At 51.0% G+C, this 57,671-nt stretch carries 45 protein-coding genes and 3 pseudogenes (1 of these 48 only partly in view); 27 read left to right on the top strand and 21 right to left on the bottom strand.

The window, feature by feature from the left end; translation table 11 throughout:
• The 6 genes in view from JFY74_20330 to cdiI (JFY74_20305) are tightly spaced (at most 45 nt apart) and all read left to right on the top strand, a layout consistent with a single transcriptional unit that may run on beyond the window.
• A protein-coding gene (locus JFY74_20330; GenBank protein ID QQG28354.1) for a DUF637 domain-containing protein crosses the window boundary here: on the top strand, positions 1-23 show its 3' portion. The gene continues 5,251 nt to the left of window position 1, outside the view; only the last 23 of its 5,274 coding nucleotides appear in the window; the start codon falls outside the window, past its left edge; it ends in the stop codon at positions 21-23.
• An 8-nt stretch (positions 24-31) separates the two neighbouring features.
• Positions 32-397, top strand: a complete 366-nt coding sequence (cdiI, locus tag JFY74_20325; protein ID QQG28353.1) for a ribonuclease toxin immunity protein CdiI — start codon at positions 32-34, stop codon at positions 395-397.
• Positions 398-442: 45 nt separating this feature from the next.
• Complete coding sequence (locus tag JFY74_20320; GenBank protein ID QQG30597.1) at positions 443-808, top strand: EndoU domain-containing protein; 366 nt, start codon at positions 443-445, stop codon at positions 806-808.
• A gap of 18 nt (positions 809-826) precedes the next feature.
• Complete coding sequence (gene cdiI, locus JFY74_20315; protein QQG28352.1) at positions 827-1,192, top strand: ribonuclease toxin immunity protein CdiI; 366 nt, start codon at positions 827-829, stop codon at positions 1,190-1,192.
• A 45-nt stretch (positions 1,193-1,237) separates the two neighbouring features.
• Complete coding sequence (locus JFY74_20310) at positions 1,238-1,606, top strand: EndoU domain-containing protein (GenBank protein QQG30596.1); 369 nt, start codon at positions 1,238-1,240, stop codon at positions 1,604-1,606.
• Positions 1,603-1,956, top strand: coding sequence for a ribonuclease toxin immunity protein CdiI (cdiI, locus tag JFY74_20305; GenBank protein QQG28351.1), 354 nt, complete (start codon positions 1,603-1,605; stop codon positions 1,954-1,956). Before JFY74_20310 ends, cdiI (JFY74_20305) begins: the two co-directional genes overlap by 4 nt.
• 619 nt (positions 1,957-2,575) lie before the next feature.
• Here cdiI (JFY74_20305) and ggt read toward each other — a convergent pair.
• Both ggt and JFY74_20295 read right to left on the bottom strand, forming a co-directional pair.
• Positions 2,576-4,369: a gamma-glutamyltransferase gene (gene ggt, locus JFY74_20300; GenBank protein QQG28350.1), complete on the bottom strand. Its 1,794-nt coding sequence runs from the start codon at positions 4,367-4,369 to the stop codon at positions 2,576-2,578.
• A gap of 212 nt (positions 4,370-4,581) precedes the next feature.
• On the bottom strand, positions 4,582-5,493 hold the full coding sequence (locus JFY74_20295; GenBank protein QQG28349.1) for an EamA family transporter: 912 nt from the start codon (positions 5,491-5,493) through the stop codon (positions 4,582-4,584).
• A 343-nt stretch (positions 5,494-5,836) separates the two neighbouring features.
• Here JFY74_20295 and JFY74_20290 point away from each other — a divergent pair, with 343 nt between their 5' ends.
• The 7 genes from JFY74_20290 to JFY74_20260 all read left to right on the top strand — a co-directional run bounded on the left by JFY74_20290 (position 5,837) and on the right by JFY74_20260 (position 13,527).
• Positions 5,837-7,087, top strand: coding sequence for a valine--pyruvate transaminase (locus JFY74_20290; protein ID QQG28348.1), 1,251 nt, complete (start codon positions 5,837-5,839; stop codon positions 7,085-7,087).
• A gap of 367 nt (positions 7,088-7,454) precedes the next feature.
• Entirely contained in the window at positions 7,455-8,789 is a 1,335-nt protein-coding gene (gene ugpB, locus JFY74_20285) for a sn-glycerol-3-phosphate ABC transporter substrate-binding protein UgpB (protein ID QQG28347.1), read from the top strand.
• A 72-nt stretch (positions 8,790-8,861) separates the two neighbouring features.
• Complete coding sequence (gene ugpA / locus JFY74_20280) at positions 8,862-9,749, top strand: sn-glycerol-3-phosphate ABC transporter permease UgpA (protein ID QQG28346.1); 888 nt, start codon at positions 8,862-8,864, stop codon at positions 9,747-9,749.
• Positions 9,750-9,761: 12 nt separating this feature from the next.
• Complete coding sequence (gene ugpE / locus JFY74_20275; protein QQG28345.1) at positions 9,762-10,607, top strand: sn-glycerol-3-phosphate ABC transporter permease UgpE; 846 nt, start codon at positions 9,762-9,764, stop codon at positions 10,605-10,607.
• A 25-nt stretch (positions 10,608-10,632) separates the two neighbouring features.
• On the top strand, positions 10,633-11,706 hold the full coding sequence (locus JFY74_20270; protein QQG28344.1) for a sn-glycerol-3-phosphate import ATP-binding protein UgpC: 1,074 nt from the start codon (positions 10,633-10,635) through the stop codon (positions 11,704-11,706).
• Positions 11,706-12,455, top strand: coding sequence for a glycerophosphodiester phosphodiesterase (ugpQ, locus tag JFY74_20265; protein QQG28343.1), 750 nt, complete (start codon positions 11,706-11,708; stop codon positions 12,453-12,455). The genes JFY74_20270 and ugpQ overlap by 1 nt, the downstream gene beginning before the upstream one ends.
• 115 nt (positions 12,456-12,570) lie before the next feature.
• The gene (locus JFY74_20260; protein ID QQG28342.1) at positions 12,571-13,527 is read left to right on the top strand and encodes an AEC family transporter; all 957 of its coding nucleotides are present in this window, start codon (positions 12,571-12,573) and stop codon (positions 13,525-13,527) included.
• A gap of 13 nt (positions 13,528-13,540) precedes the next feature.
• Here the strand turns inward: JFY74_20260 and JFY74_20255 are convergent, their stop codons facing one another.
• Positions 13,541-13,837 (bottom strand): hypothetical protein, encoded by a 297-nt coding sequence (locus JFY74_20255; GenBank protein ID QQG28341.1) that lies wholly within the window; start codon positions 13,835-13,837, stop codon positions 13,541-13,543.
• 196 nt (positions 13,838-14,033) lie between these two features.
• Between JFY74_20255 and JFY74_20250 the strand changes: the two genes are divergently transcribed.
• The gene (locus JFY74_20250; GenBank protein QQG28340.1) at positions 14,034-14,498 is read left to right on the top strand and encodes a tRNA (cytidine(34)-2'-O)-methyltransferase; all 465 of its coding nucleotides are present in this window, start codon (positions 14,034-14,036) and stop codon (positions 14,496-14,498) included.
• Between the two features lie 10 nt (positions 14,499-14,508).
• Here JFY74_20250 and JFY74_20245 read toward each other — a convergent pair whose 3' ends face one another.
• The 4 genes from JFY74_20245 to cpxR form a co-directional block, all read right to left on the bottom strand.
• Positions 14,509-15,309 (bottom strand): DUF3142 domain-containing protein, encoded by an 801-nt coding sequence (locus JFY74_20245; GenBank protein QQG28339.1) that lies wholly within the window; start codon positions 15,307-15,309, stop codon positions 14,509-14,511.
• Positions 15,279-17,453 carry a hypothetical protein gene (locus JFY74_20240; GenBank protein QQG28338.1) on the bottom strand — a complete coding sequence of 725 codons (2,175 nt, stop codon included), beginning with the start codon at positions 17,451-17,453 and terminating at the stop codon, positions 15,279-15,281. The genes JFY74_20245 and JFY74_20240 overlap by 31 nt, the downstream gene beginning before the upstream one ends.
• Positions 17,454-17,645: 192 nt before the next feature.
• Positions 17,646-19,016, bottom strand: a complete 1,371-nt coding sequence (gene cpxA, locus JFY74_20235) for an envelope stress sensor histidine kinase CpxA (GenBank protein ID QQG28337.1) — start codon at positions 19,014-19,016, stop codon at positions 17,646-17,648.
• A complete protein-coding gene (cpxR, locus tag JFY74_20230) occupies positions 19,013-19,711 on the bottom strand; it encodes an envelope stress response regulator transcription factor CpxR (GenBank protein QQG28336.1) in 699 nt (232 codons plus the stop codon). The genes cpxA and cpxR overlap by 4 nt, the downstream gene beginning before the upstream one ends.
• Positions 19,712-19,864: 153 nt before the next feature.
• Here cpxR and cpxP point away from each other — a divergent pair, with 153 nt between their 5' ends.
• From cpxP to pfkA, 11 genes and pseudogenes are all read left to right on the top strand, one after another.
• Positions 19,865-20,389: a cell-envelope stress modulator CpxP gene (cpxP, locus tag JFY74_20225; GenBank protein QQG28335.1), complete on the top strand. Its 525-nt coding sequence runs from the start codon at positions 19,865-19,867 to the stop codon at positions 20,387-20,389.
• 238 nt (positions 20,390-20,627) lie between these two features.
• A pseudogene (locus JFY74_20220) lies at positions 20,628-20,708 on the top strand (hexulose-6-phosphate synthase).
• A complete protein-coding gene (locus JFY74_20215) occupies positions 20,705-21,067 on the top strand; it encodes a type II toxin-antitoxin system HicB family antitoxin (GenBank protein QQG28334.1) in 363 nt (120 codons plus the stop codon). The pseudogene JFY74_20220 and the gene JFY74_20215 overlap by 4 nt, the downstream one beginning before the upstream one ends.
• A 258-nt stretch (positions 21,068-21,325) precedes the next feature.
• Positions 21,326-25,069, top strand: a complete 3,744-nt coding sequence (locus tag JFY74_20210; GenBank protein QQG28333.1) for a DUF4132 domain-containing protein — start codon at positions 21,326-21,328, stop codon at positions 25,067-25,069.
• A 69-nt stretch (positions 25,070-25,138) separates the two neighbouring features.
• Positions 25,139-26,248 carry an AAA family ATPase gene (locus tag JFY74_20205; GenBank protein ID QQG28332.1) on the top strand — a complete coding sequence of 370 codons (1,110 nt, stop codon included), beginning with the start codon at positions 25,139-25,141 and terminating at the stop codon, positions 26,246-26,248.
• Positions 26,249-26,432: 184 nt separating this feature from the next.
• On the top strand, positions 26,433-28,985 hold the full coding sequence (locus tag JFY74_20200; protein QQG28331.1) for a 4-aminobutyrate aminotransferase: 2,553 nt from the start codon (positions 26,433-26,435) through the stop codon (positions 28,983-28,985).
• Positions 28,982-30,133, top strand: a complete 1,152-nt coding sequence (locus JFY74_20195) for a VWA domain-containing protein (protein QQG28330.1) — start codon at positions 28,982-28,984, stop codon at positions 30,131-30,133. The genes JFY74_20200 and JFY74_20195 overlap by 4 nt, the downstream gene beginning before the upstream one ends.
• The gene (locus JFY74_20190) at positions 30,130-32,202 is read left to right on the top strand and encodes an SWIM zinc finger family protein (GenBank protein ID QQG28329.1); all 2,073 of its coding nucleotides are present in this window, start codon (positions 30,130-30,132) and stop codon (positions 32,200-32,202) included. Before JFY74_20195 ends, JFY74_20190 begins: the two co-directional genes overlap by 4 nt.
• A 294-nt stretch (positions 32,203-32,496) precedes the next feature.
• Positions 32,497-33,684, top strand: a complete 1,188-nt coding sequence (locus JFY74_20185) for a sugar transporter (GenBank protein QQG28328.1) — start codon at positions 32,497-32,499, stop codon at positions 33,682-33,684.
• Between the two features lie 61 nt (positions 33,685-33,745).
• A complete protein-coding gene (fieF, locus tag JFY74_20180; protein QQG30595.1) occupies positions 33,746-34,648 on the top strand; it encodes a CDF family cation-efflux transporter FieF in 903 nt (300 codons plus the stop codon).
• 206 nt (positions 34,649-34,854) lie between these two features.
• The gene (pfkA, locus tag JFY74_20175; protein ID QQG28327.1) at positions 34,855-35,817 is read left to right on the top strand and encodes a 6-phosphofructokinase; all 963 of its coding nucleotides are present in this window, start codon (positions 34,855-34,857) and stop codon (positions 35,815-35,817) included.
• A gap of 252 nt (positions 35,818-36,069) precedes the next feature.
• On the opposite strand, the gene JFY74_20170 is transcribed toward pfkA, so the two are convergent.
• From JFY74_20170 to JFY74_20155, 4 genes are all read right to left on the bottom strand, one after another.
• Positions 36,070-37,407: a DUF1343 domain-containing protein gene (locus JFY74_20170; GenBank protein ID QQG28326.1), complete on the bottom strand. Its 1,338-nt coding sequence runs from the start codon at positions 37,405-37,407 to the stop codon at positions 36,070-36,072.
• A 32-nt stretch (positions 37,408-37,439) separates the two neighbouring features.
• Positions 37,440-38,525 carry a hypothetical protein gene (locus tag JFY74_20165; GenBank protein QQG28325.1) on the bottom strand — a complete coding sequence of 362 codons (1,086 nt, stop codon included), beginning with the start codon at positions 38,523-38,525 and terminating at the stop codon, positions 37,440-37,442.
• A 19-nt stretch (positions 38,526-38,544) separates the two neighbouring features.
• Positions 38,545-40,416 (bottom strand): glycoside hydrolase family 3 protein, encoded by a 1,872-nt coding sequence (locus JFY74_20160; GenBank protein ID QQG28324.1) that lies wholly within the window; start codon positions 40,414-40,416, stop codon positions 38,545-38,547.
• 265 nt (positions 40,417-40,681) lie between these two features.
• Positions 40,682-41,542 carry an SIS domain-containing protein gene (locus JFY74_20155; GenBank protein ID QQG30594.1) on the bottom strand — a complete coding sequence of 287 codons (861 nt, stop codon included), beginning with the start codon at positions 41,540-41,542 and terminating at the stop codon, positions 40,682-40,684.
• A 226-nt stretch (positions 41,543-41,768) separates the two neighbouring features.
• Between JFY74_20155 and murQ the strand changes: the two genes are divergently transcribed.
• Positions 41,769-42,677, top strand: coding sequence for an N-acetylmuramic acid 6-phosphate etherase (gene murQ, locus JFY74_20150; protein ID QQG28323.1), 909 nt, complete (start codon positions 41,769-41,771; stop codon positions 42,675-42,677).
• 2 nt (positions 42,678-42,679) lie between these two features.
• Positions 42,680-44,131, top strand: coding sequence for a PTS N-acetylmuramic acid transporter subunit IIBC (murP, locus tag JFY74_20145; protein QQG28322.1), 1,452 nt, complete (start codon positions 42,680-42,682; stop codon positions 44,129-44,131).
• A 343-nt stretch (positions 44,132-44,474) separates the two neighbouring features.
• Here the strand turns inward: murP and JFY74_20140 are convergent, their stop codons facing one another.
• The 10 genes and pseudogenes from JFY74_20140 to JFY74_20095 form a co-directional block, all read right to left on the bottom strand.
• Entirely contained in the window at positions 44,475-44,945 is a 471-nt protein-coding gene (locus JFY74_20140) for a hypothetical protein (GenBank protein QQG28321.1), read from the bottom strand.
• 89 nt (positions 44,946-45,034) lie between these two features.
• Positions 45,035-45,861: pseudogene (locus JFY74_20135) on the bottom strand (IS5 family transposase).
• 68 nt (positions 45,862-45,929) lie between these two features.
• A pseudogene (locus JFY74_20130) lies at positions 45,930-47,210 on the bottom strand (RHS repeat protein).
• 702 nt (positions 47,211-47,912) lie between these two features.
• Positions 47,913-48,329: a hypothetical protein gene (locus JFY74_20125; GenBank protein ID QQG28320.1), complete on the bottom strand. Its 417-nt coding sequence runs from the start codon at positions 48,327-48,329 to the stop codon at positions 47,913-47,915.
• Between the two features lie 17 nt (positions 48,330-48,346).
• On the bottom strand, positions 48,347-49,267 hold the full coding sequence (locus JFY74_20120; GenBank protein QQG30593.1) for an RHS repeat-associated core domain-containing protein: 921 nt from the start codon (positions 49,265-49,267) through the stop codon (positions 48,347-48,349).
• 196 nt (positions 49,268-49,463) lie between these two features.
• Complete coding sequence (locus tag JFY74_20115; protein ID QQG28319.1) at positions 49,464-50,015, bottom strand: hypothetical protein; 552 nt, start codon at positions 50,013-50,015, stop codon at positions 49,464-49,466.
• 4 nt (positions 50,016-50,019) lie between these two features.
• Positions 50,020-54,405 (bottom strand): AHH domain-containing protein, encoded by a 4,386-nt coding sequence (locus JFY74_20110; GenBank protein ID QQG28318.1) that lies wholly within the window; start codon positions 54,403-54,405, stop codon positions 50,020-50,022.
• Positions 54,406-54,416: 11 nt separating this feature from the next.
• Entirely contained in the window at positions 54,417-54,824 is a 408-nt protein-coding gene (locus JFY74_20105; protein QQG28317.1) for a DUF1795 domain-containing protein, read from the bottom strand.
• 8 nt (positions 54,825-54,832) lie between these two features.
• The gene (tssI, locus tag JFY74_20100; GenBank protein QQG28316.1) at positions 54,833-56,686 is read right to left on the bottom strand and encodes a type VI secretion system tip protein VgrG; all 1,854 of its coding nucleotides are present in this window, start codon (positions 56,684-56,686) and stop codon (positions 54,833-54,835) included.
• 120 nt (positions 56,687-56,806) lie between these two features.
• Positions 56,807-57,325, bottom strand: coding sequence for an Hcp family type VI secretion system effector (locus JFY74_20095; protein ID QQG28315.1), 519 nt, complete (start codon positions 57,323-57,325; stop codon positions 56,807-56,809).
• Between the last annotated feature and the right edge of the window lie 346 nt (positions 57,326-57,671).

The following is a 57,671-nucleotide window of genomic DNA, read 5'->3' as shown; positions in this document are numbered from 1 at the left end:
TGAGAAATTATCATCCTAACTGAGGTTAATAATGAAAAAGGAACTATTTAGGCAACAGGATATCGATTCCGGATTAAATCTAATCATCGTATCCTATTTCAATAGGATGTATGAAGAAGACAGATTTTTAGAGGCTATAAAATTATTATCTAGAAAATGGACACTAAATGTTGATGGTGCTTACTGTAATTTTCCTGACATGAATAGTTATGATGAAAGTGAGCATTTTGAGGGTGTTGAATTTGCAATAGGGTATCCTCCTACAGAGGACGAAACTGTAATTGTCAGCGAGGAAATCTGCTATCAATATGTCCGTCTGGCCTGCGAAAAATATGTAAAAATTCATCCAGAAGATGCAGAAAAGATCAAAAATTTGTTGGATAAAACCCCTAACTAACAATATGCCGCCTTCTATGAAGGCGGCTTTTCGCAGAAAAAAGGGATCAGTGGTGCACACAATGCTGATGCGTTTTATGCAGCAGCAAAGGAATATAATGTGAAAATTGTTAGTGAAACCCCTACCGGAGTGAAGGGCATCACACACGTGAAATATCTTATAGCGACTAAAGATCGAGCTGGAAACCTTACCGGAAGTTACAAAGCAACACCTGAAATAAAGACCATCTATGATCCTAAGGTTTTCTCTGATCAGAAAATATTAGAAATTGGAAACCTAGCGGCTGCTAACGCTTATAAAGAAGCTATGAGCAGCGCGAATGGTGCTGCCAATGCTACTATTGAAGGTATTAGCTTCAGGATATATGTCGATAAACCTACAGGCATAGTAAAAAGCTTCCATCCGAATTAATTTACTGGATAAGTCAATATGAATAAAAATTTGTTTGAAATGTCAGACGTACATTCTGGTTTAAATGAAGTCATAGTAGGCTACTTCAACATAATGTCTTCTGACAGGAACTTCATAGAAGCCACTGAATATATTATAAGAAAGATAGGATTTAATTCTGACGGAGCTTATTGTAATTTCCCTGACATGAATAGTTATGATGAGAGTGAGCATTTTGAGGGAGTAGAGTTTGCTGTTGGCTATCCTGCTTCTGAAGCAGATGCTGTAATTGTCAGCGAGGAAATCTGCTATCAGTATGTCCGTCTGGCCTGCGAAAGATATGTGAAATTTCATCCGGAAGATGCAGAAAAGGTCAACCGCTTGCTGGCTAAAATCCCTAACTAACAATATGCCGCCTTCTATGAAGGCGGCTCTTCGCAGAAAAAAGGGATCGGTGGTGCACACAATGCTGATGAATTTTTTAACGCAGTGAAACAAAACAATGTAAAGGTTTCATCTCAAACTCACAGCGAAGTTGAAGGGATCACACATATTAAATATCAAATACCTGCGAAAGATAGAGAAGGAAATGTAATAGGTTATAAAACAGAAATTTTTGAAAAAACAGTTTATGACCCCCAAATATTTAGTGATAAAAGAATATTAGAACTAGGACAACAAGCAGCAGCTTTAGGCTATAAAAACGCTATTGCCTTAGGAAGAAGAGAGTATACGGAGAATGCTGGCGGTGTAAAATTTCAGGTTTATCTGGATCAACAAACTGGGTCTGTAACTAATTTCTTTCCGGTGACAAAATGACTAACGAATATATTTTTGAAAAAACAAATTATAACAATGACAACGAGTGGATTATAATGGATTTTTTTAATTCATTAAATCTTCAGAATAAATTCATCTATGGCATAGATAGTATTATAAAAAAACATGGTTTTGTAATCAACGAAACATATTGCCAATTTCCAGACTTACAGGAATTAGATACTGATTTCCATTTTGAAGGAATAATGTTTGGCGTATGGGAAGGTGAAGTCATTGTTCCAGAGAAGACTGCTTTAAAATACATTCGATTAGCTTGTGAGAGATATGTAAAAATTCATCCAGAAGATGCTGATAAGGTTAAATTTTTGCTGGATAAAATATCCAACTAACAGAACTCCGCCTTCATAGAAGGCGGCTTTTCGCAGAAAAAAGAGCAATAATGCTCATGAATTTCTTAACGCAGTGAAACAAAAAAATGTTCATCTGAAAATGATAAAAAAGAACTTCTTTATGATATGCAAATACTTGGATTAGTTGAAAAAACCTGAAACCAGTTAAGCAATAACTCACCCTATAAAAATTTAATTAAGCTAAAAATATGACTGATAACATATTAAGTAGATATAATCTCCCAAGCGGGAAGAAATTAGTTCTCCTTGATCGGTTAGGAATGGAAAACCTATACAAAAGAGTCAAAATTGCAAGAAACATATATTTTCTAGATGAACAGGGAGATACGATTCGGCAAGTTAGTAGCGATTTTGATAGTGAAGGAAACCCATTTACAAACATGACATTGCATAGTGACGGTAGCATTACGGCATACCGATAGGATGGTGGGAATTATACAATTAACACCGAGACTGGGTTCGCCACACCATCGATGCTCATGAAGTAATTTTATTACTCGTCGGAACAACAGTTTGTTGTCGTGGTTCCGACGATGGTAGAGCAACTCAGTAAAAAACTCAGGAGCCTACCGAAATAAGCCCCTGACGTTCCTTAAAATTAATACCCTATCGCCGCTCCAGCTGGGCGGCGGATATCATTTGCGCCGTACAGGTAACCTTCACGCACTTTGCCGGATACCGCCGAGTCATTGCCTGAATCCGCAGGCGTCACGCCCGCCGCACCCGGTAAGCCAACCAAAATCAGCTCTGCTGCGCCCCAAGGCGTCTGTTCCACCATCTTGTAGCCGCGCTGCTTCAGCAGGTTCAGCGTATCCGCAGACAGCCCACGCTGTTCGTAATACACCTCGTCCGGCAGCCACTGATGATGGATGCGCGGTGCGTCCACCGCTTCCTGCGGTGCCATGCCGTGATCGATGATATTCAACGCCGTTTGCAGCGTGATGGTGATAATGCGCGAACCGCCGGGCGAACCGAGCACCATGAAGACTTTGCCATCTTTCGTCACCAGTGACGGGCTCATGGACGAAAGTGGGCGCTTACCGGGGGCGATCGAATTACGTTCCCCTTGCACCAACCCGTACAGGTTTTTCTCGCCAACCTTCACGGTAAAGTCATCCATTTCGTTATTGAGGAAGAAGCCCGTACCCGGCGCAATCACCACCGAACCAAAACGCCCGTTAACGGTATACGTGGTGGACACCGCATTGCCCTGATTATCCACGATGGAGTAGTGCGTCGTTTCTGGTCGCTCGTGCGGGCCAATCCCCGGCTGTACGTTTTTGGACGGCGTCGCGTTCTCCGGTTCGATTTTTTTGCGGATTTCGGCGGCATAATCCTTACTCAACAGGCGCTCGACGGGATTACTCACAAACGCCGGATCGCCGAGGTACGTGTTGCGGTCCATGTACGCATGGCGCATCGCTTCCGTCAGCACATGCACGGTGGCTGCCGAGTTAAAGCCCGTCGATTTAATGTCGTAACCTTCGACAATATTGAGAATTTCACACATCGTGACGCCACCGGAGCTGGGCGGTGGCGAAGAGACAAATTGATAACCGCGATAGTTACAGGTTACCGGTGCCGTTTCGGTAATACGGTAATCGGCAAAATCAGCTGCCGTCAGAATTCCGCCGCCCTGCTTTGCCGCTTTCTCCACCATCTGCGGGATTGTGCCCTTGTAGAAAGCATCCGGCCCTTTAGCGGCGATCGCCGCCAGCGTATTCGCCAGATCGGTTTGAACCAACTTATCGCCGGGCTGCAACGCACTACCGTCAGGACGCAGGAAAATGCGCGCCGCCTCAGGATCGGCTTTGAAGCGCTTGACGGTGGTGTCCAGAATATCGGTGTCTGCTCGCGTCAGTTCAAAACCTTCACGCGCCAGTTTAATTGCGGGTGCCATCACCTGTTCGCGCGTCAATTTGCCGTATTTTTGCAGCGCAGTATCCAGCCCCAGCACCGTTCCCGGTACGCCAGCAGCCAGATAGCCGTACAGGCTCGCGTCCTTTTTCACACTCCCATCCGCGTTCAAATACATGTTGGCGCTGGCCGCCGCCGGTGCCGTTTCACGGAAGTTGATAAAGGTGTCTTTCCCATCGGCCAGATGCAGCGTCATAAACCCGCCGCCGCCAATATTGCCACAGCAGGGGTTCACCACTGCCTGCGCATAGCCCACGGCCACGGCGGCATCAATCGCATTACCGCCCATTTTCATGATATCGACGCCAATCTGCGAAGCCAGATACTGCGAACTGACCACCATACCATTTTTCGCTTCCACCGCAGGGGCAGACGCTGCCTGTACCGTTCCACTCACCAACAGCGCCGTCACACTCAGTGACAGCAGCCATTTTCCCGATGCCACCCTTCCCAGTGTCGTGTTTCTTATTCTCATGAAGACCCCTTTATCCCGTTGATTTCACTGATTGCTTTTAGCTCTACCCTCTTGCGAAGCCAACTTGCAAAGTCCGCGCCAGAAAATGACCACGGCTTAACGGATCCGTCAGCACCAGTAAGAAGCGTAGGAAAGGCATGAGAAATTGCGAAAATAGCAGCGTCGCTTTGCGACGCTGCACGATAAATACGCCCCATTACGGGACATGCAGGTCACGGCTGCCGCACGGGTCGCCATGAACGCAGCCGTGCACCAAACACATTCACCAGCAGGCCGACCATAATCAGCAGCGCGCCCACGACCTGCAATAGTGAAAGAGATTCGCCAAGGAACACGGCGGCACTGACCAGTCCAACCACCGGCACCAGCAGCGACAAAGGAGCCACACGCCAGGTTTCATAGCGTGCCAGCAGGCTACCCCAAATCCCGTAACCGATGATGGTTGCCGCAAACGCCAGATACACTAACGACAAGATCGTCGGCAGTTGGATCGTCGTTAAACTATGGACAATTGCGTCTCCGCCTTCGAACAACCAGGAACTGATGAAAAACGGCACGACAGGCACCAGCGCGCCCCACACCACCAGCGACATAATGCGCACATCGCTGTTTTTACTCATGATAATTTTATTGATGATGTTACCCAGCGCCCATGACAGCGCCGCCGCCAGCGTCAGCAGCAGCGTGGTGGCGGTCATACCGGATGACATTTGCAGCGCCGTGCGTCCTTCTGCCAGCACCACCATCCCAATCGCTGCCACCAGAATCCCAACCACGTGATTCCAGCGCAGCTTTTCTGACAGTAAAACTGCGCCAACGAGCAGCGTAAAAAAGGCCTGAGCCTGTAACACCAGCGAGGCAATCCCGGCAGGCATGCCCAGCTTGATGGCGAGGAACAAAAAGCCAAACTGACCAAAGCTGATCGTCATGCCATAGGCGAGCAGCCATTTCAGAGGAATTCGTGGGAAAGGAACAAAGAAAATAGCCGGGAGCGCCACCAGCGAAAAACGTAGCCCTGCCAGTAAGAAAGGCGGCATGTTGTTCAGCCCAACCTTGATCACCACGAAGTTCACGCCCCATAGCACGACAACACACAGCGCGAGCAGCGCATCTTTCAACGACATTCCCATCCCCTGATCAAATACGTAACAAATACCGTCTTCAAGGTACGCGTAAAATGACAATACGGATAAGAAAAGATAATTATGACGTTACGTGACAATGACTAAGCGTAACCATGATGTGGGATGGCTGACCACCAGACTCAGTGGTTAGTATGTATGGCAATGGTGTAGCCGATGCCCAAACCCCCCTTGCTTTACTCACATACGTGTCAGATATTCATGCTGAATTTTAAATATATGGTGAGATAAAAAATCGCAAGTCTGTTTTTTGACCACATTGCACCCTATTGGCGCAAGCGCTATGGTTGCCAATAACCTGTGTACGACCACTGATAACTAAACTATGAACTTTTCTCTTTTCGGTAAGAAATTCACATGCCACGCTGGCATCACCCAATTAATGGACGATCTGAACGAAGGGCTGCGTACGCCAGGTGCCATCATGCTGGGCGGCGGCAATCCGGCGCATATTCCAGAGATGGACAGCTACTTCAAACAGCTGTGTCAGGATATGCTGGAACAAGGGAAATTAACGGAAGCGCTATGCAACTACGACGGCCCGCAAGGTAAGGATACGCTGCTTAAGGCGCTGGCCGAGCTACTGAGTAATGAATTAGGCTGGCAGATCGGACCACAGAACATTGCACTAACAAATGGCAGCCAGAGTGCGTTTTTCTACTTATTTAACTTATTTGCCGGTCGCCACAGCGATGGCAGCCTGAAAAAAGTGCTGTTCCCGCTGGCACCGGAATATATCGGCTATTCGGATTCCGGGCTGGACGACAACATGTTCGTCTCCGTTCGTCCACAGATCGAACTGTTGCCCGAAGGGCAATTTAAATATCACGTCGATTTCGATCATCTGTCGATTACCGATGAGATCGGGCTGATCTGCGTCTCCCGCCCGACCAATCCGACCGGTAACGTGCTGACCGATGACGAGCTGATGCGTCTGGATATTCTGGCGCAGCAGCACAACATTCCCCTGCTGATTGATAACGCCTATGGCGTGCCTTTCCCCGGCATCATCTTCAGCGATGCCACGCCGCTGTGGAACCCGAACATCATCCTGTGCATGAGCCTGTCCAAGCTGGGTCTGCCCGGCTCACGCTGCGGTATCGTCATTGCGGATGAAAAGGTGATCTCCGCCATCGGCAACATGAACGGCATCATTAGCCTGTCTCCGGGCGCGGTTGGCCCGGCGCTGGCACACGAGATGATTCAGCGTGGCGATCTGCTGCGCTTATCTAATGACGTCATACGCCCGTTCTACCAGCAGCGCGTGACGGAGACTATCGCGATCATTCGCCGCTACCTGTCGCCTGAGCAGTGCCTGATTCATAAGCCGGAAGGCGCAATCTTCCTGTGGCTATGGTTTAAGGATCTGCCTATCACGACAGAAATTCTGTACCAACGCCTGAAAAAACGCGGCGTCCTCATGGTGCCGGGTCACTATTTCTTCCCTGGCTTAGATCAGGACTGGCCGCACGCTCACCAGTGCATGCGCATGAACTATGTGCCAGAGCCGGAAAAAATCGAACGCGGTATTGCGATTCTGGCGGAAGAAGTAGAAAAAGCGATGCAGGAAGGCTAATTCGCCACAAAAATAGACGCGTCATTAAACGAAATACAGTTGGGGCAAAGGAACATCTGCCCCACGATTCGACCACTTGCTATAACTGTACCCGCGACGCATATATTCATTATTCTTCAAAAGGGTCAACACTTCGTGTTATTCAAAACGGTAACGTTTTATCCTGCCACTCGAATTATTCAGCATATATCAGAACAAATGCATATTCTGCGTAATGTCGGCTTTGTTGAATAGATGCTTTTTGGTTTTTCTCTGTCATTCTTCCGTCATCTTCCAGTTATTTTTCTGTCATGCGCTCATGTCATGTTTACCTTCGCATAAAAAACGCCGTAATGATGGCGCATTTAATTGATTGCAGGAGACAGGCATGTTCAACAACACCATTCGTAAAACACATGCTATTCGCACCGCCGCGGCGTGTGTGGCATTAGCGCTGATGAGCGCCAGTGCGCAGGCCGCGACAGAAATTCCTTTCTGGCACTCCATGGAAGGCGAATTAGGGAAAGAAGTGAATTCTCTGGCTGACCGTTTTAACAAAGCGCACAGCGATGTAAAAATTGTGCCGGTCTACAAAGGCAACTACGAACAGAATCTGGCTGCCGGGATTGCGGCCTACCGCGCGGGGAATGCGCCCGCCATTTTGCAGGTCTATGAAGTCGGTACGGCGACCATGATGGCAAGTAAAGCCATCAAGCCTGTCTATGAAGTCTTCAAAGAGTCAGGCATTAATTTCGATGAGTCGGTATTTGTGCCGACTGTCTCTGGTTATTACACCGATGCGAAGAGCGGTCACCTGCTGTCGCAGCCGTTTAACAGCTCCACGCCGGTGCTGTACTACAACAAAGATGCCTTCAAGAAAGCCGGTTTAGACCCTGAGCAGCCGCCGAAAACCTGGCAGCAGATGGCTGAGTACACCGCCAAACTGCGTGCTGCTGGGATGAAGTGCGGCTACGCCAGCGGCTGGCAGGGCTGGATTCAGATTGAAAACTTCAGCGCCTGGCATGGTCTGCCAGTTGCGAGCAAGAACAACGGCTTTGACGGCACCGATGCCGTGCTGGAATTCAACAAGCCAACGCAGGTCAAACACATCCAGCTGTTGCAGGACATGAACAAGAAGGGTGACTTCACCTATTTCGGGCGTAAGGATGAGCCGACCGAGAAGTTCTACAACGGCGATTGCGCTATCACCACGGCCTCTTCCGGTTCGCTGGCGAATATTCGCGAACATGCCAAGTTCAACTACGGTGTTGGCATGATGCCGTATGACGCCGATGCGAAAGGCGCACCGCAGAACGCCATTATCGGCGGAGCCAGCCTGTGGGTCATGGGCGGTAAAGATGCTGCGACCTACAAAGGTGTCGCTGAGTTTATGAAGTTCCTGGCCGAGCCAGAAAATGCCGCTGAATGGCACCAGAAAACCGGTTACCTGCCGATCACCACGGCAGCGTATGAGCTGACGCAGAAGCAGGGCTTCTATGAGAAAAACCCGGGTGCGGATATCGCTACGCGTCAGATGTTGAACAAGCCACCGTTGCCGTTCACCAAAGGTCTGCGTTTAGGCAACATGCCGCAAATTCGTACCGTTGTGGATGAAGAATTAGAAAGCGTATGGACAAATAAGAAGACGCCACAGCAGGCGTTGGATAGCGCGGTAGAACGCGGTAACGCGCTGCTGCGTCGCTTCGAGCAGTCGACGAAGTAATACCTTTTTGTCGAGTAATATCGGGCCGAAGGGAATCGGCCTGCTTCTTTTCTGTTTGCAATGAGTTACCGCATGACATCATCCCGCCCCGTTTTTCGTAGCAGCTGGTTGCCCTATGTGCTGGTGTTGCCCCAACTGCTGATTACCGTGATTTTCTTTATCTGGCCTGCTGGTCAGGCGCTGTGGTATTCGGTGCAGAATCTGGATCCGTTTGGGCTATCCAGCGAATTTGTCGGCATGGAAAACTTCAGACAGCTGTTCAATAACCCTTACTACCTTGATTCGTTTTACACCACGCTGATATTCAGCTTTCTGGTGGCAGGGTTTGGCATGCTGATTTCACTCTTTCTGGCCGCGCTGGTGGACTACGTGATCCGTGCCAGCCGCCTTTACCAGACGCTGATCATCCTGCCGTATGCCGTGGCACCTGCTGTCGCTGCCGTGCTGTGGATGTTTCTGTTTAACCCCGGACTGGGGCTGATTACCCATTTTCTCGGGCTGCTGGGCTATACGTGGAACCACGCACAGCACAGCGGTCAGGCGATGTTTTTAGTCGTACTGGCGTCGGTCTGGAAGCAGATTAGCTATAACTTCCTGTTCTTCCTCGCCGCGCTGCAATCCATTCCCCGCTCTCTGGTGGAAGCGGGCGCGATTGATGGTGCTGGCCCCGTGCGGCGCTTCTTCAATCTGGTGCTGCCGATGATCTCGCCGGTGAGTTTCTTCCTGCTGGTCGTCAATCTGGTGTATGCCTTTTTCGATACCTTCCCGATTATCGATGCCGCGACGGCCGGTGGGCCGGTGCAGTCGACGACCACGCTGATCTACAAAATTTATCGTGAGGGTTTCGCAGGGCTGGATCTGTCCAGTTCAGCGGCGCAGTCGGTGGTACTGATGATACTGGTTATCGGGTTGACCGTGATTCAGTTCCGTTTTGTTGAGCGGAAGGTGAACTATCAATGAAGGTCAATAGCAATGATTGAGAATCGTCGCGGGTTAGATATTTTCAGCCACGTCATGCTGATCGTCGGCATTCTCGCCGTCTTGTTTCCGCTGTACGTGGGGTTTGTCGCTGCCACGCTGGATAATCAGGAAGTCTTTCAGGCTCCGATGACGCTCATCCCCGGTTCTCACCTGTGGGAAAACCTGCGTTATATCTGGCTGCACGGCGCGGGCAACAACATCACACCGTTCGGGCTGATGCTGCTTAACAGCTTCGTGATGGCGCTGGCGATCACGGTGGGCAAAATTACCGTATCGATCCTGTCTGCCTACGCCATCGTCTATTTCCGTTTTCCGCTGCGCAACCTGTTCTTCTGGATGATTTTTCTGACGCTGATGCTGCCGGTGGAAGTGCGTATTTTCCCGACGGTGGAAGTGATCGCGCGGCTGGACATGATGGACAGCTACACCGGTTTAACGCTGCCGCTGATGGCCTCGGCGACCGCGACCTTCCTATTCCGCCAGTTCTTTATGACGCTGCCGGATGAGCTGATGGAAGCGGCGCGTATCGACGGTGCCAGCCCGATGCGCTTCTTCTTCGACATGGTTTTGCCACTGTCGAAGACCAATCTGGCGGCGCTGTTTGTGATCACGTTCATCTACGGCTGGAACCAGTACCTGTGGCCGCTGCTGATTGTCAGCGATGCCAGTTTGGGCACCGCAGTCGCCGGGATTAAAAGCATGATTGCCTCCGGCGATGGAGCCACCCAGTGGAATCAGGTAATGGCGGCCATGCTGCTGACCATGTTGCCCCCGCTGCTGGTCGTGCTACTGATGCAGCGCTGGTTCGTTCGCGGTCTGGTCGACAGCGAAAAATAAATCGAGACGAATTTCGGAAACGCTTATGGCATGTTTAAAACTTCAGGCCGTCACCAAGTCTTACGATGGCAAAACACAGATTATCCAACCCATCGATCTGGACGTCGCGGACGGCGAGTTCGTCGTGATGGTCGGCCCGTCAGGCTGTGGTAAATCGACGCTGCTGCGCATGGTGGCAGGCCTCGAACGCACCACCAGCGGCGATATCTATATTGATAACCAGCGGGTCACCAATCTGGAACCGAAAGATCGCGGTATTGCGATGGTGTTCCAGAACTATGCGCTTTATCCCCATATGAACGTATTCGACAATATGGCTTACGGCTTGAAAATCCGTGGCTTCGGTAAGGCGCAGATTCGTGAGCGCGTGGAAGACGCAGCGCGTATTCTGGAACTGATGCCGCTGCTGCAACGCAAGCCGCGTGAACTATCGGGCGGTCAGCGTCAGCGCGTGGCAATGGGACGGGCGATTGTGCGTGAACCGGCGGTGTTCCTGTTTGACGAACCGCTGTCGAATTTGGACGCCAAACTGCGCGTACAGATGCGGCTCGAATTACAGCAACTGCACCAGCGCCTGAAAACCACCAGCCTGTACGTCACGCACGATCAGGTCGAAGCCATGACGCTGGCACAACGCGTCATTGTCATGAACAAAGGTATCGCCGAGCAAATCGGCGCGCCGGCTGATATTTATCGCCGCCCGGCATCGCTGTTTGTGGCCAGCTTTATTGGCTCACCGGCCATGAACCTGTGGTCAGGTCGCATTAGCGATGACGGCTGCCGCTTTGAAATCGGCCAAGACATTGCGCTGGAGCTGCCTGAACCGAAGCCGCAATGGCGTGGTAAAGCATTGACGCTCGGGGTTCGACCAGAGCATATTCAACTGGCGACGCGTGAAACTGGCGGGATTCCGTTGCAGATTTCAACACTCGAACTGTTGGGGGCGGACAATTTAGCGCACGGCAAGTGGGGCGGGCAGAACGTGATTGCGCGGCTCTCTTATGAGCACTGCCCTGCGATTGGCTCGACGCTCTGGCTGCACTTACCGACGTCATCATGGCACCTGTTTGATTCGCAAAGCGGATTACGGATGGAATAATGGAAACACTCTGGCCTTACCCGAGCATTGTCGCCCATCGCGGCGGCGGTTCACTGGCACCGGAAAACACGCTGGCGGCGATTGATGTCGGTGCCAGCCTCGGTCACAAGATGATCGAATTTGACGCCAAGCTGTCGCAGGACGGCCAGATTTTCCTCCTACACGACGACACGCTTGAGCGCACCAGCAACGGCTGGGGTATTGCCGGGGAACTGCCGTGGGACAAGCTGGTCGGGCTGGATGTCGGCGGCTGGTACGGTCATAAATTTGTCGGTGAACGCCTGCCGCTGCTATCGGAAGTAGCAAAACGCTGTGTGCAGTACGGCATGGCGGCTAACATCGAAATTAAACCCACCACCGGATATGAAGCAGAAACCGGACGGGTGATTGCGCTGGCGGCGCGTCAGCTGTGGGCCGACCATCCGGCCGCGCCGCTACTGTCATCATTCTCTATCGATGCGCTTGAAGCGGCGCAACAGGCCGCACCGGAACTGCCGCGCGGGCTGTTGTTGGATGAGTGGGAAGAGGACTGGCTGGCGTTAACGCAGCGTTTGGGATGCGTGTCCATTCACCTGAATCACAAACTGCTGACGGCAGAACGCGTCGCGGATCTGAAAGCCGCCGGTTTGCGCATTCTGGTTTATACCGTCAACCAACCCGATCGCGCGCAAACTTTGCTGGATTGGGGCGTTGACTGTATCTGTACTGACCGGATAGATTTAATCGGGGCAAACTTCGTGACCGGCTGAGGTCTGCCTCTATACCCGTCATACTTCAAGCTGCGGCGATGTTGATATTGCTGCAAGAAAATATAATGCGGGGACCTTCTTTCTGACTTGGTGCCGGTAATAAGGAAGTGGCTTCATGCCCGCATTTATTGTTTCGCTTTGGCACCAGATTTTTCTGTCATTACCCCTCTTTGTTCTTATCGCGCTCGGCTATAGCCTGATTCGCTACGGTAAATGGCCGACCACCGTGACCGATGGCATGACGCGCTTTGTCTTCTCCGTTGCCATGCCCGCCATGCTGTTCCGTCTGATGTCGGATTTTTCCAAACGTCCGGTGGTGGATGCCCGACTGCTGATCGCCTTTTTCGGCGGCTGCCTGCTGGTGTTTGTCCTAGGCCGCATCGTGGCGCGCAAAGTCTTTCATCTTGATGGCGTCTCCGGCTCGCTGTTTGCGCTGAGCGGCATCTTCTCCAACAACGTGATGCTGGGGCTGCCGATTGCTACGCTGATGCTGGGTGAAGAGGCGATCCCGTCGGTCGCGCTGGTGGTGGTGTTTAACGGGCTTATTTTGTGGACGCTGGTGACGGTGTCGGTGGAATGGGCGCGTAATGGGGCGCTGTCGCTACAGGGCTTTACCAAAACCGCGCTGGGCGTGCTGAAGAACCCGCTGATTATTGGCATTCTGTCCGGGACCTTATTCAGCCTGACGGGCCTGCCGCTGCCGTCGTATGTCGATCAGCCGCTTGCCATGCTGGGACAGATTGCCGCACCGCTGTCGCTGGTAGCGCTGGGAATGGGGCTGGCGGAATACCGCGTGCGTGACGGCTGGCAGATCAGCACGGCGATTTGTACGATCAAACTGCTGGTACAGCCGCTGGTGATCTGGGGAATTGCTATCGCGCTCGGCCTGCCGGAAATGGAAACGCGTGCGGTCGTGTTGCTGGGGTCGATGGCGGTGGGCGTCAACGTCTATCTGATGTCGCGCCAGTTCGATGTGCTGGGTGGCCCGGTGGCATCAAGCCTGCTGCTATCAACGGCGATGGCGGCGTTAACCACGCCGTTGATTTTAACGCTGATGGGTGTGCGGCTATAAGGCCGCCATCGCATCAGGGATTCTGCTTAATTGGCGGTGGCGGCGTGGTTCTCTGTGACCGCTGTAAATCCTGCTGTAGCTGCTGCTGGCGTTGTTGCTGCAACTGCTGGTTGCGCTGCTGGAGCTGATTATTCAACTGCTGTTGCTGTAATTTCTGGTTCTGCTGCATATTTTGCTGCAACTGTTTCTGGCTGCTGATTCCGCTCTCAAACTGCTGCTGAGGCGTGGGCGCTTGCGGCGTATTGGCACTTGCCAGAAGCGGCAGGCCGAGCAGGGCAGCACAGGCCAATAGTGTCTTAGGGTGTTTCATTAAACCTCCACACAGGCCGTATGCCCGCATCGTGTTTTCATCAGCACATTATCCTGATGTATTCACTTAAGTGTAATCGCTGCGGATGAAAACGTCGTGCAGAGTAATCCGCAATCCTGCGTGCACAGGTTTTGGGCTGCCCCGTGGGAATGCGTTATACTGCGGCGGAATTTTTCTTCGTGGTTGACGCTATCTCATGTTCCATATCGCGCTCTATGAGCCTCAAATTGCACCGAACACTGGCAATATTATCCGACTGGCGGCCAACAATGGCTGTACGCTTCATTTGATTGAACCGCTGGGTTTTGATTTTGAAGAGAAAAAGCTGCGCCGTGCGGGGCTGGATTATCACGATCTGGCGAACGTCAGCCGTCATAAAAACTATCAGGATTTTCTGGCTGCGGTTCCCGGCAAACGCATCTTCGCCTGTACCACCAAAGGCAGCCGTCCCTACGATCAGCCGACCTACCAGCCAGATGATGTATTGCTGTTTGGATCGGAAACGTCCGGCCTGCCAGACGAGATACGTAACGGCTTTGAGTCGGATTTCCGTATCCGCATTCCCATGCAGTCTAATAACCGCAGCCTGAATCTGTCCAATGCCGTGGCGATCATTAGCTATGAAGCCTGGCGGCAAAATGGTTTCGGCGGTTGCCTGTAGCTATTGCTTGCTACAGCCTGCCGTTGGCGGATTTTTTCAGGGGCGGATTCACCAGAAACACCACTTCCCCGCGATAATACGGTGAAGTGGCAAGGCGCTGCTGCCACTGCGGTTCCCACTTGCCGTGTTGCACTAGCCCGACCCGGAAAGGCAGGGTCAGCTTCATCAGCGCGGGCAGGTACTCGGCGTAATTGGTAATAGTGTTGCGTCCCTGATAGGTCTGCACCACCACTTCATCCAGCTTGCCCTGTAAGCGGTTCAACGCCGACACATCCCCAGTTTTCGACCAATCGAGCAGCCCTGTAATACTGAGCTGACAATCTTCGGGTAAACGCTCGCGTAATTGCGTCAGAAACGCGACATAGCCTGCCAACTGATAGCTTTTCGCATCAAAATCGATCTGAATCCCAGCAACTTGATTCCCCTGACGCTGCCACTTTTCCCGTAACTTTAGTATCCGGTTCAGGTGGCGATCGGAAAGCTCCAGCGTGGTCATGCGGAAAGCCAGCCAGACGCGGTTAACGCGCAATTGGCTGGGCGGAATCCCCTGACGCAGGAACACGACTTTACCCTGGCGGCGCGCCACTTCACCCTGATGCAGGTACAGCGTTTGTGCCTGATGCAGAATTGGCTGGGGTCGCACTGCCGCCCATAGCCAGAAGTCCTGATAGCGCGTCGCGTCGACGATGGGGGACGCCGTGTTGATGGTTGAAGGTGCAACGTTAACGGAAGCGGCCTGCGTACAGAACGAGAACAGGCCGGCCAACACGATTAACGGCGTTACCAGTAATAATCGAGCTTGTCTGCCCACACGCTGCCTTTGTACTTGGTTTTCAGTTGGGTAAACCAGGCTTTGCGGGTTGCCTTGCTGATGTCCTGTGGGCCACAGTCGTTATAGCCGCTTGGCGCATAGCAGTTGACCGCGCGATACAGGGCATAGGTTTTGTCTTCCGGCGGCGCTTTCGGGTCGGCAATCACCCGCATGTAACCATCCAAACGGTTATATTCGGTACCGACGAACTGCGTTGGCGCGTTGGTGAGTCCGCTCAACATACTGCCTTCACCCCAGTCGAAGCCTACGCTGTTGTTGGTGCGCAGGAAAAATTCGCCGAGGCAGTTAATCGAACGAGCGTCATTAGGGCGTTGATTTAGCGTCGTGACCACGTCATTCAGCGCCGGGCACTGATAGTCTTCTTCGGTGTCGCTGCCGTCCCAGTCAAATGCTGTTAAATCTTCCTGATTCCAGCTTTGGTTTTCGCTGCTGACCAGCGGCGCGATGTCTTTCCTCAACTGAACATCTTTGAGATAGCTGGCGTAATCACCGTGGGTTAGCGACTTGGTTAACAGCGTATGCAGCGCGATAGCACGTTCTTCAAGGGTTTGCTGCGGGCCAGTTTGCTGACGCAATAGCTCGGCGTTGGCACTAACTTTCAGCACGGCGGAACGGAAACGCAGGTTTTTCACCGAGCTGTCGGCGGCGAAGATCCGCTCTGGATGACCCGCCTTGACCAGCGTTTCCGCTAGCGCAAGTTGCAGGAACTGATTTTGTGTGTACCCCGTATTGCGCGTTAGCAACTGACGCCAGTGCGCTTCCGCCTCATCCCAGCGCTCCAGACGCACCAGCGCCCGACCGCGTAAGACTTGCAGGCTGAAACGTACGGTATCGGTCAGATCTTTCGCCTGTGTTGCGGGAACGCTGTTAACCACGGCGGCGTAATCTTTTTGACCATAAAACAGCTGTGCCGCCTGAAGGTAGCTGAACGCATCCTGCATGTTACCTTGCTCAAACAGCGGCTTCTGTGCGGCCAGTTCGTCAACGGATAAGGCGGGCAGCGCCAGCCAGCCTTCATCGGAACGCAAGCGCTTGAGATCTTGCACCATCGTCAACGGCGCGCTTTCTGGTGCACTGGTGAACTGCCGATTTTCCAGCAGCTTGTTGTCGATCTCGTCGCTCAATTCAAGGAGGGTTTCGACGTCAGCGGTGTTGTTCAACTCGTGTTGGTACGTTTTCGCTAAGGCATTCACATCGTCCAGAATCCAGTAAGCGCGGCGGTAAAGCCCGTTAGCGGACTCGATGTATTGCCCGTCTGGATACTGTTTCAGATAGTCGCCAATATGCTGAACGGCCAGCTGTGCAGCCGCTTTATCGGCTTTACTGGCATCAAACATGTTGTATTCATCGAGCGCGTTTTCCATCGCTTTATTGATCGCCACGCGAATCAACATATAGCGCGAGGTTTCCGCCACCCATGGCTGCGATGAAGACGTTAACGCCTCAAAGCCGCTTTCCGCCTCATCAAAGTGACCCTGATAAAACGCCAAAACCGCGAACAGATACTGCATGAGTGCGCCAGCATGCCCTTCGTCCGGTAGTCTTACAAGACCCTCGTTCAGTGCCTCTTTGGTATACAGCGGGTTGAGGAGATTCACCCGCTGATGTGCCAGCAGCGTGCGTTGCTCATTGGTAAGCTGTGTGTCAGCCAGCAGGACATCGAAAAATGCTTCCAGCGTGGAGAGCGCATTGGAAATATGGCGTCCTTCGTTATCGTCAGGCGAAAACGTGGAGATCGTGCCCTGAACGGCTAAAGGAAGGTTAAGCTGCTTCGCTTTATTCAGCGTTGAAAGGTAAGGCGCATCTGCCGTGATATCCTCCGCTGAACCTGACGAAGGAACCTCTTCCGTGGCCGCAATTCCCATGACCCGGTAGGCTGTGAAAGGGTCGATACGTGAACGCGTTTGATCGGGTAAAGGATGGGGTAACGGAAGCGACATGTTGTGGAGACGGCTTTGCAGCAACATCAGGTTAGCACGCGTGTCGTTGCCCGGCTGCAAATAGGGCAGGGCGGACACGCCACATTCGGAGTCGGAAAAGCCGCACACTCCATCGCTGGAACTGAATGCCTGCCTGCTCATTAACGCGGTCAGTACGCCAGCCAGCAGCGTTACTCCTTTCATGGTTTGTATCCTTCATTCAACACGGGTCTTGCCTGTTTTCGGCATGAGTGGCGATCACTCTACGCAATCGCCTAAAAAACTCAATCCAGTATAACCTTGAGAAGATAAACAGAAAGTGACAGGTGCCCATGTCGGGCACCTGAGAGCGCGTTATAGAAGGAAACGTCGGTGGCGGGAAAACTCTTGCTTGATTTACCGCTGATGCAACGGCAGCCAGATGATCAGTCGTAATCCGCCCAGTGGACTGTCTTCCGCTTTTACCCAGCCTTTGTGCTGTGTAATGGCGGTTTCCACGATGGCGAGCCCTAAACCGCTGCCGCCGGATTCGCGGTCACGCGCTTCATCCGTACGGTAGAAGGGGCGGAAAATCTGTTCGCGATCTTCCGGGCTCACGCCGGGGCCATCGTCATCCACTTTGATGGTGATGCCCTGATTATCCACCGAGAAGGCCACTTCGATGTGGTTGTGAGAATAACGCAGCGCGTTGCGCACGATATTTTCCAGCGCACTGTCGAGCGAGGCTGGGTTGCCAAAGAGCGTCCACGGCCCCGGAGGATAGGGCACTTCCAGCGTTTTCCCCATCTGCTCGGCTTCAAAGGCGGCATCGTCTAGTACATTGCCCCACAGTTCATCGGCACGCAGGAACTCACGGGTCAGTTCGTTCTTGTGCTGATTGCGTGAGAGCACCAGCAGATCGTTAATCATGCTGTCGAGCCGCTGCGTTTCCGTCTCGATGCGGTTCAGCTCATTGCCTTCACCCTGACGCCGACGCAGCAGCGCTGTTGCCAGTTGCAAGCGTGTCAGCGGCGTGCGCAGCTCATGAGAGATATCCGACAGCAGACGTTGCTGTGCGGTGACCATCCGCTCCAGTGCGCTGACCATCTGGTTAAAGCTGACGCCCGTCGCCTGAAACTCCTGCGGTCCAGACTCCAGCTCAGGATGCTGACGTAAATTGCCTTTGGCAACTTCGTCGGCAGCGTGTTTGAGCTTACGTGCGGGTTTCGCCAGACTCCAGGCAAGCCAGAGCAGCAGCGGTGAACTGATCAGCATGGTAAAGATGAGCAGCAGCAAAGGACGGTCAAACAGCAGACTAATGAAATCGGACTGCGGGCTGCTGGCAGGGCGAATCAGATAAAGCTGGTAGTTGTCATCACCATCGCGGATCGCAAAGGGGCCAAGAAGCTCAATGCGGCCGTAATTTTTCTTTTGCGGATGATCGGCGTTATCCGACAGCCCGATAAAATTACGCACAATCGGGGTTTCATGCTTTTCTACGCCGAAGATCCGGCCTTCACTGGTGACCAGAAAAAGGCGCTGCCCCGGCGGAGCCCACTTCTCCAATACCCAGAACAGCCGTAGCCACCAGCGCAGATCGTTGGCTGGCGTGTTGGCGAGGTCCGCTTCAATGTGCTGTTCCAGCATGATGCCCTGCCGCTGCTCGTTTTCCAGCAAAGCGGTAAGCTGGCGCGAGTCCAGCTTGGGCACCATCAGAACCAGCATGAGTACCAGCGCCAGCGTTAACCAAAAAATGGCAAAAATACGAGCGGTCAAACTATTGATCATGCAGCCGATACCATCAAATAGCCTCGTCCACGCAGCGTTTTAAACCAAGGCAGACCGTCCTTGCGCTCTGGCAATTTACGTCGCAGGTTCGAGATATGCATATCGATCGCGCGGTCAAACGGTGTCAGCCGTTTCCCTAGCACTTCCTGACTTAAATGCTCGCGGGAAACCACCTGTCCCAGCCGCTGTGCCAGCAGATAGAGCAGCGTGAATTCGGTGCCCGTCAGATCCAGCACGATATCGTCGAAGCTGGCTTCCTGCCGTCCGGGGTTCAGACGCAGGCCATCGACTTCCAACGTCGGCGCGCTGTTATCGCCTGCCTGCTGTTGATCGGTCCAGTTGGAACGGCGGAGAATCGCGCGAATTCGCGCCACTAGTTCCCGGTCGTTAAAGGGCTTCGGCAGATAATCATCAGCACCCAGTTCCAAGCCAAGAACGCGGTCTAATTCACTGCCGCGGGCGGTCAGCATAATGACCGGTGTTTGATGCTGCTGTCGTAGTTCTTTTAATGTATCGATACCGTTTTTCTTCGGCATCATCACATCCAGTAATAACAGGTCAATGGTGTTATCTAATATCTGTAACGCCTGCTCGCCGTCGTAGGCGACAACGACGTTAAAACCTTCCATTTCGAGCAATTCTTTCAGTAAAGCGGTCAGCTCTCTATCGTCATCAACCAGCAGAATTTTATTCATGTTTTCTCTACCTCCAAGGGCAAAATACGACATAGATTAGCGCTATTCCATGACTTTACGTAGTTTTACATCCTCTGACGGATGTTTGCAGCAAGATGCGTAGACTCCTGTTCATTGATTCACAAAATGACGTACCGCTCTGGAGAGTTATTGATGCAACAGTTCGCAACCTTATCTCTTGCTTCACTGCTTATGTTAGGCACTTTTACCGCCTTTGCAGCAGAAAGTGGAGACGCCCCGGCGAGCGGCTGGCATATCGATGATTCCGCCACAAAAGGCGCACCCGGCCAGCAAGGTATGTTCGATGGCGTGAGGCTGACTGAGCAACAGCGTCAGCAAATGCGTGATTTGATGCACCAAAGTCGTCAGGACAAACCGGCGTTTAATGCCGAAGATGTTAAAGCCATGCATAAGCTGGTGACGGCAGAAACGTTTGATGAAGCGGCGGTGCGAGCGCAGATAACCCGAATGATGAGTGTGCAGCTTGAGCGTCAGATTCAGATGACCCGAGTGCGCAACCAAATGTATAACCTGCTGACGCCAGCGCAGAAAGAGATACTAGAGCTGAAGCATAAGCAACGCATGAAAGAGATGCAGCAGCAGATATCCATGTTTAACCAGATGGCCGCGCCAGCACCAGGCACGACAAGCCATACCGAGACAAAGAATCCCGAGTAGTAGCGCTAGTGTAGTAAGTAGTCTGTAGGAAATGTAGTGCAGTCCGAGTAGTAATGTGTAGTAGGTACACACCCTGTTTTTCCTTGCCATAGACACCATCCCTGTCTTTTTGCCCTCCATGATGGAGGGCTTTTTTTTGGGATTTTTTAAAGCAGATAGCGTGCTTTGACTTCATTATTTGACTTCATATTTGCGGTGTCTATACTGACTTCAGTAAATGACATCATGGAATCGGTGTCCTCATCCGTCACCGGATACTGATAAAGGTGCACTGGTTAGCCTGCGTGAATGGCTGGAAAGTATAGGAGTAAAACCATGACGAAAGCACTCAACACACCAAATACGATGGTTGTTTCTGGACAACCGGCCATTATCAGTTACGTACCGGAAATGGGTATGTTTCGTGGTAAGTTTATTGGTTTATCTGGCTACTGTGATTTTGTCGCTGACAGTATTAATGGTTTGAGAAGCGAGGGTGAAATTTCGCTACGCGAATATCTGGAAGACTGTCAGGAAAATGGCATCGAACCTTACGAGCGTGAAGAGAAGGTGAAAACATTCACCCTCCGTTACCCTGAGTCATTCGGGGAACGACTGACCATTGCGGCCGCTGAACGTCACATTTCAGTGAATACGTTTATTGTTGAAACGCTTAGCGAACACCTGAAACAGGCTTGACAATATCCCGCTTCGGCGGGTTTTTTATCTAAAAATAGCCACGTAATTTCTGATGTTTTCATTAATATTGCGATATTTTCAACCAATTCTATTTTCACCTAAAATTTTGGATAAGATTCAAATAAATTGGATTTATTCACTATATAAATCACAATAAGCGAAATTAAAATTTGTAAAAAAAGATGAATTTTGAAATTGAGAATAATCACAAATCATGTTAAAAAATTACTGTTTATCTATACATAACCAGGTGCTGACATGATAAAAAAATTATTCGATCTGTTGCCGATTTTTGGTGACAAGAAAGTAACGCCGACGGAAAATCTGTTGCAAGAATCTCTCTTACCGCTTGCAGAACTTGATAAAACGTTGCCGAAGAAAATATTTCATTATGTCATGACGGGCACCGAACCTGAGGTTCTTTATGCCTTAAATCAGTTAGATTCTGATAAAACAATCGTCCTTCTGGACAAGCCGGGTTCGGTTGACTGGTACTATGTTCAAAATAATAGTTTTAATTCCAGTGAATATAGTAAAATAATCAGGCAGGCAAGGAATGCACGTTATAAACTCTATTCCATGGTAGGCCAAGGGTTAACAAACGAACAAACGGTACGCTTTGCGAAAGTATTAGCTGCGGCATGTCAGAATAAAAATATAAAAATAATAACTGACGAAGTACCAAATTGGATGGTTTATTTGCTCTGTGATGCGCTGGTCACTACGTTGAAAAGCACATCTAATGAAAAGCTTAAATTAAAGCACCGTGCTGACTGGAGTGTTCAACTTCTCGCTGACCTGGTTGCTAGTGAACAGCATGATGAGAAAGGCGAGAATATTTTATTTGCTATTTTTGATCGGAAGGAAATAGGCGAATACTATAGCTCGGAGTTAGCGCTTTTCTTTGAACTCCCTGATTTGCAGACATACATCGAAAGTCATGCACAGTTTGTCCGCACGACGCTAGTGGACAAACTTTCTGCACTCGGCCTGATTCAGTTCCTGAAATACTTGTCCGATCGTGAAGTGTTGCGTGTTTTTTTCTCAGATGTCATTGTTAAATTAGCAATGGATCAGAAAAAAACGGTGCGCAGCGAAGCTGAACCGCTGCTGAATACGCTTCCCGCTAATGATGTCAAAAAATACCTGAGTGATATCCTATTTAACGGAACGCCAAAACAGCGCTCTCAGGCTGCCGATCTCTTTGCCCGTCAAGGCGAAAATAAAGATATTTTAGAACAGGCGTTACAGTTAGAAAAAAGTAAGGCAGTAATAAAAAGTATCGAAAGTGCTATGACACGTTTTGACGTTGTTGATACGGCACAGGATATGGCACTCCCTGAATTACCCGAACTCACGCTGCTGGTTGATACGCCGTTGCCTGAAAGCGCAAAAGATATTCTTGTCGAAAACCTGATCGAGATGGTGGAAACGGCAAGAATAAATGCGGAAAAAGAAATAGAACAAAATAAATCGAATGCGTACAAATACAAATGGGCGCAAGATCATTATGCTAAATTAAAAAAATTGAATGCTGAGCATTGCCGTTCTTTGGTTGATAAGCTTAATCATGGTAATCATAAATTATCTAGTGAAGATACTAGCATTATTAAATATAAAAAACGTATTACCAATCTTCCTGAATTTACGTTTTACCATGCTATGAGAATTATTTTTGGCAACATGTATGCACATTTCAATCTAAGCACTGCTCGAATAGAACATGAAGCACCCGCTCATATTGTCGCAGGATTGGAATTACGACAAATTGAAGGTGTTTTGCAGGCGCTGGCATGCCCAGAACCTGCACGGATCGCCGCCTCGTTATGTTTAGAGTCTTATAATCATGGGTTGAGGCTATTCCCTAAACCGGAACAGCTCTGGCCTTTTTTCTCTCAACATCCAGACTATATCGCCGAAGCGTTGGGGCTATTGCCGAATAAGAGTGACAGCCAATATCGAAAATTTGAATTGGGTCAGGCCTTTGAGCTGCTTGATAAATTCCCTGCTATTCCCGCGCAGTTTATTCCACGCATTATGGAATTGGCGTTAGGCGAGAATAAAACGTTCCGCGTGAGTGCGCAGAAGTTGCTTGAAAAATTGCCGAACGTGCATGTGAATGCGCAGGAAAGCCTACATTCCGCGAAACAAGAAATCCGTATTACCACGATTGAATGGCTTGCGCGGATAAAACATAAAGACAGCATCGCGCCGCTTTATGCACTGTTAAAAAAAGAGAAGAGAGAAACCGTCCGTGCCGCATTGCTGGCGGCGTTAGAGCAGTTTGGTGAGGATATTTCGCCGTATTTGTCCGAAAAGGTATTGCGTGACGAAGCGTTGAAGGGATTGAAAGCAAGCCCGCCTGCGAGCATGAGCTGGTTTGACTATAACGCGATACCGTCATTGAAATGGGAAAACGGCAAGGCCGTCGATGCCGACATTATCAAATGGTGGATCATTCTGGCGGTGAAATTAAAAATGCCCGCCGGTAACACGTTATTGCAACGCTATGTCGGGTTATTAGCCAAAGAGAGCCAGCATAAGCTGGGCCATTTTGTTTTACATTCCTTCATCACGCAGGATGTAAAAAACCCATCGCTGGAAGACGCGATGCTGGAAGCGCATAAGGATGCGCCCGCACGTTTAAAAACGTATCAGTATTATCTTGAGCGTTACCCTGAGTATTACCAAAAATATGAGCATTACACGCTGGAGCAGGCGGCTGAGGAAATAAAGAATGAAGTCTTGCGGCGCTATTTAGGTTCTGCCATCGCGGATAAAGGTATGTTGGCGTTGATTGGTCGTATCGAGGGCCATGTTGCCGTCTCCGCATTACGCAATTACACGCGTGACCATTATCAGCGTCGTTCACAGATTGAAGCGATGATCAGCGCGATGGCGATTAGCGACGATCCGCTCATTATCCAATTGTTACTCTCACTTTCACGCCGCTACCGTACCGCGGCGATTCAGGAAAAGGCGCGTGAGTTAGTCAAAGAGATTGCCGACCGCAATGGCTGGAGCGCGGATGAGCTGGCCGACCGCACGATCCCTACGGCGGGGTTGGATGAAACGGGCACGCTGGTGCTGGAATACGGAGAGCGGATCTTTACCGCACGCATGGACAGCAAACAGAAGTTGGTGCTCCTGAACCCGGAAGGGAAAGAGATTAAAGCCCTGCCTGCGGCGCGTAAAACGGATAACGAAGAGCAGATAAAAGAAGCGAAAAAGCTGTTCTCATCGAGCAAAAAAGAGCTGAAACAGGTGATCGACCTGCAAACCGCACGTTTGTATGAATCGATGTGTGCTCAGCGCCAATGGTCGGGCGAGGACTGGCAGACTTACATCATGGGTCACCCTGTGATGCGTCCGTTAATCGAGCGTCTGGTGTGGCAAGAAGTGAAGGGTGAGCAGGTGCTCAATACCTTCCGGCCGACGGATGACGGTTGCTTACTTAATCTTGAAGACGATGAAGTGGAATTATCGGACGGCACGATGATTCAGCTTGCGCATGCGGCCATTGTCGATAACGAGACGCGTGAAGCCTGGCTCGCGCACTTTAAGGATTATAAAGTGACGTTCTTGTTCTCGCAGATGGTGAACATGCTGCCCGAACTCGATCGTAAACGGGTTGAAATTGAGGATAAAAAAGGGTGGTTGACCGATACGTTCACGTTGCGCGGCGTCTTAACCAAGATGGGATACCAGCGTGCGCCAGCGGAAGATGGCGGATCGTTTAACCATTATTATAAGCATTTCAGTAGCTTGAATGTGTACGTCAATATTGGGTTTAGCGGTAGCTACGTGCCAGAAGAAAATATTCCGGCGGTCTTGTTTGATTTGAGCTTTGAGAAAAATCAGCAAAATTATTGGGATCGCAACAATCTGGCATTACAGGATGTCCCGCCCATTTTACTGGCAGAAAGCTATGCCGATTACCTGAAAGCCGCAGAAGCCTGCTCGGGATACGATGCCGACTGGGAAAGCAAAACGCCTTGGTAATCCGCTTATGGAGCCAGTACACCTTGTGCTGGCTTCGTTCATTATTTTGTGGCGAACAGAGACACGAACATGGAAAAACACTCACCGACAGCCAACGATGTACTTCGTCAACATGCTGAAATCCGCTTTGCTGATGAATTAGCACGCCTGACTAAAGCGGACGAAAATAACCCGAAGCCGCAGGGTTGGCTGCGTTCACCCCGTGCGGTGCGCCAGTTTATTCTGGGTGACGAGGCCTTAGATATTTCCGCGAAATTTTTTGGCGATAATGCGCTGGTCGATCGGGCGATTGTGACGCTGCTGGGGAAACAGGGATTGATGCTGGTTGGCGAGCCTGGAACTGCAAAATCCATGCTGTCTGAGCTGTTTGCGGCGGCAATATCGGGAGATTCCGGCCTGACCATTCAAGGCACGGCGGGAACGACGGAAGACCATATCAAGTATTCATGGAACTATGCGCTGCTGCTTGCCGAAGGCCCCACCGAGCGCGCGCTTATCGGTTCACCGCTCTATCAGGGGATGATGCAGGGCAGGATTGTCCGCTTTGAGGAAATCACCCGCTGCCCGCCGGAAATACAAGATGTCCTGGTCTCTTTGATGTCTGAAAAACAGCTGATGATTCCTGAAATGGGTGAGCAAGGGCGGATCAGTGCCAAGCCCGGTTTTAACCTGATTGGCACGGCGAACTTGCGCGATCGCGGCGTACATGAAATGTCAGCCGCATTAAAACGGCGCTTTAACTTTGAAACCGTGAGGCCGATTCAAGACCCTGAATTCGAAATTGAGCTTATTCAAACGCAGCTTACGCGTGAACTGGGCGATCTGGCCGCGCTTGTCACCGTGCCACCGAGCGTCATTGAACTGCTGGTGACCACATTTCAGGAACTGCGCTCGGGCAATACGCGCGACGGCGGCAGCATCAAAACGCCTGATGCAGTGATGTCGAGTGCGGAAGCGGTCAACATTGCCTATGCCTCCGCGCTTGAGGCGCATTATCTGGGCGACAGCACGCTGAATGCGGGCGCCATCGCCCGCCAGATTATCGGCGTGGTATTAAAAGATAATCCTGACGATGCAAAACGTATGCGCTACTACGTTGATAACGTGGCGCGAGAAAGGGCAAAAGGCAGCGATGACTGGAAAGCGTTTTATGATGCCTCACGACAGTTTTGGAAGTAAGGCCGTGGCCTAATGCTAGTCACTCTTAAGCCTCATATTAGGAGAAACACAGGGATGAGGTTCCCGCAGGGACACCTCGCCCTGTGGTCGCTCCGTGTATCTCGGCTCTTAAACGATCGGCATTAGGCTGTAGTCCATTGTTACTGATTACTTCACGGACACTTTTTCATGAGGAAACGCGCTGGTGAGTCTCTCGAACATTGTGTTGCCCGCACGGATGGAGCAGGCGCTGGCAACATGGGATTTTTTGCAGTCGCAGCAGATCTATTTTGCGCCGGTTCGCCACCATAGCCCAGCGTGTGCCTATGGTCTGCTGTCATTGATTGATGATATCCAGCCTGATCACATTCTGATTGAGGCACCGGTCAGTTTTAATCACCTGTTGCCCGATTTGCTTCACCCTGACGCGAAACCCCCTATCGCGGTGATGGGACAGGCTGACTTTCAAGCCCGCGAGTCGCAAGAGGGCGAAACGCCGCAAGCGACCACGCGCAGCGCTTTTTTCCCTTTTTGTGACTACTCGCCTGAATGGGTTGCGCTGCATGCGGGGCATCGTCACAACGCGACGCTGCGTTTTATTGATTTGCCGTGGGTTGAACAAATCGCGATTGAGGAACGTCAGAATGACGTCAGCCAGAGCCTGCAAGCGGAACGTTATCTCGCCCACAGCCAGTTTATCTCGGCACTCGCAAAAAAATGCTATTGCCGCGATCACGATGATTTGTGGGAGCATTTATTTGAATTACGTTCGATTGAGGCGCTGACCAACTGGCAACAGCTTTTCCGCGATACGTTAGTCTGGTGTGCATTGGCGCGACTGGACTATGAGCCTCAGGTTTTGGAAGCGGAGGGATCTGCACAGCGTGAGGCGCATATGCTCGCCGCTATCATGCAGGTTCGTGCTGAACATCCAACGGGGAAAATTCTGGTCGTCACCGGCGGTTTTCATTCGCTGGCGCTGCTCGAAGGGCTGTCTCACGACGCTAAATCGTTCAATGCCTTCACGGATGCGGCGAAGAAGCAGTACCAAAAACAGCTGAAGCAGGCGGAAAACGACAGTGCGTGGCTCATCCGCTACAGCTTTGACCGATTAGATGCGCTCAATGGGTATGCCTCCGGTATGCCTGCGCCCGCGTACTATCAGCGAAGCTGGCAGATGCTCATGGCGCAGCGGGGCGATAAAACGGGGCGAGCGCTCACGACGCAGGAACACCGCAATAACATGGGGATGCGTTTTTTGTCTGAAGTTGCCAGCCTGCTCCGCGCTAAATCTTTTGACGATCCCCCCAGCTACATCACGGTAAAAAATGCGGTAGAACAGAGTGTTCGCTTAGCGGCATTGCGCGGGCATGAAGGCCCCGGTCGTTATGACCTGCTGGATGGGCTACAAAGTAGTTTTATCAAAGGCAGCATTGATGATGCGCAAAGCGATCTGTGGCTTGAGATCAAAAAGGCGTTTTCCGGTCATGCGTTAGGGCAAATCCCAGCAGGCAGTGCAACACCTCCGCTGGTTGATGAAACCTATCGGTTAGCGAAATATCACCGCTTTAAACTTGATGATACGCTCGTCAAACTGAGCCGTTTGGATATCTATCGCAACCCGCAGCATCGTGCCCGCAGCCGCTTTCTTCATCTGTTGAGCTTCCTTGAAGTGGGTTTTGCGACGCGCAGTAATGGCCCTGATTTTTTGGGTGGTCACAATCTCGACCTACTATTTGAAGAGTGGCACTATGCGTGGACACCGTCGATCGAAGGGCGATTGATTACGCTCTCGGAGAAGGGAAGCCAGCTCGAAGCGATTGCCATCGATAAATTACTCTATTTGGAAAAGCAGCTAGAGGAACAGGGGCAGAATCGGTCAAGCAAGAATGCGGTGCGTGTGCTGATTCAGGCGGCACTGTTGGGATTACCGTCGCGTGTAGCCGGGCTATTCCGTTTATTGCATGACGATATAAACAACGATTTTCGGTTAAGTTCGCTCGTTGAATGCGGGCATAGCCTGATTCATCTCTGGCGCGGGCGTGACTTTCTTGGCTTACGTAATCAGCCTGAGTTAACTCAGCTGCTGTTTAAGCTGGTTCCACAGACGTTGTTTTGCTTACCGACCATCACCGCGGGTGATGAGTCACAGCAGGAAGAACATTTTACCGCATTGCTTGCCTTGCGTGAGCTGATTGAATTTATGCCTACGCTCGATCCCTCCAGTACCGCCAGTCGCGATTTTTACCACCAATTGCAGCAGATCGCCCCAGCGTTAAAGGACGTGCCTTTGTTAAAAGGGGCGGTTGATGCGCTGCGCTATCTCGGTGATGAAATTGATGAGCAAACGCTTGATGACCATCTATCGAACGTCTTTAGTCAGGGTAGCGACCCTGAGCAGGCGGTTCGCTATTTTGTGGGGTTAATGCGTGCCGCCCCTGAGCTCATTATCAAAACCCCGCGTTTGGTCGATAAGTTAAACGCGCTGATGTCGCAGTGGGATGATGATCGTTTTCTGCACGTGTTGCCCGACCTGCGCTTTGCCTTCAGCCAACTCACGCCGAAGCAGAATGCGACGTTAGCGAACTATATCGCTGAACAATGTGGTTTCTCTGAGCCGGAAATGCATCTTTGGCAAATGGATTTCACGGAGCAGGAGATGCTCCAGACGATGCAGTTAAACCAAAAGCTGAAACAGCAGCTGGCGGAAAACGATTTACTGTCATGGTATGAAAAAGAGAAGGGTGCAGCCCGATGAGTGCGCAAGATCCGCAGTCTGATGATAAAGAAAAAAACGGCAAACGCTGGCGATTGATTCTGGGCCACTATGCCGACGAGGCATTAGGTAAAGCGGCCTTTGACGCACATGACCTGAAAGTCGAGCGTACTCTGGATTATCTCTATCGCCGTGAATATCAGCGTCGTGGGCTTAAGCAGGAAGGAGGACGGCACGGCTCTTTGGATCAGTCTCAGCTAACGGCGGTTAACTGGCTCAATCAGGCGCGTAAATTGTTCCCCAGCAGCACGTTTGAACGAATGCAATCGCAAGCGATTTCACGCTATGAAATCTCGCATTTATTCAACGACCCGCAGGCTCTGCAAGCGATGGAGCCCACGCCCGCGCTCGCTAAGGCGCTATTGAGTTTACGGGGACGGATGAATGAAGAAACGCGTGAGGCGGTGCGCGACATTATTCGCAAGGTGGTCGATGAGATATTACGCACGCTGAGGCCGACGTTTACGAATGCGCTCACCGGTCGCCGTAATCGATTCCGACGTTCACCGATTCCCAGCAGTCAAAATTTCGACTGGCGTGCCACGATTGCAGCCAATCTTAAGCATTTTGATCGTGAGAAGAATCGGCTGGTCATTGAAACACCGCATTTTAATTCACGCATGCAGCGGCATATGCCGTGGGATGTCATTTTGTGCGTCGACCAAAGTGCTTCGATGTCCAGTTCAGTGATGTATGCGGCGGTCTGCGCCAGCATTCTGGCGGCATTGCCTGCGGTACGGGTTTCACTGATTGTATTTGATACACAGGTGGTTGATTTATCGCATCTTGCCCACGATCCGGTTGACGTGCTGATGACGGTGCAACTGGGGGGCGGGACGAATATTGCGAAGGCGATGCAGTACTGTGAGCAGCAAGTACAAAACCCGAAACGCACCATCGTGACGTTAATCAGCGATTTTGAAGAAGGCGGCGCGCTGAATCGCCTGCTCAGCTGCGTGCAACGCATGCACAGTCAGCAGATCACGCTGTTAGGGCTTGCGGCGCTTGATGATGCCGCACAGCCGGTATACGACACCGCAATCGGGCAAAAATTGGCCGATCGCGGCATGCATGTTGCGGCGCTGACGCCGGAGCACTTTGCGCAATGGCTGGCGGAGGTGATGCGATGAGCTGGCAATCCCTTTATCTAAATTATGATGACGATGCGCTGAGCGTTTTTGCGAATGTCGGTTTGCTGCGTCGGGCAAAAAAAGATCTGGCTGGCGACAAAGTGACGCTGGTGACCGATTCTGAGCAAGAAGGGCATTTTGTCAGCGATGGTCAGCAGGTGGTGCTGAATGCGCAGGGAATACAAACCGCGCGGTGCGATTGTCCAGCCTCGGGCTGCTGTAAGCACATTTTGGCGGCGGTGCTGTGGGTACAAGCCCATGCTGAAGGCGGTGCGGAGCAGGCCTCGCCCCTCTCTGAGGAAACCACCGCACCACCAATAGACGTGCTTGCCGAGATCTTACAGCTTGATCCTGAGACGTTAATGAAGCAGGTCGGCAAAGGGCAAACGCGGCATGCCGCGCGATTTGTTCAGATGTGGGCGGAAGAATCGGTGAGGACGGAATCGCTATCCAACCAGCTTAAAATTCACCTGCCGATGCTGGAAAGCCCCGTTATCTATCTGGCTGGAGCGGGATTTGCTGGCATGTTGTCGGATTTCTTGCGGGAGAAGCAGCCTGCCTTGCACCTTGCCGCCATTGCCTGCCTCTTTACCGCCAGTCAGCGCGTCTGGCCGTGGCCAGCGGATTGTCTGACTCAGGAAACACAGGTGCGGGCGCTCCATGCCGATGAACGTACGCTGATTGCTACGCTTAATGCGTTTATCCAGGACATCATGAATCAGGGGTTATCGCACATCAGTAAAAGCAGTGCGCGACAGCTTCACTTGCTGAATATGTCCGCGCGTGCGGAAGGATTGCCTCGGCTGGCGGGCTACCTGCGCAATGTGAGCGGACAGGTCAGTCTATTAGCGGACAGGCATTACAGTCTGGAAGAACGTGATGTGCTGCTGTTCATTGCCCGTCTGTCGGCGTATCTATACCAGCTTGAGCAGGCGACGCCTGAGCGCTTGCTGCACCTGCGCGGGCAGGTACGGCGGCAATATCAACAACAGCCTGAAGCCTTATCGCTTGTACCATTGGGGGCGCAGTGGTGGGTCACCGAAGGCGGTGCGCGCGGTGCCACCTTTTCATTTTGGGATAGTGAAAATCAGCAATTAGTGCACTGTACGCAAGCGCGGGCCGATTACCATGATGTGACGTTTAGCCAGCAGGGCGTGTGGCAGGGGCTGGCGATGTGGAAACAGCTGGGCGAACACATCATGCGCGCTCCCTTTACGCTGCACCACCCGCGTTTTTCTGACGACGGGAAATTGGCCGCAGGCGGCGACAGTTACGCGAATCTTGAGGGCTCGCCGTGGCCTGCCGCCGCTTATGCAAAGTGTAAATCGACGTGCGGCATTGCCGACTGGTCGCAGCTGTTTCACTATTTTGAGCAAGAGAATCAGGATTACCCACAGCCTCTGCTGCTGCATGTAAACCGCTATGAACCTGTCGTCTGGAATGAGGTGGAGCAGCGTGTGGTCTGGCCGGTCTTTGATGACGCGGATAATGCGCTGTATCTGAGCTTAAACTGGGAAAAAACGCAGCATCAGCGCATAGACAGGCTCAAACAGGCCACTCAGCAAAAGTGGGCGATTGTAGCGGTGCTGGTGCAGCCCCGTCGCCGTGGGAATGACATTGATCTCCATCCCTATTCTCTCTTGGTGAGTGATGGCCGCGCGGTGACCGCGTTTTGTTTAGATTTTCAGGCCATCAAGACCAAGAAAACCGTGCCCAGTTTTATTAGCCATATTCAAACGCTATTTGCGGAGAGAAAGCAGCGTAAAACGGCGCAGCGTCCCTTGCCCACGCTGGTACAGCGGGTTTGTCACCCAATTATTGATGTGCTGGACGCGCAGGCCTGCACCGGACGCCGGCATTTAACCTCAACGCAAAGAGAGCAGTTGCAACACAGCATGAAAACGGCCAATGAGCTGGGCTTAACGCTCGTTGAAAACGCGTTGTCGCACTATTTAGCGCAACCCCAGCCGGAAGTGGAGAGCCTGCTGCGGATCGTCTTTCTTTGCGACAGGCTTCAGCGTTTTCAAAACGGGTTACCGATTGTGCTACGCCGGTCTTCAACGGCGTAACGCCATTTTCCCGATAGAAACCGGATACAAAGCAGAGCAAGAAAAGCGCGAAAAAAGACAGCGTAAGGGAGTAGTAAAGCGTAGAATATGAGCACCAAAAATGATGCTCATGAATGTTCCCTTACCTGTCTTCAGGCTTTTGGCTGACATCCTCATAAAAGCACGCTGAAACACCTTTGGCCGCTCGCCGATTACACGGTGATGTCATACTTTCCCTGTACCATTGCTTCATCGCGTTAGCCTCTGCCACGACAGGGGGCGCATTCTTTTATTTTAACTTTTGATATCAATACCATGACCCGTTCTTCCCGTTCGACCGCCTGGTTACGCGTCGTCAGCCTTTCTCTGGCGGCCTTCATTTTTAACACCGCTGAATTTGCCCCTGTCGCGTTGTTGTCAGATATCGCTGCCAGCTTTTCCATGAGCGCCGCGCAGGTTGGGCTGATCATCACGATTTACGCCTGGGTGGTTGGGCTGATGTCGCTGCCCTGCATGCTGATGTCCAGCGATATGGAGCGACGCAGCCTGCTGATCAAAATCTTTATCCTGTTCGCTGTCAGCAATGTGTTGTCCGGTCTGGCCTGGAACTATTGGGTGCTGGTTATCGCCCGTATCGGCGTGGCGCTGGCTCATGCGGTGTTCTGGTCGATTACGGCATCGCTGGTGGTGCGTCTGGCACCGGCGGACAAAAAAGCGCAGGCATTAAGCTTGCTGGCGACCGGCACGGCGCTGGCGCTGGTACTAGGGTTACCGCTGGGACGTGTGGTCGGGCAGTATCTGGGCTGGCGTGTGACGTTTGTCCTTATTGGTCTGATCGCTGCGGGAATTATGCTGGGCCTGATGCGGCTGCTGCCTGTGCTGCCGAGCAGTAATTCCGGTTCGTTGAAGAGTTTGCCTCTCCTGCTTAAACGTCCGGCGCTGCTGTGCGTGTACGGCCTGACTGTGATGATCGTGACGGCGCATTTTACCGCCTACAGTTATATTGAGCCGTTTATCCAGAAAGTGGCGTTGTTGAGTGAAAATTTCACCACCATCTTGCTACTGGTTTTTGGCGGTGCTGGCATCATTGGCAGCATGCTGTTCAGCCGCTACAGCAGCAAATATCCGGCGGGCTTCCTGATTGTCTCGTTCGCGTTTCTGGCGGTGTGTTTACTGCTCTTGCTGCCTTTGTCATTCAGCGGCTGGAGCCTGTCGACGCTGTGTATCGTCTGGGGCATCGCCATTATGGCGCTAAGCCTGGGCATGCAGGTCAAGGTGTTGACGCTGGCGTCGGATGCCACCGACGTAGCAATGGCGCTCTATTCGGGAATTTATAACATTGGGATCGGCGGCGGTGCGCTGCTGGGCAATCAGGTGATTGTCCATTTGGGTTTGCTTGACATCGGCTTTATTGGCGCGGCGATGGCGATACTGGCGACCGTGTGCTGTATTTTTACGTTTGTCCGCTATTCCCGTGTGTTAAAAACGTCATTAACGAACTGAATACAAGCGACGACCTGAGCTAGTTATTGTAGGTAAGGGCATCGTCTTACGTGAGGGCATGATGAATCCACACTATGCGCGTCTGGTTACGCTGGCCGCTGTGAGCGCAACGGCCGTGGCGCTGGTGCTGTTCATAATGAAGGTGTTTGCCTGGTGGCACACTGGCTCGGTGAGCCTGCTGGCGTCGCTGGTTGATTCGCTGGTGGATATCGCCGCGTCGCTGGTGAACCTGCTGGTGGTGCGCTATTCGCTGCAACCGGCGGATACTGAACATGCGTTCGGCCACGGTAAGGCAGAATCGCTGGCCGCGCTGGCGCAGAGCATGTTTATCTCTGGCTCGGCGCTGTTCCTGATCCTGACGGGGCTGCAACACTCGCTGGAGCCGCAGACGCTGCACGCGCCGGAAGTGGGCATGTGGGTGACGCTCATTGCGCTGGTGGCCACGCTGCTGCTGGTATCGTTCCAGCGCTGGGTCGTGAAGCGTACGCACAGTCAGGCGGTTCGTGCGGACATGCTGCATTATCAGTCCGATCTGTTGATGAACGGCGCGATTCTGGTAGCGCTGGCGCTCAGTTGGAAAGGCATTACGCGCGCCGACTCCCTGTTTGCATTGGGTATTGGCGGCTATATTTTATATAGCGCGTTACGCATGGGGTATGACGCCGTGCAGTCGCTGTTGGATCGCGCCCTGCCAGAGGACGAGCATCGCGCTATTGCTGAGGTGATTGTGAACTGGCCGGGCATTCGCGGCGCACATGCGTTGCGTACCCGACGTTCCGGCCCAACGCGCTTTATTCAACTGCATCTGGAAATGGATGACACACTGCCGCTGGTACAGGCACATCAAATTGCAGACGATCTGGAGCAGGCATTACGTGAACAGTTTCCGGGTGCCGATATTATTATCCATCAGGATCCAGTTTCTGCCGTGCCGGAAAATCAGCGTGGCAGATTGACGGCGTAGTCGGCCAGGTTTCAGCATTTTATGTTAAAAACGTGATACGCCATGAAAATTTATGCACAATTTAGCCTGACCTGAATCAATTCAGCTTCGGGTGTTTGTTATAATATGCTAATAAAAGAATAAGGCGTTGCTGCCTGTTTCACGGCGGCGGTGAATTTACGATAGAAGAATCCTGCAAAATTACATCTACAAGTCCAGAGGTTGTCATGATTAGAAGAATCGGAGTGTTGACGAGCGGTGGCGATGCACCAGGTATGAATGCGGCAATTCGTGGTGTGGTTCGCGCTGCACTATCGGAAGGGCTGGAAATTTATGGCATTTATGATGGCTATCAGGGCTTGTACGAAGATCGCATGGAGCAGTTGGATCGCTACAGCGTATCGGATGTGATTAACCGTGGCGGCACATTCTTGGGTTCCGCGCGTTTCCCGCAGTTCCGTGATGAAGCGGTGCGTCAGGTCTGCGTGGAAAATATGAAAAGACGCGGCCTGGATGCGCTGGTCGTTATCGGCGGTGACGGTTCCTATATGGGTGCCAAGCGTCTGACTGAAATGGGTTTCCCTTGTATCGGCTTGCCCGGCACGATCGATAACGACGTCGCGGGTACGGACTACACCATCGGTTACTTTACCGCGCTGGAAACCGTGCTGGAAGCGATTGACCGCCTGCGCGATACCTCCTCTTCACACCAGCGTATTTCCATTGTTGAAGTGATGGGACGCCACTGCGGCGACCTGACGCTGGCGGCGGCGATTGCCGGCGGCTGTGAGTTCATCGTTCTGCCGGAAGTGCCATTCAGCCCGGAAGATCTGGTCTGTGAAATCAAAGCGGGCATCGAAAAAGGCAAAAAGCATGCGATTGTGGCGATCACCGAACTGGTGTGCGACGTCGATGAATTAGCGAAATACATTGAAAAAGAAACGGGACGCGAAACCCGTGCGACCGTACTTGGCCATATTCAGCGCGGCGGCTCGCCGGTTGCCTATGACCGTATTCTGGCCTCACGCATGGGCGCCTACTCTATTGAGCTGCTACAGCAGGGCTACGGCGGCCGCTGTGTCGGTATCCAGAATGAGAAAATGGTGCACCACGACATCGTTGATGCGATTGAGAACATGAAGCGTCCTTTCAAAGGCGATTGGCTGGATACAGCGAAAAAACTGTTCTAAGAAAGCAGCTCCTCTGTCTCTTCGTCCATTTTATGCGGACGCCGAGACGGTTTCGTGCGCGGTAATGTCGTTATTTTCATGCTACCTCGTAGCACGCGCCCGACACGGGGCGACTTAAGCGCTGCTCGCCCCGTGACCCTTGGCCTTTGCCGAGAATTATGCCGCTACGCGGTGCCTTCGTTGGTATCTGGCTTAACGTTTACTTGTCCCATAAATGGGGCAGCCTGTTCTACTCCAAACGTCAACGTGGGATTAGTGATAGATTCTGTACTTCTCTCGTAGTTTCATATACTTGTCAATGCCCGATTGCCAGTGTGATTCAATAAACGCGACGGTTTCATCTAGGGTGAGTTTTTTCTCGTCGGTTTCGATCAGCAAAACAGGCAGTTCGCTGGTGCCCGTGAGTTTTGCAAGCCAAGTGGGGCGCAGTAAGAACGCCTGTTCCTGATAGTCCAGATAATTTGCTTCTTGTTCCGGTGTTACCGCCACTGCGTATCCCGCCTCTTTAAAACGCATGCGCCAGTCGACAAAATAACGGATCGTCGGCCTCACAGAATCCAGCTCTGCGGTGCTGAACCGCTGGCCGCACACCTCTTTCCCAGCCTGTGGCCAGCCTAATTTTTGTTGATTGCCGTCTACGTGGTAGCAGGTGTTGACGTAGAATTGGCGGTTCGGAAAGCCGAGTTGTTCAAATGGATGATCCGACCCTCTGCCAGTATTCACGCTGGTCGCTTCAAACAATCCTAGGGATGGATAGAGCTGGACCGACAGGTCTCTGCGCAGGTTAGGAGAGGGGGGAACTGGCAGTGAATACGACGCATCGTGGCTGTAATTCGTCATCTCAATCACCTTAAGATCCTGCTCAGGAAACTGATACGCCTTGTTGCCGAAGGACTTCCAGCTCCTGTCATCGAAATGTGTCAGCCAGCCTTCACCCACGATCATGCGGGCGAATTCCCCAGAAGTCAGGCCGTGTACCATTGGCACTGGGTGCATGCCGATGCCAGAGATATTTTCCTCCTCCATAATCGGGCCGTAGACATATTTGCCGAGCGGGTTTGGCCTATCGAAAATCATTAGCTGCTTATGATACTGCTGCAGGCTTTCGAGCATGTGGTGTAGGGAAACGGTGTAGGTATAAAAGCGCACGCCCACATCCTGCAAATCGTAAACTACGATATCGACATTGGATAACTGCTCTTCGGTAGGATGGGCGCGAGCGCGACCATCTCCGTCTTTGCCATAAAGCGATATTATCGGCAGGCCGGTTTTGGCATCCGTATAGTTATTATCACCCAAACCGGTTTCCGCTTTGCCGCGCAGACCGTGTTCAACGGAAAATATTGCCGTCACCTTAAAGCCATATTTATCCTGTTCGCCCAGCAATTTATCAATGGTGTGTTGGCCTTCCTTATTTAGCGAACTTTGATTGACCATTAACCCTACACGCTTATTGGCAAGCTGTGGCCCATAGATATCTTCCCGATCGACGCCTAAAACAATATCTGCGCCTAAAACAATATCGCTGGCTATTGCAGTCTGGCTTACGGCGGCGATTAAGAATAATAAACTCAGCAAGAAATGCTTCATTTCCTGTTTCTCCTAGCAGTTGCTGCTGTAGGTTAGAAGTTATGGCGTAGTTCAAGTGCCCAGAACCAGAAATTATTGCTGGTGCGATCGCCGTTCACCCAGGTTAGCTCTGGACGATAATAAAGGTCGGCAAAAATGGAGGTCTGTTTGGTGAACGGATATATCGCCTGGAATCCATAACGGCTGCGATCCTTTTCTTTATAAACAATTTCTTCGTTTCTCGAATTGCGGAAGCTTTGTGTCCCTTTAGTTAATGCCAGGCGCGTATAAGGCATTAACAGCAAGCCGTTATCGAATTTATTGCGATAAATTGCCCACAAGAAATGCTCTTTGTTATAGAGCGTATTCACTAGCTGTTCGTCGATATAAAGGTAGTTTAGCCACAGCGAGTTTTTCGGCGTAAAGACGAAATTCGCCCCGGCGAAATGTTCGTTAATTTGGCTCCTGTCACGCTTATAAACACCGTAATCACCGTGTGCGCGAGCGTAATCGAGCTTGCGGTCAATTAGGCGGAACGACAGACTGGCATTAAAGCTCACGCTGTCTGAATATTTGTAGTAAGCCTGCGGGCGGATCCAGAATTCATGCCGTTCTTCGCCCTTGCGAATATCGCCCTGATAGGTTGGCGCAGCCAAAGCGGGGTTATCTATTGAGGCGAAGTGCCAGTTGTCATTACGGTAACCAAGACGCAGCTTGGTATTACCCGTTTTACCATCGATGATGAAAGGAAACGTGCGCGTCACCCCAGCCTGCCAGCGCGTGCGGTTATACTCTTTGTTGTTATCCAGATATGTTTTTAAAAACTGCATGTCATACAGCCACAAAGAATCATTCTGGTATATCCAAGCGCCGACATACGGCGAGGTCGCCATACTCCCTTTGGTAAATTTCCAGTTATGGTCGCTGTCGATCTCCTGCTCGGTGCCTAGATAGGTTTCGACATTCCATACTTTTGACTGGAGTTTGTCCTCACTCTCTTTTTTTTCCTTTTCTATTTGTCTGATTCTTTCGTTAAGGCGAATAATCTCTTGGTCATAGCCATTTTCATATTCGTCGGCCATAGCTGACCCGGTGAGACCGATGACCCCGCACAGCATTACCCTTGCAACCATCTTCATTTTTTAACTACCCTATTTTTTATAATGTAGTCAGGCCATAGCCGCGTGGATATAAAATTTGGCTGTTGTCTGGTGTTCTAATATCGACGGGTAATTTACCATTCGGTCTTGCAAGAACGTCAGATTTCCCCGAAGGTCCTTGGAATAGGGTGCGTAAGCCGCTGCGAATATTGGTTTCCAGACTGTTGCGCACGTTATTCGTGACGTCGAAACCTGTAATTCCATAAATAGCAATATTGGCACGCACACCATTTAGATACGCAATGTCATACGGATTTCTCGATGAGATAACAACCAGGGGAATGTTTTCCTGTCGAGCAATATCTATTATGCGCTGCGCATTTATAGGATTATTTTTCAGGTTGTAAGTTGTGAGGATAATAAATTTCTGTCCGGCGAGCTGCTTTTTAATTTCCTGTTCTGATAACGTGTCTTTGTCTAATTTAACCACCTCATCTTTGATGGATAAATTAACTTTTAACTCATCCGAAATCTGTTTTAGATGCTTTTTTATCAGTTCATTGCGCGGTTTTTCATCTGAATAAACCATGATCTTGTTGTATTTATTTAGCGCGTACGGCAATACATTATCATTTTTAATTAAGGTAATCGCCTGCTCGGATATCGTTTTTTCAAGCTGCTTATGCGCGGGTGACGCGACAATTTTTTCAGCGCTGGCGGCATTTTTCGGTGTTGCAGAAATACGCTTGTTTAGCTTGGTGTAAACCACTCGCTCGGCGGATTCTTGAATACGTTTTTTTAGCTGCGGATCTTTATTTGCTTCAGTTTTCAAATAGTCATACAGCTCGCCAAGCTTTTGAATGCTCGCGCTGTCTTTAATCTCAAGTGGCATCAGGATGATATCATTACCCGCGCGAATGGCCTGTTTGATGGACCACAATTGATCGAAGTTCCCGGCGATCGCCCCCATATCCATTGCATCCGTCAGGATCAGACCATTGTAATGAAGCTGCTCGCGTAAGATGCCGGTGAGAATAGGTGTGGAAAGCGTGGCTGGGGTACCAATTTTTTCGCCACTGGTGCTGATCAATTGAGCGTCATCTAGTGAGGGAACCACAACGTGCGCGGTCATGATTGCATCGGAATATGGCATCACTTCGATAAAAGGTTTTAACTCTGTCTGATGCCATGAGGCTTTATCGGTATTCACGCTCGGCAGCGCAAAATGCGTGTCGGATGTTACGTTGCCGTGGCCAGGGAAGTGTTTAAGCGAGGTCAGTACTGGGTACTGGTGAATGCCCTCGATGTAAGAACGCGCTAACGTTCCTACCAGCAGTGGATCGTCCGAATAGGAACGTACGCCAATCACAGGATTATTCTGGTTGTTGTTCACATCCACGACCGGACCGAAGTTGAAATTGAAACCCAGACTGGATAATTCTGCGCCGTGCGTGCTGCCAGCCTGTTCGGCCATTTTCATCGAGCCTGTTGCCCCCAGCGCCATATTGCCTGGCATCTCGGTGCCGACCTGCAAGCGGGTCACATATCCGCCTTCCTGATCGGTACTGATAAACAACGGTAAATTGCTGCGCGAGGCTTGCAGGCTATTGATTAATGCCACGGTCTGCGGCGTAGTGACGAGGTTTTCCCGGAACAGAATCACCGAACCAAGATGAAACTCATTCACCATTTTACTGACGGTGTTATTCATTTCGATAAAGGTTTTTTTCTCAGACTCGTTATTTTCATTCCATGAACGAATGTCGATCATTAACATTTGTCCGAGCATTTCTTCAAAACTCATTCCCGCCACCAGCTTTTCTGCATTTTCTTTAGGGAATTGCCAGAGGTTTTTTAGCTGTGCGTCGGTAAATGTAGCAGCGAAACTACTGCTGCTTAATAATAATAACAAGGGCAGTGTCTTTTTCATTTTCGTCTCCGTGAATAATACTTTTTCGAATTGTACGTTTCATTTTGGATGGTAAAGTGATAATTATCACAGATAAATGATTCGTCATTTTTTCTATTTCAGGAATAGTAGCGCACTCCATAGGAAGCCAAAAATCTACTTAGCCTTATTTATAAAGACTTTTAACAGGAATAATTCTTTCTTTATCGAGAATAATAGCTGAAGGATTTTGTTATCTAATTATTTTATCGATAGTTTTTTCGTAAGAATTATCCTGATAATGATATTAGTCATCTAGATTGTTTATCGTCATACTTACATTTAACGTTTTCGGTCTAGCGATTTCTTTTCGCTGCTGCATCAGTGCAAGGAAGATTAAATCAGTCACGGTGTTCTGCGCGGTACGTGAAGAAATAGACGAGCTGCGCCATTGGTTCTCCTCGGAGATACTTTCCAGCACATAATCCGCCAGTTTTGCCAACGACGTGCTTTTATCGCCGGTAATGACGATGATCTTTGCTCCCTGAGATTTCGCCATCGTGGCGGCAATACGCATATCTTTTCTTGCCCCGCTGAAGGAGATAACAATTTGCACATCGTTAGGTGTCAGGGTCATGGCGGTGGCGATTTGAACGTGTAGATCGGCTTCGGCGAGGCTGAGAATACCGATTTTTTGTAATTTATAGCTCAGATCTTTGGCTGTCAGACCCGAACCCCAGATGCCGACTATTTGCACACGGTGTGCTGTATTGATCAGCTCAACCACTTTTTTAAAAACCGGGAAGTTTAATCGCTGTGTGGTTTCGGTTATTGCTGCCGTTTTCTCATGAGCTAACTTGTGTGCCATCACCATTAAGGTGTCTTCTGAAGAGATGGCGTTATGCAGGGCTTTGTGAGGAAAAGTTTTGTAGAGATCATTGCGACCCAGGTCTTCACTGATTGCCAGCTTCAGAGCCGGATAACCTTTCATGCCTATCTTCTGGCTAAACTTCACCACCGAAGACTGGCTAACGCCGATCTCTTCTGCAAAGTGAGAAGAGGATAATGCCAGAATTTTTTCGGGATTATTCAGAATATATCTGGCTATCTTTTGCTGGTTTTCAGCCAACTCTGGCAGTAACCAGGTGATTTCGTTAAGGACAGACATCAAAAATTCTCCATTGAGGGGAATATATTATTCCAGTGTAGGGGGGGCGATTCGATTTTGGTAATTTATTGTATTTAATTATTTTAATTGTTTCCTTGGTGGTTTTTTTTTGCACTTATTCCAGCGCCTTGACTGAGCTGGAATACAATTTCTCGTGATAATTATCACATTTCTTGAATAAATAACGCCTTAACATTGTTGATAACACAACGAAATGGAAGCCCCGATGGAGATTATTTTAAGTCAGTTGGTTACCGAAAGCCGCAACCCAGCCAGCGAGGAAATCGATGTTCTGCCAACGCTCGACATGCTTGCGGTGATAAACCGTGAAGATAAAAAAGTGCCGGAGGCGGTAGAAGCCACACTTGTGCAAATCGCGCAGGTTGTCGATCGGGTGGTACAGGCGTTTGCCTGCGGTGGGCGGCTTATTTACTGCGGTGCGGGTACATCGGGGCGACTCGGGATTTTGGATGCCAGTGAATGCCCGCCAACTTATGGCACACCGCGCGAACAGGTGGTTGGTTTGATTGCTGGCGGGTACCCGGCCATTTTGCAGGCAGTAGAAAACGCTGAAGACAACCGCGAAATGGGCGAGCAGGATCTGCGCAATCTCAATTTCAACTCGCGTGACGTACTCGTGGGTATTGCTGCCAGCGGACGCACGCCGTATGTGCTGGGCGCCATGGCCTATGCGAAAAGCCTTGGCGCAACCGTTGCGGCTATCTCGTGTAACCCGAACAGCGAAATGAGCCAGGCGGCGGATATTGCCATTGAACTGCTTGTCGGCGCGGAAGTCGTGACTGGGTCCTCGCGTATGAAGGCGGGCACGGCGCAAAAGCTCGTTCTTAATATGATTACTACTGGTGCCATGATTCGCAGCGGAAAAGTATTTGGCAACCTGATGGTGGATGTGGAAGCGACTAACGCCAAACTGCTCCAGCGGCAGTTAAACATTGTGGTTGAGGCAACGGATTGCAGCCTGGAAGAAGCGGCACAGGCGCTAGATGCCTGCAATCGTCACTGTAAAACAGCCATTCTGATGATACTTAGCGGTCTTTCTGCGGCAGATGCGGGCGCGCTGTTAAGCAAAAATCAGGGATTTATTCGTGAAGCGCTACAAGAGATAAAGAGTTAGCTATGGCAAAAATCACCGGCTCGACCATCGAACAGATTTTGCGTCTTACCGGTGGGAGTGGAAACATCCTAGTGTGCGGCAACTGTATGACACGCCTGCGTTTGACGCTTAAAGACCGTGAGCGCGTGCAGCATGAGGAGCTCAAGAAAATCCCTGTGGTAATGGGGGTCGTCAACAGCGAAGATCAGCTACAAATCATTCTTGGCCCAGGCAAGGCGCAAACTGCCAGCGAACTGATGAACGTGATGCTGACAGCCGGTGAACAGGCCATGCCGCAGACGGATGAAAATGCCGATCTGAGTAAACTTGCCAGTCAGAACAAGCAGCAGATGAAGGCGAAACAGAACAGCGCGGTGCATAGCTTCCTGACTAAATTTGCCACCATTTTTACGCCGCTGATTCCGGGTTTTATCGCCGCGGGTTTGATGCTGGGGATTGCCACGTTGCTGCAACAAACGCTGGTGGTGGAGGGCGTTGCCCCCGCGGTCTGGCTGACGCAGCTCATCGCTTATATGAAGGTGTTCAGCATCGGTCTGTTTACCTTCCTGAGCATTCTTATCGGCTTTAATACCCAGAAAGCGTTTGGCGGCACAGGGGTGAACGGTGCAATCATCGCATCGCTGTTTATCCTGCGTTATGTGCCGGAGGGCACGGTGGGGTATTACGCGGGCATGGATACCTTCTTCGGGCTGGTTATCGACCCACGCGGGAACATTATTGGTGTGCTGCTGGCCTGTATTCTCGGAGCGTGGGTCGAGCGCCAGGTACGTAAGATCGTTCCGGATAATCTGGATATGATCCTCACCTCGACCCTCACGCTACTTATTACTGGGGCGATCACCTTCGTGGTGATTATGCCAGTAGGCGGCGAGCTGTTTAAAGGCATGTCCTGGCTGTTCCTGCATCTCAACGGTAATCCGTTTGGCACCGCCATTCTGGCAGGATTGTTCCTGATTGCCGTGGTGTTCGGCATTCACCAGGGTTTTGTACCGGTCTATTTCGCGTTGATGGATGCGCAGGGTTTTAACTCCCTGTTCCCGATTTTGGCAATGGCTGGAGCAGGGCAGGTGGGCGCTGCGCTGGCGCTGTTTGTGCGCTCGCCAAAAGGGTCGGTGCTGCGAACGCAAATTAAAGGAGCGATCATTCCTGGCCTGCTGGGAATTGGTGAGCCGCTGATTTATGGCGTGACGCTGCCGCGCCTGAAGCCGTTCGTCACGGCCTGCATCGGTGGTGGAGTGGGCGGCTTCTTTATCGGTTTGGTCGCATGGATGGGGCTGCCGGTCGGTCTGAATACCGTCTTTGGCCCGTCAGGTCTGGTCTCCATTCCTTTGATGACATCCCAGCAGGGGATATTTGCTGGCATGGTGGTGTACGTGGTCGGGATTGTTATTTCGTACCTGGCTGGATTTGTAATTACTTGGCTGTTTGGCACTAAAGACGTGGATTTGAGCTAAAGCCGTTGTTGTCTGCTCCTACCCAGCAATAGTGGAGACGTGGCTAAGTGAGTAAACTCAGTAACAGAGGAGACTCACATGACAAAAATACGGTGGCAGTTACACAGAATTATTTACAGGGTCGATAAAATAAAGCTGGAAGTGATCGTTTTACGATCACTTCCAGCTTTATCTCTAACTAATATCGACAGTTTCTTTTCAATTAATTAGAACGTCAAAAAAAATTCAATATCCTGCCCGTATATGAGTTTAAGACCAGTAACGTGAGTAGACTTTGTATTTAGTATTAAATCCAATATCAAACGATATGTTTGATAGCAAGGTGATATGACTTTTAATGACATTAAATATCTTCATTGCAGATCTTGATATCATCAGATAATAAATCAACAACAACATGAAAATTTGCCGTTGATTTAAAGTAAATGCTGTCTTTTATTCTTCTTATTTCTATGAATGGGTTAGATGTTGTTGAGTGAATTATCATTTTTATATTGTTATTTATATCTGTTTTAACAATAAATCCTTCATTTCCCATTTCTCCCTCTCCACAGAGAAAAATATTATTTTCATTGACTGATAGTCTATTGTTAATTTGAACTTCAGACCATATTTCATCGTGACTACTAACAAGCTCATTGAAGGTTAATCTTTCACCATATGATATAAAATATTCTTTCTTAAAGGAATGTAATAACGAATCATTTTCAATAAAATATATATTTATATATTGTACAATTCCAGATTCAAAAATGACTAAATCTAGGCCTGGTAATTTATTGTCAATCCATTTTATTTTCAACTCATCTATCATGACTTACATTTCCCTTTTGGCGTTTTGCTTACTATACGAGGTTTGTTTGGGACTCTCTCATCAGGTAATTTTACTCTAGGCTGTGTCCCTTAACTTAACAGCCTTTTCAAAAATAACCGGATCTCCCCCAGTTTAAGCATACTCAGATAATTTTTTGCTGTTTTTTCTGAGCGTGTAGCGATGCGACGATTTTCTTTTAATCCCGCAAAGCTGCGCTCCACAACATTACGTTTTTTGTACAACCGTGTATTGAGTTTTCTGCGTTTATCCTGACTGGCCTTCTCATTCCGTTTAAAAGGGATGACTGGCTTTATTCCCTTAATCTTCAAATAAATAAGAAGACTTTTCCCTGAGTATCCAGTATCGCTTTTGGACGCGATTTCAGGCACCCACTTTTACGAATAACACCAACTCGGTTGAGCAAATCTTTTGCATACTGACTTTCGTGGGCTTGCCCACCACTCAGACAGAAATTTAATGGCAATCCGGTGCCATCTGTCGCCAGATGGATTTTGGTGCCAAAGCTGCCGCGAGAGCGACCCAGCCCATGATCGTCGAGTTCATCGGGATGTTTTTTTGGCTCCCGCCGCGGCTTTCAGGGTTCGAATATTACTGCCATCAAGCGCGATGACATCCCAGTCAATCAGTGATTTTTCATCCAGAATTTGAAGTGGCTTATTGAAAAGGCTGTTCATTATTCCAGTTTTTGACCATCGATTAAAGCGGTTGTAAATCGTTTATCCAGTGACCATAGCGTTCGGGTAAATCCCTCCACGGTGCTCCAGAACAAAGAACCCAAAATATGCCATTCATGACACGCCTGTGCGCAAGATAAGGCCGACCTCCTTTAGCAGAACCGTTCTCAGGTGGCGGCAATCAGCAACCATGCATCATCAGGGAAATCGTAACGAGCCAAATTGAAGGACTTTTTGTGGTTAAACTATGCTTCGTATTGTACAAAAAATAGTTATGGGACACAGCCTAGGCCTGGGGTTCACCGTTCTGGCTGCTGGTGACAAAGTCGGTTTCCCAGCGTCTGTCGGTATTCTGCCGTTGCTGAACCAGCAGCTCCCAGCCGTTGTGTACCCAGTGTCGGCGGGCAACGCGTTCACCGTTGCGGTAGTGACGCACGTCGGCTATCTGGTCGCCGTCCCACAGATAGCGGATGTCTTCACTGGTCTGCTCACAGCGTTTGCTGGTGCGTCGCCCGAACGGGTCGTAGCGGTAGAACCAGCGTTGGCCCGTCGGGGTGTCGACAACCCGGAGCTGGTTACGGCTGTCCCAGCGGTAGTGCCAAACCTGTGGGCGGTAGCCCGGCTGAACCACCTGTTTACGGATGAGTCGTCCGGCTTTGTCGTACTGGTAATGGGTGTCGTCGTGCTGAGTCAGCCTGCCCGCCTGCCACTCGGTGAGTCGGGCGGTCTCCTGCGGCAGGCCGTTGCGGGTGTAGCGGTAAGCTTCGTCGGTTTCCACTGTGCGGCCTGCGCCGCCGCTGAGGACGGACAGCACCCGTCCGGTCGCGTCCAGTTTGTAACCTGCCGCCTCGCGGTTATGGCGGGCACCGGCCAGATTGCCCGCCCCGTCATACCGATATTCCCGCGTCTGTGAGGCGTGCAGACGCCCGTCCTGTTGCTGACCGCTCATGTCACGGGTCAGCCTGCCCATCACGTCATATTCCCGCTGCTGTAGGAACTCACCGCCTGAACGGGAGGCTTCGCGCCCGGCGGCATCATGAGCAAGGGTGAGCTCTGCGCCGTCTGGCAACTGCACCTGCTGCAGTTCACCCGCTGCGCTGTAGCTGAAGGTGCTGGTCAGCGCGTCGTCACCTTCGTTTTCTCTGGCCAGCGTTCGCGTTACGGTGCGTGCGGTATCATCAAACTGTCGGGTGATAAGCGAGCCGTTCAGCCACTCCCGCACCACCCGGTCACGGAGGTCATACTCTAGCTGTACATGACTGGTTGCGGAGGTGACTTCGATAAGCCTGCCAGCCGCGTCATAGCGGTAGTGCAGGGTATCGTCCGGTGCGGTTTCTTTGATGAGCAACCCGCGTCCGTCATACAGGAAGTGGCGGGTTTCGCCTTCGCCATTACGGATGGCGATGCAGTTGCCGTCTTCGTCATAGGTGTAGTGGGTGTCGGTGCCCGCCATGTCCCGCTCGCGGATGACCCGCGCATCGGCATCCAGCCACCATTGCCAGCGGCTGCCGTCCGGGGCGACAACGGCGATCAGTTGCTGGCTCTCTTTGTCGTACTCGTAACGCCAGGTGTCATAGTAAATAAAACAACTAAAACAGCACGTTACTACACGGTGGGATACGCCCACACAAACCTGTTATAACAGGTTTGAACAGCTTTAGCTGGCCCGCAAAGGCGAGTCTCAGAATGAGACGAGTAAAACGGCAGGCCTAACCCGCCGTCCGCGATTAACCTTAAAGGCCGCTGGCTGGAGGAGTCGGGTTTATGACCGGGATGCCGATCACCGTGACGGTGGAGCGGGGTAGATTGATTATTGAGACCGAGATTAATCTTTAGCTGGCGATGAAAATAAAATAGCCGGAAGAATCGTTGAGATCGTTTCTGATATTAATTTAATCGATATTTTGTTTTAATAACATTAAATTATATATTTAATTGCTAATTTTATATGGAAATTTAATTCCAATTAAAATGGATAAATATATTAATTGAATGATTTTTTAATGCCTGTTTAATTTATTGATTTTTATTTTTCTGTAAATTTTTTCTCATGCTAATCAAGATGATCAACTTCGATTATTTTATTGAAGAATGAATTAATAGCGTAATTTCCTGCATATTGCAGTGACTCGGAATCATTGCAAGGAAATTTAGTTTACATGATGAGTTTCTTCAATACACTAATCTCATTTTGTGTGGCAGTTATACTTTTTCATTTTCTGACATCGAAAATTTGGAAGATCCAAAGAGGATCTTCCGGCTCTGAATGCTCTTACATATCGCTCAGTATTTCGTCAAGCCAACTACTATTTGGCCGCTCACAAGTTATATGGCCGCCGAAGCGAAGTGTATCATTAGATTTTACTTTACCTTCATATTCAAAATCAGGCAAAGCAAAAAGATAGCTTATCTTATCAACATCTTTCTTATCCAAAAGGAGAGATACTTTAGATGTTATAAAATCAAATCCCTCTTCAATATTTATATTTTTTTCTCTAGATAAGTTACCTAGTTCTCCTTGTTCTTTTCCATACCATATAATAATTGCATGGTCGTAGTCTATGAATCTGTTTTTTAAATGAAAATCTCTTTCAAATTTACATTCGTTATCATTGATAGCGAAGTTATCCATGATAGCTTCATAATTCGTCGAAACAGAATACCAAATAGCGTATTTTTCCTTACTCATTATCTCAACACCTATAATTAAAATGGAAGATCAAATGGACCAAATGGAAGTCGTTTACTAGACCATTTTCTCACAGCATTTAGATAACTATTTATATCCGTGGCTTTACCTGCAATTTTAATAAGTTCACTGTGGGCTAATGACGACTGGGTCGTAACACCACCGCTATGTGGCAGAGTATGTGTCCCCATAACACCAAGATCGTCCAAGAACTTAACTTGGCCAGTCGGTGTCCTCCACTTCATATAGTCGTTAAATGAAACACCCATTTGTTTAAATTTGTCAGCTTGAGAGACAGGTAACCATTCATGAAAACCCCCGCCTTTTGAACCACCGGCTTTACGAAGTCGATCCATGATATTTTCTTTAAACTTTGGATTACTCCATGCGTTCATGAATTGCTTCTGTGTCGAGTTATTCCAGAAGTTCTCAAATCCAGCTTTTCCTCTTCCCCACCCTTTTAAGTACTTACTACATCCAGCTAACCCTAATGGGTCTATTAATTCATTGGGATTCTGAACATACCCGTAGTTGCTTTCTCCACCCGCTATCCCTATCGGGTCCGGCGAGACATAACATCCACCTGCTGGGTCGTAGTACCGAAAACGGTTATAACATAGCCCGCTTTCGGTGTCACGGTACTGTCCGGCAAAGCCAAGGCCTGGGTCGATATTTTCCTCAAGATGGCTCTGCCGCTGGCCCCAGAGGGTGCTTTTCGGTGCCCGCCAGCGAAGTTCGCCTTGCGGATTGAAGACGGCCTGGGGTTCACCGTTCTGGCTGCTGGTGACAAAGTCGGTTTCCCAGCGTCCGTCGGTATTCTGCCGTTGCTGAACCAGCAGCTCCCAGCCGTTGTGTACCCAGTGTCGGCGGGCAACGCGTTCACCGTTGCGGTGATAGCACACTTCTACTACCTGGTCGCTATCCCACGGGTTGTGAATACCATATGTGTCTGGTCGTAGTGTTTGCTATTCAGGGTATACACCACTCTGAAGTGGTTGCGTCTGCCCCGCTGACAACTCGGAATAATAGGGTGGATAAATTAGTGAAGCACAATACATGTTTTATCGCGTACAGCTTTACAACCTATTAGGATAATTACACCTTCTTGCTATAATACACCCTATGATCGAGGAGTTAACCTGACCTCAGTATAGATGGATCAAAAACAACTATCTCATTAGAGTTTTTTTTCACGCCACAGGGTAAAACACCTGTTTTGAAAATATCAAAGAGTTCTTCGAGTTTATTTTTAACTTTCTCCCCTTTCAGATATCGCTGCACACTAACCATCATTAAAATATAATTACATTCATCATCTACTTCTTTAACAAATTTATCATATTCAGAATTATCGGCTAGCCCTGCCTTTTTCCTCAAAAGATACTCTTTCCTTTTTCTTATATTTTCTTTTAGAGTATCATTGCCCTCAGACCTGATTGCCTTAATTATATCCTCTTGCGCCAAATTATAGTTTTTGTCCAGTATCAGATCAGATACCTGACCGGAAAAAAAGTCATCCCAAATACAATAATCCGAAGGTACATCCTGGCTAAAAAATAATCTCAGAGCATCATCTTTTTTTATAATCATACTATATTCAGATAAGGCTATTTTAGAACCTGATAAAAACAGCGAGTTCTTAAAAAATCTAATAGGTTCCATATAAAATTCAACTTTATCATTCATTTGATCACCTTAATATGTTTTGCCATAACTCAAACACCCTCTGCCTACCAACTTGGCCTATGTCCTTACCAAAGATGTCTGCATTCCACATATCTTTAGACCGAATAGGCATACCATCCATCATTCCTTTTTTGGCTGCATTTTGGATTTGAGTCACTTGCTTTGAAATAGAACTCACAGATTGATTAAGATCTATTCTATCTAAAGCTCCGCGTATAGCATCTGTATATCCATGATGGTTACCCTGATGCCTCGCCATAGTACTCACACCGTCATCCACTTTACGAAGAAAAATGCCATTATTGGCATTATCAATATAATAGTTAATTTTCTTCAACGCAGGATGATTAGCTAGTTCTTTGGGTATTACATGGTGTGCCTGATAACCACTCCATTTACTAGAACGAGACAATCCCATTCCCTGCATCATGTTCTTACCAAGAGTGGTAGAGCATCCCGCCAACCCAAACGGATCAACCCACGTATTCGGATTCGGCACATACCCGTAATTGTTCTCACCCCCCGCTATCCCTATCGGGTCCGGCGAGACATAACATCCACCTGCTGGGTCGTAGTACCGAAAACGGTTATAACATAGCCCGCTTTCGGTGTCACGGTACTGTCCGGCAAAGCCAAGGCCTGGGTCGATATTTTCCTCAAGATGGCTCTGCCGCAGCCCCCAGAGGGTGCTTTTCGGTGCCCGCCAGCGAAGTTCGCCTTGCGGATTGAAGACGGCCTGGGGTTCACCGTTCTGGCTGCTGGTGACAAAGTCGGTTTCCCAGCGTCCGTCAGTATTCTGCCGTTGCTGAACCAGCAGCTCCCAGCCGTTGTGTACCCAGTGTCTTCTCGACACAAGTGCCCCGTTGCGGTAGTGACGCACGTCGGCTATCTGGTCGCCGTCCCACAGGGTACGGAGTTCCTCCTGCGTCTGCTCACAGCGTTTGCCGGTGCGTCGCCCGAACGGGTCGTAGCGGTAGAACCAGCGTTGGCCCGTCGGGGTGTCGACAACCCGGAGCTGGTTACGGCTGTCCCAGCGGTAGTGCCAGACCTGTGGGCGGTAGCCCGGCTGAACCACCTGTTTACGGATGAGTCGTCCGGCTTTGTCGTACTGGTAATGGGTGTCGTCGTGCTGAGTCAGCCTGCCCGCCTGCCACTCGGTGAGTCGGGCGGTATCCTGCGGCAGGCCGTTGCGGGTGTAGCGGTAAGCTTCGTCGGTTTCCACCGTGCGGCCTGCGCCACCGCTGAGGACGGACAGCACCCGTCCGGTCGCGTCCAGTTTGTAACCTGCCGCCTCGCGGCTATGGCGGGCACCGGCCAGATTGCCCGCGCCGTCATACCGATATTCCCGCGTCTGTGAGGCGTGCAGACGCCCGTCCTGTTGCTGACCGCTCATGTCACGGGTCAGCCTGCCCATCACGTCATATTCCCTCTGCTGTAGGAACTCACCGCCTGAACGGGAGGCCTCGCGCCCGGCGGCATCATGAGCAAGGGTGAGCTCTGCGCCATCCGGCAACTGCACCTGCCGCAGTTCACCCGCCGCGCTGTATACGAAAGTACTGGTCAGCGCGTCGTCACCTTCGTTTTCTCCGGTCAGCGTTCGCGTTACGGTGCGTGCGGTATCATCAAACTGTCGGGTGATAAGCGAGCCGTTCAGCCACTCCCGCACCACCCGGTCACGGAGGTCATACTCTAGCTGTACATGACTGGTTGCGGAGGTGACTTCGATAAGCCTGCCAGCCGCGTCATAGCGGTAGTGCAGGGTATCGTCCGGTGCGGTTTCTTTGATGAGCAACCCGCGTCCGTCATACAGGAAGTGGCGGGTTTCGCCTTCGCCATTACGGATGGCGATGCAGTTGCCGTCTTCGTCATAGGTGTAGTGGGTGTCGGTGCCCGCCATGTCCCGCTCGCGGATGACCCGCGCATCGGCATCCAGCCACCATTGCCAGCGGCTGCCGTCCGGGGCGACAACGGCGATCAGTTGCTGGCTCTCTTTGTCGTACTCGTAACGCCAGGTGCGGCCTTCGGCATCGGTACGGGATGTGAGCAGGTCAAAGGGGCCGTAGGTTTGCTGCCACAGTGCCCCGTTGCCGTCCACCGTGCTCAGCAGGTTGTTATGCTTGTCGTATTGGCGTTGTTCTTGTTTGTCGTCGGGGCGTATCAGCTGCTCCGGCAGCTTCCAGCTTGCACGGCGGTATCCCAGACGGAATTGTGCTCCGTCTGGCCGCTGCCACTGCACGACTCTGTCCTGCTGGTCATAGCGTAGCTGCTGGGTACGCCCGAGCGCATCGCTGGCACTCAGCAACCGTTGACGATGATCGTAACGCAGCCGTGCCTGAACCTCGCCCGCCTGATCGCTCACCTGTGTCAGCAGGCCGTGTCGGTTCCAGGTGAACCGTACTTCACGGGTATCCGGCCCGGTGAGTGTCTCTGGGCTACCGGCCTCATCGAACGCCCATTGCCAGACGCGCCCGAGCGGGTCGGTGATGCCGCATAACCGCTGCGCGTCATCATAGTCATAGGCCCAGGTGTGGCCGCTGCCATCGGTGAAGGTGCTGACCAGACCGCTATCGTCCAGATAGGTGAATTCAACCACCCGACCTGCGGGGGAAATCTCACGCAACAGGTTGCCGTGGTCGTCGTAGTTGTAGCGGGTGACGTGCCCTAACGGAGATTTTTCCCAGCTCATCAGCGATAGCGCGTTGAAACCAAATTCGCTGCGCTGACCTAATCCGTCGGTCATGACCACACGGTCATCGAGATAGTCAAAACGCGCGGTCAGGTAGCCGTCAGCACAGGTGGTGTAAACGCAGCGACCCTGATAGTCATACTCGTAACGCGCCCAGGTCTGGTCGTTGTCATGCCAGCGCGTGAGTCGGTTTTCGTTGTCATAGTCGTAGAACAGGTGATAGGCATGGGTGGCATCGGCCTCAATCAGTCGCCCCTGTTCATCCTGCCGGTATTCGGCCAGTATGGTTTTTTGTCCGGCATCAATGCGCTGTATCTGGTGTAGATAATCTCCCCGCCATACCAGCAGCAGCTCGATACCATCACTGTGTTGCATCTTGCGCAGATAGCCTTTTGGATCGCGGATCAGGGTAATGCGGTTGTCGTGCGGATCGCGTACGGACGACAGAAGCAGCCGATCGCCCTGAGGCACATCGAACTCACGCCAGGTGAGGCTGTCACGATCCCACAGGCTAAATCCCTCTGCCCGCCGATGCAGAGTAAAGGCCGGATAGAGCGGACAAAATACCGCCTGCACATCCTGATGGAAGGTGAAATCAATGTCGTATCCCTGTGCCAGCGTGATAACGACGTGGGTATTCAGGCCGTCGTGGCTGACGTATGCGGCTTCGCTCCAGGTGTCATACCAGCCGCGTCCTAGCAGGCCGGTATGGGTGGCGGCAGAGCGGTAAGTGCGCTCAAAAAGCAGAGGAAGTGTTTGCCCCAGTTCGAGATCCAGACGCATCTCGATCACATCCCCGCTGGGAATATAGACCGGATCTTTTAGAAAGCCCCGAGTGGCTTCCTTAATACGTGCCAACCCTTTGCTATTTTTAAACCCTTTGCTGGCACACCGAGCCGCTCTCCGTAGCCCCACCGCCGTTCTTAACGCCCCCATGCGAATGCCTTTGAGCACCGCGGTTGGCCCACGTGTAAATAGCTTCCCTAGCCCTTTGAACATGCCCCGGCTGGGCGGTACCAGAAATTCCACGGCTATCAGCAGCGCTTTTTCCCACCAGCTGAATTCGTCACTAATATCCAGACAGGTTTGCTGACCGGAGCCAAAAAAGACGGTGGATGCCCCTTCTTTGATGGTGGCACCACAGACGGTTTTATCGTCGATACGTGCTGCTGGCGAGCCATTGACGTAGACGGTTTCACTGCCTTGCGCAATCAACTGGGGCGAGTTGTGTTTGGTGCAGGCTACCGTATCAACCTCAGCACGGGAAATGGGCTTTTTCTCCGCAAACACGGTGTCTGAGCCAGAATCGACGGGCCCAAACGGCGGGGCGCCGCTGTCTACCATGGCAGAAACTTTGCTGGAGACGCTGCTAATCAGCCCCCCTAGCAGGCTGACTGCACCAAACCCCACCGCCAGTTTGACGGCACCCACCACCAGCGCCGCCCCCATGCCGCCCGTCCCGACAACAGCGACGGCAATGGCACCCGCCACGGCAGCCGCTGCGGCAAAGGCTACGGCTGCTACAACCGCCCCTGCGATAGCCCCAGCCAGCGCACCGAGAAAACTTTTGTGCTTGATGGTTTTGCCCGGTGATGTCGGTGCTTTTCCCTGGCCCGGTTGAGGACGACCGGCCGGCGGTGTCGGGCCTTTGCCTGCATGCATGGCACCCACGCGGGCAACACGGTTCAGAATATCACTCAGCATGATGACTCCTTTCAGGCAGTGGCTTTAAAGGTCTCGACCACCGCCAGCATCGCCGTTTTCTGCTCCGCACTGAGCTCGCCCGCCACGGTTACGGTAAACGTCAGCAATAACTCACCGCGTACCTGCATCACGACAACCTGATGCATCGGCCCTTCTGGTGACCGCCAGGTATATTCCAGTCCGTGTGCGGGTTGCCCATCCAGCGTCAATACCCAAACGCTGCGCTCTTCATACCCTTTTAGGTGTGCCGCAAACTGGTCCAACGTCTGCTGATAAACCGTCTCTGCTGTCAGGCCGAAGTCAATCGGAGTCCGGTTGACAACCAGGTTGATGGCATCGCCCGGCAGAACAAAAACATGGAGTGATTCATCGCGCCAATCGGCGGGGATAGCCAGCGTCCCTTCATTCATCTGATACATAGTCATCCTTAATTCAAATCGATACGGGTGCCGTTCAGCGTTAGGTTATTCCCGACGATCTCAATATCTCCGCTGTGCTTGATTGAGATATAGCCAGCACCCGTACCAATCTGAATGCTGCCGTCTTCGGCATGGATAAAGATATCGTTCGTCACCCTCAGCGTTTCGTTGTCTTCCACGACAGTGCTCCGGTTTTTTTTCACCACAACCGTTTGCTCCCCCTGGATCTCGGTAATCTGATCGGCAATGACGGAGACCGTCTGATTTTGCTGTACGACAACCGTTTGATCGCGGCCAATGTTTTCGTTGTGATCCACATTCACCGAGGTACTGCGGTTATTCAGCACTACGGTGTTCATGTCTTTCTGAGCATGAATAAACACTTCTTCCTGCCCAGCCTGATCTTCAAAGCGCAGTTCGTTGAACCCCGCGCCTTTGTGGGTTGATGTGCGGATTGAGGTGCGCGTCTTGTTGGCGGGCAGCGGATACGGTGCTGGGTTGGTGGCATGAAAGGTTCTGCCGGTCACAATCGGCTGGTCGGGGTCGCCTTCAAGGAAGCTAACAATCACCTCATGGCCGATGCGCGGGATGGCAATCAGGCCGTACTGACCACCGGCCCAGCCCTGGCTAACGCGCACCCAGCAGGAACTCTGGTCGTTGCTTGCGCCGTAGCGGTCCCACGGAAATTGCAGTTTGATGCGCCCGTATTGGTCGCAGTAAATTTCTTCACCTGCCGGGCCGACCACGGTGGCGATTTGCGGGCCGTCCACCATCGGTTTGTAGGGCAGGTCAGCACGCCAGGTGCTTTTGGCACTGATGACCTCAAAGCTGTTGCTGTAGGTGGTCGGTTCGCCGCCGCTTTCTTCTTCCAGCGCCTGCGGCTGCTGCCCGCTGTGGGTAATGGCCACCAGTTGCCAGCCGGTATTGAGTGCCGAGTTGGGGTGTTCGGTTAAAGCAAAGCTGCTGCCGGGCATCAGTTCAGCGGCATTGGATTCACCGGAACCGGTCATGGCACCCGCCCGCAGTGCGTCCAGTCGGTAGCCGGTAAAGGCCTTGCCGCTGGGGTCTTGTTTAAAGCGCCCCGGGTAGTCGAAGTGCTGATAGTTTTCGCGCTGGTGCGTCAGCTCGCCGCTCATCTTGCTGTGCAGCAGACCATAGGCGGGGGTTTTGAAGCTGTAATCCTTGAGTGCGACTTCTGCGGTACTGACGGCTTCGGCATAGCGGAAGCGGTTTACGTACGGCCCTTCGCTGAGACCCTGTGTGGCAAGGTTGAAAAACAGTTCAGAGCCTTTGCTGAGCGCCCCAGCATCGTCAGCGAAGACGACGCGGTGTTTGCCTTCCTCAAATTCATGGAAGAAGTACAGGCCTTCTTCTGCGGCCAGTCGAGTGATAAAGGCTAAATCGCTTTCCCGATACTGCACGCAGTATTCGCGTGGCGCGTGGTCGTGACGCAGCGCAAAGGCGTAGTCGGTGATGCCGGATTCCTCCAGCAGTGCGCCGATAATCGCTTCCGGCTTTTGCGCCTGAAAGATGCGGGCATTAGTGCGCAGCCCCAGCCGCCACAACGCCGGACGGACTTCCGCCTGATAGCGCGTGCGGCGAAAGCCGGTGTCGCCCTGTGCAAAGGCGCTGACAATACCGCTTACTCGCCGTTGGAGTATGCCTTCATACCACACCATCAACTCACACGGCTGGTCAAGCACCGTACCAAAATCCACATCCGGCAAGGCACTCGCCAGATTCAGCGACAGGGCAAACGGCTGGTTAAGCGCTTCGCTGAGCTGAAAATCCACCACGGCAAACGTCGGGGCAGGCAATGCGCCGACCTTTACCGTGAACTGTAATCCTGTACTGTTTGCCACGTTTATTCCCTCGCGTCCCGTGATGAAAACCGTGTTGTCTGTACTCAGGTCTGGGAGAATCAGACCTCAGGACAGTACACGTAGAAAACCCGGGACAAGCCCGGGTTAGAAACAGAAAGATTACGCTTCGACCGGCGCACGCCAGTCATCAGAGCCGGAGGTACCGGCAACGGTGTGCTCCCAGTCAATTTTGCGGTAGGCCAGCGACACTTCAATCAGTTGGGTGTAGTCCAGCTTGGACGGGTCCTGACAGTGTGGCATTTTGCAGTCGATATCCACGATGGTGGCATCGGTCAGGATGGTAGAGAAGAAGTGCTCCTGCTTACCTTCCACCGAGGTGCGATACCACTTCAGGGTCGTGGTTGGCAACATTTCACCAGTAGACAGTGCGTTGTACAGCAGCGGGACCGCTTTGTTCAGTGCGACGGTGAATTTGAACGGCTTGTGCACACGCTGGCCGGATGGCTGACCGGACTGCGGGTCGGTTGGTACGGTAACCACGTGTTTGAATTCCTGCACCAGCATTTCATCTTCGTGGCCTTCCACATAGATGTTGCCGACAGAGTCAGAGGTGAAAGCACCCGCGGTGATGTTGCCCTGAGTTTTACCTTCGATGCTGATATAGCATGGAGTTGGCATAGTCTTGCTCCTTGTTGTTGAACGAGTTGAATAACTTCACGTTCTGTATAGCAATCCACATGCCAACTTTTATCTTGTTGTTTTTACTATTAATTCCCTTAACTCAAATTTTCCTTAAGTAAAATTTGAGCAAAAAGTTGCGCAGACCTCGCGAAAAAACGGCATCCATTGCGCAAAAAGTGATTTCAACCAGAAAGTGAGCAAAAAGTTGCGCAGAATGCGCAGTTATGCTGAAAGTTTGAGTTAGGCATTAATTAATGCAAGGTGGTTCCTATTTAATTGGTGTTTATTAATAGGTTTGGTTCTATTTTAGGTGATAAATAAATCATATAAACATTGTGTGTAT

The sequence above is a fragment of the Pectobacterium carotovorum genome, from assembly GCA_016415585.1.
Taxonomy (GTDB): domain Bacteria; phylum Pseudomonadota; class Gammaproteobacteria; order Enterobacterales; family Enterobacteriaceae; genus Pectobacterium; species Pectobacterium carotovorum_K.
Note: the sequence above shows the minus strand (reverse complement) of the source record. Positions and strands in the feature narration are given on the sequence as shown.

Excerpts from the sequence above, each read along its gene's own strand:
- cdiI (QQG28353.1), top strand. The coding sequence starts at position 32 with ATGAAAAAGGAACTATTTAGGCAACAGGATATCGATTCCGGATTAAAT.
- cdiI (QQG28352.1), top strand. The coding sequence starts at position 827 with ATGAATAAAAATTTGTTTGAAATGTCAGACGTACATTCTGGTTTAAAT.
- cdiI (QQG28351.1), top strand. The coding sequence starts at position 1,603 with ATGACTAACGAATATATTTTTGAAAAAACAAATTATAACAATGACAAC.
- ggt (QQG28350.1), bottom strand. The coding sequence starts at position 4,369 with ATGAGAATAAGAAACACGACACTGGGAAGGGTGGCATCGGGAAAATGG.
- JFY74_20295 (QQG28349.1), bottom strand. The coding sequence starts at position 5,493 with ATGTCGTTGAAAGATGCGCTGCTCGCGCTGTGTGTTGTCGTGCTATGG.
- JFY74_20290 (QQG28348.1), top strand. The coding sequence starts at position 5,837 with ATGAACTTTTCTCTTTTCGGTAAGAAATTCACATGCCACGCTGGCATC.
- ugpB (QQG28347.1), top strand. The coding sequence starts at position 7,455 with ATGTTCAACAACACCATTCGTAAAACACATGCTATTCGCACCGCCGCG.
- ugpA (QQG28346.1), top strand. The coding sequence starts at position 8,862 with ATGACATCATCCCGCCCCGTTTTTCGTAGCAGCTGGTTGCCCTATGTG.
- ugpE (QQG28345.1), top strand. The coding sequence starts at position 9,762 with ATGATTGAGAATCGTCGCGGGTTAGATATTTTCAGCCACGTCATGCTG.
- JFY74_20270 (QQG28344.1), top strand. The coding sequence starts at position 10,633 with ATGGCATGTTTAAAACTTCAGGCCGTCACCAAGTCTTACGATGGCAAA.
- ugpQ (QQG28343.1), top strand. The coding sequence starts at position 11,706 with ATGGAAACACTCTGGCCTTACCCGAGCATTGTCGCCCATCGCGGCGGC.
- JFY74_20260 (QQG28342.1), top strand. The coding sequence starts at position 12,571 with ATGCCCGCATTTATTGTTTCGCTTTGGCACCAGATTTTTCTGTCATTA.
- JFY74_20255 (QQG28341.1), bottom strand. The coding sequence starts at position 13,837 with ATGAAACACCCTAAGACACTATTGGCCTGTGCTGCCCTGCTCGGCCTG.
- JFY74_20250 (QQG28340.1), top strand. The coding sequence starts at position 14,034 with ATGTTCCATATCGCGCTCTATGAGCCTCAAATTGCACCGAACACTGGC.
- JFY74_20240 (QQG28338.1), bottom strand. The coding sequence starts at position 17,453 with ATGAAAGGAGTAACGCTGCTGGCTGGCGTACTGACCGCGTTAATGAGC.
- cpxA (QQG28337.1), bottom strand. The coding sequence starts at position 19,016 with ATGATCAATAGTTTGACCGCTCGTATTTTTGCCATTTTTTGGTTAACG.
- cpxR (QQG28336.1), bottom strand. The coding sequence starts at position 19,711 with ATGAATAAAATTCTGCTGGTTGATGACGATAGAGAGCTGACCGCTTTA.
- cpxP (QQG28335.1), top strand. The coding sequence starts at position 19,865 with ATGCAACAGTTCGCAACCTTATCTCTTGCTTCACTGCTTATGTTAGGC.
- JFY74_20215 (QQG28334.1), top strand. The coding sequence starts at position 20,705 with ATGACGAAAGCACTCAACACACCAAATACGATGGTTGTTTCTGGACAA.
- JFY74_20210 (QQG28333.1), top strand. The coding sequence starts at position 21,326 with ATGATAAAAAAATTATTCGATCTGTTGCCGATTTTTGGTGACAAGAAA.
- JFY74_20205 (QQG28332.1), top strand. The coding sequence starts at position 25,139 with ATGGAAAAACACTCACCGACAGCCAACGATGTACTTCGTCAACATGCT.
- JFY74_20195 (QQG28330.1), top strand. The coding sequence starts at position 28,982 with ATGAGTGCGCAAGATCCGCAGTCTGATGATAAAGAAAAAAACGGCAAA.
- JFY74_20190 (QQG28329.1), top strand. The coding sequence starts at position 30,130 with ATGAGCTGGCAATCCCTTTATCTAAATTATGATGACGATGCGCTGAGC.
- JFY74_20185 (QQG28328.1), top strand. The coding sequence starts at position 32,497 with ATGACCCGTTCTTCCCGTTCGACCGCCTGGTTACGCGTCGTCAGCCTT.
- fieF (QQG30595.1), top strand. The coding sequence starts at position 33,746 with ATGAATCCACACTATGCGCGTCTGGTTACGCTGGCCGCTGTGAGCGCA.
- pfkA (QQG28327.1), top strand. The coding sequence starts at position 34,855 with ATGATTAGAAGAATCGGAGTGTTGACGAGCGGTGGCGATGCACCAGGT.
- JFY74_20170 (QQG28326.1), bottom strand. The coding sequence starts at position 37,407 with ATGAAGCATTTCTTGCTGAGTTTATTATTCTTAATCGCCGCCGTAAGC.
- JFY74_20165 (QQG28325.1), bottom strand. The coding sequence starts at position 38,525 with ATGAAGATGGTTGCAAGGGTAATGCTGTGCGGGGTCATCGGTCTCACC.
- JFY74_20160 (QQG28324.1), bottom strand. The coding sequence starts at position 40,416 with ATGAAAAAGACACTGCCCTTGTTATTATTATTAAGCAGCAGTAGTTTC.
- JFY74_20155 (QQG30594.1), bottom strand. The coding sequence starts at position 41,542 with ATGTCTGTCCTTAACGAAATCACCTGGTTACTGCCAGAGTTGGCTGAA.
- murQ (QQG28323.1), top strand. The coding sequence starts at position 41,769 with ATGGAGATTATTTTAAGTCAGTTGGTTACCGAAAGCCGCAACCCAGCC.
- murP (QQG28322.1), top strand. The coding sequence starts at position 42,680 with ATGGCAAAAATCACCGGCTCGACCATCGAACAGATTTTGCGTCTTACC.
- JFY74_20140 (QQG28321.1), bottom strand. The coding sequence starts at position 44,945 with ATGATAGATGAGTTGAAAATAAAATGGATTGACAATAAATTACCAGGC.
- JFY74_20125 (QQG28320.1), bottom strand. The coding sequence starts at position 48,329 with ATGAGTAAGGAAAAATACGCTATTTGGTATTCTGTTTCGACGAATTAT.
- JFY74_20115 (QQG28319.1), bottom strand. The coding sequence starts at position 50,015 with ATGAATGATAAAGTTGAATTTTATATGGAACCTATTAGATTTTTTAAG.
- JFY74_20110 (QQG28318.1), bottom strand. The coding sequence starts at position 54,405 with ATGCTGAGTGATATTCTGAACCGTGTTGCCCGCGTGGGTGCCATGCAT.
- JFY74_20105 (QQG28317.1), bottom strand. The coding sequence starts at position 54,824 with ATGTATCAGATGAATGAAGGGACGCTGGCTATCCCCGCCGATTGGCGC.
- JFY74_20095 (QQG28315.1), bottom strand. The coding sequence starts at position 57,325 with ATGCCAACTCCATGCTATATCAGCATCGAAGGTAAAACTCAGGGCAAC.